Below are 41,748 nucleotides of genomic sequence, written 5' to 3' on the forward strand. Positions count from 1 at the left end.
CTTCTCGCTGTGCTTGAGTCTCAAGCTCTTAAATACTAATTAGATAGTCAGGGGTTCGCGTTGAACCTGATTTAGGTGAAGTGCGAGTAACGCGTTGGGTGGGAACTTTTGGCGTGGGACGAATACTCAACGCTAAAACAGCCAACAGTCAACTCATTGGTGGGATTATTTATGGCATCGGCATGGCATTAATGGAACACACGGTCATAGACCAGAATCTAGGACGCGTTGTTAACCATGATTTAGCTGAGTATCACGTACCAGTCAACGCAGACGTTCCTGATATTGAGGTGTTGTTCGTTGATGAACACGATCCACATATCAACCCGCTTGGTGTCAAGGGAGTTGGCGAAATTGGGATTACCGGCACGGCAGCAGCGATCGCTAACGCTGTCTATCATGCCACAGGTAAGCGCGTCCGCGATTTGCCAATTACATTAGACAAGCTGCTGTAGATAGAAAATGCGTAGGCGTAGCCAGCCGTAGGCATCGCCGAAACGATGAAAGCTCAATCATCCGATTGGCGATCGCTACATTATCAGTATGAGCAAGAAGTTCATACATTTCTTTTGCCAGTCAGTAGAAGTCTCAGGGTTGATGACGACTAAAGTAGAATTTGGTACTCTCAGCTTGGAATCACTGTAGTTACGTCCGTGACCGAGATGAGTAGTCGATCAGCCCGCTCCTACGCTTTCTTGTCGATTGCAGCGGCAATCGTCACTATTGCCCTAAAGTTTGGCGCTTACCTGCTAACCGGGTCAGTGGGACTGCTTTCAGATGCTATTGAGTCAATTGTAAATCTTGTGGCAGCATTGGTCGCTCTATGGGCATTGACCTATGCTGATAAACCAGCCGATGCCGAACACGCCTTTGGACATTCTAAAGCTGAATACTTCTCCAGTGGTGCAGAAGGTGCGTTGATTATAGTGGCAGCCATCAGCATTGCTGTTGAAGCTTGGGGACGCTTGTTGCATCCAGAACCGTTAACACAGCTTGGATGGGGGTTGGCACTCTCCCTATTTGCAACTGCAATCAACGGCATTGTTGCCTTTATCTTGCTACGGGCAGGGCGACGGTTGCGTTCCATTACACTCAGGGCTGATGCTCACCACCTGTTTACCGATGTGGTGACTTCGGGTGGTGTGGTAGTTGGAATCTTCCTCGTCAAGGTAACAGGCGCTCTCGTACTCGATCCAATTGTCGCCCTGATAGTAGCAGCAAATATTACTTGGACAGGATTTCGTTTGCTGCGGGAAACCAGTAGCGCGTTACTGGATGCAGCTTTGCCTAAAAAAGAAATTGACGCAATCAAGAGCATCCTTAACGAGTACAAACATCAGGATATCCAGTTCCATGCCTTGCGAACCCGCACTGCTGGAACCCGCCGCTTTGTTTCCTTTCATGTTCTTGTGCCTGGATCTTGGACAGTGCAACAAGGGCATGATTTATGCGAGGCAATTGAGCTTGCTATTCTTCGGGTGCTACCTTCAACCCACGTTACAACTCACCTGGAACCTGTAGAAGATCCAGTTTCTTGGGAAGATTTGGAGTTGGAGCGTCCGAGCAATCAGCAAATGCAAGATATTAGATAAGAGATTAATTGCTGCCGTAGAGATTTAAAGAATCGCGCGATCGCCGAAACGATGAAAACTCAATCATACAATTAGCGATCGCTAATTTCCAAACTCAATTAAGTTGATTAACTTGCGATCGCATCTGGCTTTTTGCGCGTGGGACGCTTGCGCTCTGATTTTTTCTTCAGTCCCACAGCTTGAGCCTGATCGCTATCTGAGCCATATTGTCCGCGCACGACTTCTTTCATCGCTAATACAGCATTATGAAATTCCCATTCTGCTAATCGAGCAGCATCAGAAGCAGCACGGTATAAGGCTAGTTTCTCAGTTTCAGTTTGTTGAGAAATCAACATCGTCTGATAAACTTCCTGTAACTTGGCAGTTGAGGCATCAGCACGAGTTGTGTTGTAGGTGCTGACAGTTTGCAAACCGTGGAATGAGTCAATATCTTGACTAATCAATTGAGGGCGCAAACGGTTTGTTGTATTTTGGGGAGCCATACATGCATAGTTAGTAAATTGTACATTTAATGTACCCATTACAACAAAAAAATTAACAGTAAGATAAAATTTTCAGATAGGGCAAGGTTAGAAAGGGTGGTTTAAGATAACAGGTCGATGTATTGGCATTACAGACCGATGTATTGGCATTACAAGTCGATGCATTAACATTCCAGACCGATGTATTGGCATTACAAGTCGATGCATTAACATTCCAGACCGATGTATTGGCATTACAAGTCGATGCATTAACATTCCAGACCGATGTATTGGCATTACAAGTCGATGCATTAACATTCCAGACTGATGCAATTACAAAACCGTAAGACGACACTAATTGGCAAGTAGCGCGATCGCAATTGCGCTCTGATTTTTTCTTAAATCTAACCACTTACCATTACAAAGGTATGAGTTATAACTTAGTAAAGCAGGATCTGAGTTATAGCTATTTGTCACAATAGTAATAGTTAGAATCTTATCCGCTTTCTCCAATAGGCTAACGATGTTTTCGATACGGAATTGGGGGAGGTCATCAAACCCTCAAGTGTCCAAGGGCAATTCCTCACGGGAGTGTATCATGGCGACCAAAAACGCTTGGATGCTGAAATTGATATTGCTTTATAGCCTTTCAAGGCTGACAAAAAGAGGGAACCGAATAAAAAAAAGGGGAAATTTTGGCGATATCCAATCGGCACAACTCTTGTGTTGGGATCGCCAGATAGACGATTCTTCTTAAATGCCTATGGTTTCATGGGGAATGATTTTAAAGTCAAAGCTACTGCTGATGATATCTGGTATTCGTTAAGTTGCCTCTGGGAAAAGGTGCGGCTAAAAGGTCATGGATTAGAGGTTACTATCCCGATAATTGGTTCCGATCTTGCTCGGACAAATCTTCCCCGCATGACTTTAACGAAACTGATTGTTATTTCCTTCATTGCTGCGTCCAAGAAAGACTTTGTAACAAAGAAATTAACAGTAGTCATCCATCCCAAAGACCTCGATTCGGTGGATTTGTATGCATTAGAAGACTTTTTGGACTCAACGTGCTTTTAAGCCAAAACCTTTTAGCTGCTTGTCGGTCGCGTTTAGCACTCAGCATAAAGCTAATCGTGTTCATCTATGTCGCATTTTAGTCTCTTGAAAGAATATAATACTTACTTAAGCATCGATTTTTGCAAAAAAACTTGTAATTGTTCGTAATCCTTTGGCGTATCAATATCGATGTCCCCTAACGTAAACGGAATAGAAAACACTTGGTTGAGGTTATTATTAATAACTCTTTTTGCTCCTGAAGTTTCTTTCAAAGCAGCAAGTTCGGAAAAAAATATTTGACTAAATAAAGCGGGTACACCTAATGTACCCCCATATTCACAAGCAATTATCGGTTTTTTTGTTGAATAATATGCATCAACAAGTTGATTAATAATTTGGTGAGAAACAAATGGCTGGTCACAAAGTGTAATAACTACTGCTTCTATTTTTTGCGGAAGATTATTTAACAATTCAATACCACTTTTGATTGAAGTATTCATTCCACAAGCCCAATTGGGATTGTTAACTACTGTAACGGGAAGTTGCTTAATTTGGGGATAAATTTGTTCTGCATTTGCTCCAAGTACTACTACCACAGGTTGACAAACTGAAGCGATCGCCATTTCTGTAATATATTGCAAGAAACTACGTCCTTGGTAAAGCAATAGTTGTTTTGGTGTACCCATACGAGTAGATGCACCAGCAGCAAGAATTAAAATGGCTATGGTTGATTTTTCTTTGTCTATTTGCTCAGTATGAAATACCATAACAGATAAAAACTATGTGGTCAGTAGCAAGTTTAAGTTGCTTTCATAGGATTGGTGAATTGGTTGATTGCGATTTTTTAAAAAATTACCACTGCGGTTTGTTAGCACTGCTTGAATTTCCGCAATAATAGCGATCGCTATACCAACAGGAGTATCTGCTCCAATGTCAATTCCAATCGGGCCGTGTAATCTTTTTAATTGTTCAGAAGTATAAACTATTCCTTGCAAACGCAAATCTTCAAGCAATCTTTCAGTACGTGCCTTTGGCCCTAAAACCCCTATATAGCGTGCAGGAGATGGCAGCAACATTTTCAAAATTTCCAGGTCATCAAGGTAATTATGCGTCATCACTACAGCAACTGTGTTGACATCTATAAATACCTGTTTATGTATAATTTCTCGCCGACTTAGAATCACATCACAAGCTATTGGAAATCGCGCTCTAGTTGCCTCATTAGCTCGACAATCGACTACAGTAACGTCCCAACCTAATGCTTGAGCAAACTGTGCTACGGGTACAGCGTCATAACCAGCACCAAATATTACTAGAGGCGTGGGTGGGTGAATGACTTCGATAAAAACTTCTGCACTGCCTAAAAGTAACTGATAGTTTTTTACACTTGACTTTTGATTAGTAAAGGCTGCTTGAGTATCTGCAATCAAAGATTGAATTAAATTTGCATCTTTGATATCAGTGCTAATTTTACCATTTGGATACAGCAGTAAGCGCGACCCAAGTTTCACATCTACCTTGCCTTCAAAGGCAAAAACTGTAGCAATAACACCCAAATGTTTTTTATGAAAGCATTCCTGTGTAAAAGCGATCGCATTCGCTGTACTTTCTTTTTCAAGACGTTCGATCAGAACTTGCACTGTCCCATTGCACCCCAAACCAAAGCCCCAAAGAATATCTTCAGAGGCGGTATTATCGTAAGTCACAACAATTGGTTCGCCGTCCGACATTCGTTGTTGAGTATGCTCAAATACGTCGTTCTCTAAGCAACCTGCGCTAATTGTTCCGATCATCCGACCTGTATTTGTCATTAACATTTTGGCACCTGGTCGGCGATAGGTAGAACCTTGAGTTTTGACTACAGTGGCAAGGAAAGTGGTTTCACCACTTTTTTGACTTGACTCGAAGCCTTCTAAAATTGCTTGTAATTCGTTCATTGGATTACTTATTTTTCTGTTTCTAACAGTTTGTCAGCTTGAGTAGACAGTCCCAATAAAAACAATCTAATGACTGCACCATTGTGCATCGCTGCTAGTATTAAACACGACGCCCGTTAATGATTGCAGTATATGCATTAGACTGACTGCGTTGTTTCCCGCCGCAAACATTGCGGCGTTGTGTTATCCAAGATAAGCGAAAATATCGCTGAAATCATGCCCCGCAAGATAGTTGTCAATTTGAGTCATTTATCTATTATTATAGTTAGCACGGAATCTTGAAAGAGGGTTTATCTACAGCAGCGGATTTGATCGGCTGGTTCAATAGTGTTAAAGAAAGCTGACCACTTTACTCAACCTCCTCACAATGAATTAACAGCTTTTCCATCGCTTCTGCTAGAGAAATTAATTCTGTCCAAGAGGAACCGCTAACTAAATTTTGGGCGTGAGCTAATCGGTTTCGCAACTGTTCAGCAGACTTAAGAAAACGTTCGCCAAACCGTTTTGATTTTAGTCCTAGTTGCTGGAGAAGTTCTGGTTGATTTAAAATCAACTCTCGCTTGTCACAGAATTGTAAATAATCTAACAAATCGGTGGCTTCGTTTCTTTCCTGACTCTCTCGCCATAGTCGTTGAGCAACTTCTAAGCGCTCAGGTTTAAGGACTTTTTGCCAAGAATCTTGGGGATAGTAAATCCGCACCAGCCGCAGCAAATTCATTTCTAGCAGCGTTACTAAGCCAAACAGTAACATTCGCACGGGTGCTTTTTGCAAATCACCACAGGTAACAATACCACTTACCTGATTGCAATCTAAGACAAACAATCGCGGAGTTTGTTGCAAAATGGGTAGCAACTTTATCAGTGGGGTGGAAATGGCAATTAGTTCTTTGGGATGAAACACCCGTTGATAGTCGCTACATTTACCTTTTTTGTCTGGGATCAAACTAGAGCGTTCTACATAACCGCTAATAATATCTCCCATCTCAACGCCGATAACATCAAAATTTTGTGCTTGCATCCAATGCAGCACTTCTTTCGCCTCCGCATCAGCTGGCATAGCTTTTAGGGGTTCTGCCACGTATTCAATGGTGATATTGTTCTCAAATAAACTCCGCAGGTCTTGAGAACGTGATTTTAGGTGTTTCATCCCCCGGCTGTGAACTCACGTTAAATAATCCTACGGCACTCACGCGATCGCCAGTGGAATTTTCTGCTAGATTACCTTTGCATAGGCATCGCTATCCCAACAAATACCACAGACTTCACGTTATACCATCTTAGTTGGTAATAATTTAGTGATGATTTAGACAATTTCAAGTAACAAAATATTTCGCATCTAGAAGAAAATAAATATATATGTAGTTTACTATATGAGATTAATTGATTAATTTGCGATTAAAATGCCGAAAACACTGACAAAAAATGTTATTACTAAAACGACGTAACGAATTGATAGTTGGTAGAATTTTACCAAGATAACCAAAATTGATAATAATATTATTATGCCAAGAAAAGAACAAGGATGGGTTACATTTCAAACCTCAGAGGACGAGCGGAAGATTTTAGAGGAGTTTTGCGAACAGTCTCAACGCACTAAGACTGAGATTCTGCGGGAACTTGTGCGTAGTCTCACTCAGCATTCCTCAACATCAATATCACCAGCAAATCAGCAGGAAAAACAGGAAGATATTGACTACACTCAAAAGCCTGATATAGAAAGTAGTATTCAAAAGAAATCACTAAAAGTTAGCTCTCGCAATATTCTTAAAGGTGTAATTAAACGAGTTGTTTATGGAGCAGTTAATAGTGAGGTTACTTTGGAGATTATTCACAAAGTAGAATTAACTTCGATTATCACTAGAGCTTCCGCAGAAGAGTTGGAATTATCTGAGGGAAAAGAAGCTTATGCAGTTATTAAATCTAACGATATTGTCATTGCTAGAGAATAGAAATACATTAATTTTGGGTGTTAGATATTAATTCTACGCTTGCACCACAAAATCTGATGCACTGAGAGTTGGCGCACCAGTCAGGGTTGCAAATAGACCGCCGTTGCCAAAACCAGCCGCACTACCATTTTGGTTGTAGAATAACTGCCCACTCACAGCGTCGTAGATAATTTTCGCTGTGCTAGTCGTTACTGAAGAAGTAATTTTAAAATCACTGGCATTACTAAAACCCGTTCCCGCAGTTGAAGCGATCGCACTAAAAGTAGTTTTATCCAGGATAATTTTATCGCCTTGGGAGTGTTTGAAATCAGCGATCGCATCAATACCCACAACAACGCTAGTAAAAGCAGCATTGGTGTTGTACAGAAATCCGTCAGCACCCACACCACCTATAAGAATATCATCGCCAGCTCCACCGATGAGAGTATCATTCCCAGCACCACCCCGTAGCAGGTCGTTGCCACTCTTACCGTCGATTTTGTCATTACCCCCTTGAGCATTAATCACATCAGCGGAGTTGTCAAAACCCGTGATGTTATTGTTAAGGTCATTGAGGAATGTCACACTGTTGGTGTTAAAGATGCTGCTAAAATTCCAGTTGGCATTGAAGACATCATAACTGTCGCTGACAAAAACTTGTCCGTCAAACGATATATTACCAATGCCTGCTGTCGGAAGTTTTGAGGGAAGATTTTCCAGGTTTTCCAATTGAAAGTTTTCCAGGGTAACTTTGGTATTTGCAACGTCTTCAAAAGTGAGTTCCAAGTTATTACCATTTTGAGTTAGTTGCAGATTCCGAGCAGTTAAGCCAGCGCCGATAAATTGCAACGTGTCAAACGAGGCAATCACTGGCGCTGACCCAGTGCCCACACCGCCAAAGTCAGTGATGGTCTCATTGCCATCGCCGACTCGGACAACAAAAGAATCATAGTCAGTACCACCAACAAAAGTATCATTGCCACTACCACCAACAAGAGTGTCATTGCCACTACCACCGACAAGAGTGTCATCACCAGTACCACCCCGCAGCAGGTCGTTGCCACTTAAGCCGTCGATGCTGTCATTACCCCCTTGGGCATTAATCACATCATTGGAATCGTCAAAACCTGTAATGTTGTTATCCAAGTCATTGAGAAAGGTGACGGTGTTTTTGTTGAATAGCGTAGTTTGAGTGGAGTTGGCATCAATCACATCAAAGCTGTCGCGGATAAAAGGTTGTTCGTCAAATTCCTCAAATAGGATATTACCGATAGCAGGTCTTGCTGTCGATGCAGGAAGGTTATCTAGGTTTTGTAGCTGAAAGTTTTGCAGAATGACTTTAGTATTTGCTACACCCTCAAAAATGAGTTCTAAGTTGTTGCCATTTTGAGTTAGTTGCAGATTGCTAGCGCTCAAGTCAAGATACCCAGAAAATTGCAACCTGTCTAATTCGCCAATCACCGCCGCTGATGGGTTTGCTCCAGTGCCAATACCACCAAAATCAGTAATGATGTCAATGCCATCTCCTTCCCGAATAATAAAGTTGTCATTTCCACCGTTACCTGTCAAGGTATCATTACCAGCTAGTCCGTTAAAAGTTTCGTTGTTGGGAGTACCGATGAGGTTATCGTTTTGATCGGTGCCGTTGAAGTCAAGGGTAGGGGTAGCACTGCCATAGATTACATAGCTTTGTCCAGCTTGGAGGTTGCCGTTAGGAGAGGACAGCCATGCTCCAATAATCAAGTCGCCAATGCCATCACCGTTAATATCCCCCGCCTTGCTAACCGATCTGCCTGCCTCACGAATGCCATTAATGGCGCCATTGATGGCGAAGCCATTAGTGCTATTGAGGGAAGAGAGGTCGAAACTGCCTCCACTGCCCACATTTTTTCCCTCATATACCACATAACTTTGCGAAGCACCAAATGCTCCAATAATTAAGTCGTCAATGCCATCATCATTAGTATCTCCCGCATTGCTGACTGAAAAACCTGAATAGCTTGATGAATTAATGCCGTTAATTTTGAAGCCGTTAGTACCATTCAGAGAAGAGAGGTCGAAAATGCCGCCACTGCCCACATTTGTCCCCCCAAATACCACATAGGTTTGCCCAACTTCATTTATGAAGTTGCGGGAGGCATGCCATGCCCCAATAATCAGGTCGTCAATTCCATCGTTGTTGATATCCCCTGCATTACTGACTGAGATGCCTAATTCGTCAATATAATCAATCCCATTGATAGTAAAGCCATTGGTGCCATTTAGGTCAGAGAGGTTGAGAGTACCGTCACTGCTCACATTTGTCCCTCCGTACACCACATAGCTTTGCCCAGCATATTGATTGCCGTTAGGGGAGGCATGATATGCCCCAATAATTAAGTCGTCAATGCCATCATTGTTGATATCCCCTGCATTGCTAACTGAGTAGCCTGAGAAGTCATCCGCAGCAATCCCATTGATACTAAAGCCATTAGTACCGTTTAGGTCAGAAAGGTTTAAAGTGCCCCCACTTGCTACATTCGTCCCCCCATACACCACATAACTTTGCCCAGCACGAGAATTACCGTTAGGGGAAGCAGATTGTGCCCCAATAATCAGGTCGTCAATACCATCATTGTTGATATCCCCTGCATTGCTAACTGAGTAGCCTGAGTTGTCACCCGCAAAAATCCCGTTGATGGCAAAGCCATTAGTGCCATTCAGCAATGAGAGGTCGAAGGTGCCAGCACTTCCTACATTCGTCCCCCCAAAAACCACATAGCTTTGCCCAGCACCAGAGTTGCCGTTGGGGGAGGCATAAGGTGCCCCAATAATCAGGTCGTCAATACCATCATCGTTGATGTCCCCCCCATTGCTGACTGACCAGCCTAAACCGTTATAATAACCAAGACCATTAATTTTGAAGCCATTAGTGCCATCTAAAGAAGAGAGATTGAAGGTGCCGCTTCTGGCTACATTCGTTCCCCCAAACACTACATAGCTTTGCCCAGAAAAATCGTTGCCATTGGGGTCGGCAAAAGGTGCCGCAATAATCAGATCGTCAAAGCCATCGTTGTTGATGTCTCCCGCATTGCTAACCGACCAGCCTGACTGATCTTCAACAGCAATGCCATTGATAGCAAAGCCATTGTTGCCATTCAAGGAAGAAAGAGTAAATGATGAAATAGCCATAATTTTCTCCTATACTCAGGGAGTAAGCTTTAAAGGTCTAAACTAGAAATTCCGTGTTCTAAACTGAAAGTATTGTTATAAAGTGCCACAATCATAAATCAGTAAAACAACGCGCTTTTATATGAAATTTCTTAATCAGGATAACTGCAATGTCTATGACGGGCTGTGACGCTCCTGCGTTGCCAATGCGACGCTAACTATCTATATTTACGCTGGTTAGTTTATATCGCTTTTCCAACTGTTACAATCAGCTTTTTCATAACTTTATGAAAAAAATATACATTATTTATACAAAAACATTCTGTAATAATACCAGTTCAAAAATGTTTGCGGCAGATACTCCACTCGCACTGACACGCACCCTTCCCTTATTAACTACGGTGTACACACACAAGTCTCTTGACCTGCAATGGCATTGCATCGACTGACAATGGCATTGCATCGACTGACAATGGCATTGCATCGACTGACAATGACATTGCATCGGCTGACAATGCTATTTCTCTGGTTCCCATGCTCTGTATGAGAATGAGTCAAGCTTCATCAAGCTAGATTTTTATGACTTGTGTGTACACCTTAGCCCTGACCAAGGCGAGGGTTACGGAGGTAGGGCAAACGCATATAAATTACTCTTAACCTTTTTGAATTACTGCTTGATAACGACCTAGCGCGATTAAAGGAAAGTATTGTTGATAGAGATGATACTTGAGATAAAAATGGCAAGGGAAGCCAGTACCTGTAAAGTCCGCCTCAAACCAAGTACCATCTGGCTTTTGAGTTGCCACCAGATAGCCAATTCCTTGCTCGATCGCATCAAGAGCTAATTTACCAGTTGCTTCACCTGCTGCTATCAACCCAATTAAAGCCCAAGCAGTTTGAGATGCAGTACTATTTCCTTTTCCTTTGAGACTGGGATCGTTGTAGCTGCGGCAAGTCTCGCCCCAACCACCATCTGGATTTTGACATCCAACTAACCAAGCTGCTCCCCGTTCTAGACTGAGTTTATGCTTTTGAGGATCGATTAATGCCAAAGCTGACAAAACGCCACTGGTGCCGTAGATATAATTTACACCCCAACGACCAAACCAACAGCCTTCAGTTTCTTGTTCGTGCAAAAGATAAGTAAGCGATCGCTCCAAATTATCACTATCAATTGACAAATCACAAGCACCCAGCATTTCTACGACTCTAGCCGTAACATCTGCGGTGTTTGGATCGATCATCGCTTTCAAATCGCCATAAGGAATCGAGTTAAGCCAATCTTGATCGTTATCCAAATCAAAAGCAGCCCAACCGCCTGGTTTGCATTGCATAGATGCAATCCAGTTTAAGGCCCGAGTGATCGCAGCCTGCTTGATTTTTTCATTTGGGAGTTTCGCCAAATGTAGAGCCATCACCACCACCGCCGAGTCGTCTACATCGGGATAAAAGCGATTCTCAAACTCAAAAGCCCAAGCCCCTGGTTTTCCCTGGCGATTTTTGACAGCCCAATCTCCGTAATCTAAAATTTGTTTTTGCAATAACCATTCTCCAGCCTTTACTACAGTTGGATGATCTGGTGCAAAGCCAGATTCTACTAAAGCACGGCTCGCCCAAGCTGTATCCCAGACGGGTGAAATACAAGGCTGTACCCGATAACTATCCTCTGTTTCAATGGCAAAGTTATCAATTGCTTGCAAACCTCGTTCTACAATGGGATCGCTTGGGTCATAATCCAGACACCGCAAAGCCAGCATTGAATTCAACATCGCCGGAATAATGCCGCCCCAGTCGCCTGTAGCTTCTTGGCGCTCTAAAATCCACTTTTCGGCGGCTTTGATGCCTTCTTGGCGGAAGGGTACTAAATTAAGGCTTTCTGCCAACTTGAAACCTCGATCAAGGGTGAGAAATAAATCTGTCCAATCGCCACTTTGGGGTAATTCCCACCCGACTCGATCGATACCTTCAGCGTATAGCTCATCTAGGTTGATAGTTGAGTTGGCAATAAAAACAGGTTTGCGATCGCATACAATCAGCAACGGCACAGTACTAGAACGTGCCCAGCTAGACATCTCGTAGATATTGACAGGGAAAGCTTTTGGTAACAGCATCACCCAAGGTGGTAGCGAGGGAATACCGCGCCAGTTGTAGCAGCCAATCAAGGCTAAGTGTAACTTGGTAAAAATCCGAGTTTTGCTGATCCCACCCCGTTGGAGAATAAAGGCTTGTGCCCGAATCATCGCCGGATCGGTTGCTGGTACACCTAGCAATCTTAGCGCCATGTAGGCTTCAACCGAAGTGCTAAGTTCTCCGCCATCACCATAGTAAAGTTCCCAGCCGCCATGCTGCCGTTGCTCTTGACGCAAATATGCTTCAACTTTGTGCAAAGGTCTAGCTTGGTCTGTTCCCCAAATTTTATGCAGGAGGACGACTTCAGCAGTGATGGTGACATTAGATTCTAACTCTGCCCACCAATAACCTGCCGGATTTTGAATCGAAAGCAAATATTCTTGACTAGCTGCGATCGCATCTACGACTTGATTGACTTTTACCCTGTCTTGTGTTTGCATCAAAAACTATTTAACCTCAACACCCAACACTAGATATGAACACGTACTACAGCGAAAAAATTTTTTTTCCTCTATCAATAGACATAGTATTCTGTCTGAGTCACTGATAATTTGCAATAGGTCATGGATGTAATTGTATTAGGATTTATGCTCTTATCCTTGACAATTTGGTTGGGATTACTGGGTTTTTGGGGACAGTTTTGGCGGACAGACCAGCAATTAGAGGTTACAGAAACTCAGCTAGAATCGTTACCTGTGGTTTGTGTGGTGGTTCCAGCCCGTAACGAAGCCCAATTGCTACCAACTACACTGCGATCGCTCCTACTTCAAGATTACCCTGGTTCTTTCAACGTGTTTTTGGTAGACGATCGTAGCACAGACCAGACAGCAAATTTTGCTGAAGGGGTTGCACACGCTGTCGGTAAAGCCCAGCAATTGCATATTATCTCAGGTGAATCACTGCCTCCCGGTTGGTCGGGTAAACTTTGGGCAGTTGAGCAAGGCATAAAGAGCGCGAGTTTATTTGCACCCGATTATTTTTTACTGACTGACGCAGATATCGAACACGATTCTAGTAATCTCCGCCGACTCGTGAAGAAAGCTATGCAGGAAGATTTAGACTTGGTTTCGGTAATGGTGCGACTCAGGTGTGAAAGCATTTGGGAAAAACTTTTGATTCCAGCTTTTGTCTTTTTCTTCCAAAAACTCTATCCCTTTCGCTGGGTGAATAATCCCAACAATCCCACAGCAGCCGCCGCTGGGGGATCTATTCTGATCGCCCGTGAAGCTTTAGAGCGAATCGGGGGTATTCAAGTGATTCGCCAAGCCTTAATTGACGATTGTGCCTTGGCTCAGGCTGTTAAGAGAGGGACTGGGAACAAGGAGACAAGGAGACAACTTGCAACAAGTCTTTCCTCTCTTCTCCAATCCCAAATACCCAATCCCAAATACCCAATCCCCAGTCAAGGTCGTATCTGGCTGGGATTGAGTAGCTTGACTCGTAGCTTGCGCCCTTATGACTCGCTGGCGACGATTTGGGATATGGTTGCTCGTACTGCCTATACCCAACTGAATTATTCACTATTAATACTATTGGGAACTTTGGTGGGAATGCCTCTAATTTATTTAGCTCCACCTGTATGTGTGATTCTGGGTGCAGTCTGGAGCAATTGGGCGATCGCATTTACAGGTTTATTAGGATGGCTGTTAATGACTTTCGCTTACTACCCGACGATCCGCTTTTATAAATGTTCTGTCTGGTTCGCGTTGAGCTTACCTGCGATCGCTTTTCTCTATACTTTAATGACTCTAGACTCAGCACTACGTCACTGGCAAGGGCGCGGCGGCGCTTGGAAAGGAAGAGTTTATCCCGTAAAATTAAACTAAGCCGAATGAACTGTCATCTTAGATCAACTAACAGTGCTGTAAAGACTACCTACCATCTTTGCTCAACTACTGTCATCTGCGCCCGATTGGATGCAATGGATGGCTTGAGTTGTCGGGTTTACTATTGACCAATTTACTTTCACGAAAAAGAAAATGTTGCTTGGTTTGACAGTTCATGCCTCCTCTAGCTAATTTTTTCATCCCAAGGGGCAGGTTTGCTAATTTGCTTCCATATAGGACTATACAAGGCTTCATGTAGTTCGCGTGCTAGTACCACCAAACCTGCATAACCAGCGTAAGCATGATGACGTTCATGATTAATGTCTAAAAAAGGAATTTGCGCTTTGAGTGCTGTATATTTATTTCCAGCCCCAGCAATCAACACATCAGCTTTTGTTTGGTTTAATACCTTTAATAATGCCTGGGGAGTTGTGTCCGACAAAACCATTCCATCTTCACCAAGATATTGTTTAATTTTAGCTTTCTCCTCTTGTGTTGTTTTGCCATCCGTAGCTGCAATAACTTCCATTCCCAAGTCTTGGGCTGCTAAGATCAGTGACCAAGTTTTCACACCACCAGTAGAAAGAAGAATTCGCTTACCTTTTAAATTAGCAAGATAAGGAGCTAAAGCAACATCTAGAGCAGCATTTTCTTGGGCAATTAACTTTTATGTACGTTCTTGAAGCTCATGGACAACAACACTATCTCCCAAGGATATGCTTAATTTTGCCACAACATTCTCTAGGCAATTGTTTAAGTTAGTCGCACCATAGAAAGACTCTTCAATATAAGGAATTCCATAGCGTTCTTCCATAGTTTGTGCCATTTGTATAGCTACATTTGAGCAAAGTACTACATTTAATTTAGCACGATGAGCATAGCAAACTTCTTGATAACGAGCATCACCTGTAATTTTGGAAAGAACGCGAATACCCATTTTTGTGAACAATGGTAAGATATTCCACGTTTCACCTGCAACATTATAGTCACCAACAATATTAATATCAAATGGTGTGATAAATTCAGGTTCTGCTGTACCAATGACAGCATTCAATCAAGTTTCATTACCAATGCGATTCCCTAAACTTTTACTACCAACAAATCCAGGTGCATTTACATAGATAACTGGAATATTAATTTTTTGTACAGCTAGTTTACAGACACTATCAATATCATCACCAATCAAAGCAGACAGACAAGTAGCGTAAACGAAAATAGCGGCAGGATGATAGCGATCAGCAACATCCACAATAGCTTTGTACAGTTTCTTTTCCCCACCAAAAACGATATTTAGATAAACAATTATTGTTGTTATATTTTTAAACCAAATGTTATTAGATAATTAAACAAAATAATTAGGCACGTTGTCTCTCTGTAGCTTGTTTTCTGTTTTATGATTTAACTAAGGAATTTAATTTTTTACTAATACTTTTATAAGTATCTTATTTAACGCTTATAGCACCTTAGATTTAGGTCATCATAGTCTTATTGATTTGAATATACACTAAATCTATCAATTAACCGGATTAAAATGTATAATTTATTTTTAAATTTGAAAAGTATACACAATATCGTCAATTCTGGGAGCAGAGTTTTGATCGCCTGGATGAGTATTTACAACAATTGCAAGCAGAGGAAAAGAAACGCGATCGCTCATAGGTTGTGATTGACATTGCCATCGGTTAGGGAAAGCGTCGTAACTCGCGTCTTTAATGCCCCACGCAAACTCGTCTTCGAGGCATGGACTCAGCCCAAACACGTTAAACGCTGATTTGGGGATTGCAGCAGTATGACAATGACCGTTTGCGAAATCGACCTGTGGCACTTGGCGCTATGTCTTGCATGACTCCGGTAACGACACTGAACACGCATTTTCAGGAGAGTACCGTGAAATTGTGCCGCCGCAACGATTGATTGCTACCGAACGCTACGAACCAGTTCTCAACAGCGACCACCTGAATACGCTTACCCTGACTAAAAAGGGTGTGGGGTGTAGGGAAAGAACGTTCTCCCACACCCAACAGGTACAAGCCCCTATTTTTAAATATGGAAAAAGAAAAAAGAAGATTTTTGAGACACGTAGTGCGATAAAATTAGCGTCCATGTTTGAAACCCCTGATTTTAATTATGGGGTTCCTACACCCTACACCCTACACCCTATCCCCTACACCCTCTTCATTGAACAAGACGGAAAAACGACGCTGCACATTGCAATGCAAGGATTGGTCAAGTACTTAGTTGCTCTATGGGCGATTTCCAAAAGGGTACTCATGCCCTAAAATGGGATGGGGTGTGTAAGGTTCTTCTAGGAATTTGCGCTCTTGATCAGACAGTTCTAAATCCACCGCCTCGACAGCCTCTTTGAGATGTTCGATCTTGCTAGCCCCTATTATGGGAGATGTTACACCTGGTTGATGCAATAGCCAAGCTAGAGCAATTTGTGTGGGTTTAACCCCTCGTTTTGTAGCTAATTCAACTACGCGCTCAACTACTTGAAAATCAGAATCTTGATAGTAGAGATTGTGAGCGAATTCGTCAGTTTTTGCGCGTAGTGTTTGCCCATAGTCTGACTTGCTGCGATTCCCTGACAAAAAGCCCCGCGCCAGGGGACTCCAAGGAATAATACCAATCCCTTGATCTCGGGCTAGAGGTATCACTTCTCGTTCTTCTTCTCGATAGACTAGGTTGTAGTGATTTTGAATTGATACAAAGCGAGTCCAGCCGTGAATGTCTGCTGTATAAAGGGCTTTGGCAAACTGCCACGCCTAAACACTAGAAATCCCCAGGTAACGGACTTTACCTGCTTTCACAAGATCATGAAGTGCTTCTAGGGTTTCTTCGATTGGTGTCTCATAGTCCCAACGGTGAATTTGGTATAAGTCTACATAATCGCTCTGTAGTCGCCGCAAAGAAGCATCAATGCTATCAAAAATATGTTTGCGAGATAGTCCTCGATCATTTGGACCATCACCGACTTTACCATGTACTTTGGTAGCAATAACAACCTGATCTCTGTTTGCAAAGTCTTTGAGCGCTCGCCCGACAATTTCTTCACTAGCGCCCAAGGAATAGACATCGGCGGTATCAAAGAAGTTAATCCCCAATTCCAAAGCCAGTTTTATAAATGGGCGACTTTCTTCTTCTTCTAATACCCATTGGCGCAATTTACGGGAGCCATAAGTCATCGTGCCGAGGGTGACACGCGATACTTTGAGTCCAGTTTTGCCAAGATTTACATATTTGATCATACTGTCTGCTCTACTTTTGTTAGGATACTTAATAACGTTGTGACATTTATACAGCCAGTTGGGAGGTGCAATTGGCTTCATCGGTGCGTCCTCAGAGGCTGTGGTGTTAGCTAATTGTTAATGAATCAGTAGAATGTTGTTACCAGAGGCTTTGCACTTTTCTCGTACACTTGATCTGCCTAGAGTATTGCAAAGCTATGAGCATTACTTTGCAACAGCTAGGATTTAAATTACTATATACCAATCGAGTTACCGGAGTTAATGACTATAAGATTAAGAATTGCATATAAATGAGAAATAGGGAACAGAAAATTAGGAAATCAAAAATATAGATTACGTAAAATTTCAAACTCTCTAACCCCATGCCCCAATCCCTAAAAACTTCTGACATACGTAAACCTTGGAAAAAGTGGATTAAAAGTATCACGTATTGCTCTTGGTACTATAGACCTCTTGCAAAAATAAATTATGGTACGATAGAATACTTGAAAAATTTGCTTTCTATCTTTATCAGACATCCCAATTAGGTAACAAAAGTTCTCTGTATAGATTCTGTTCTGGATTTTTTCTAAAACCCTTAATCATACCACAAAATAATTATGCAAGAGGTCTTATGTTGATGTAATTACAAAAACTAATTTTTAATATTTTTAAATCTTGGGTTAATCCTTATGAGAAAAAACTTGAACTATACACCTGACTAAAGTTAGCGATCGCCATACCCAACATTATGATTATCGATATAATTTTCTGTGTAGCCTAGTTATTAGTCTACGCACAACTAGGAGAACCTAAGTATGACAATCTTGCAAGTTGTGGATAAAGAGTTTTCAAAAGTTCCCGTCATTGATATTAGTGCGCTGATTTGTCAAACCAACAACTCTTCTGATATAGTTTCAGACCAAATCAGACAAGCTCTCCATGATTACGGTTTCTTCTATATCATCGCACATGGAGTTGATGAACAACTACAAGAGCAACTAGAACATCTCAGCCAACAGTTTTTCGCGCAGGATGTAGAAACAAAACTGAAGATTCGTATGGCTCTTGGTGGTAAAGCATGGCGAGGATATTTCCCCGTGGGCAATGAGTTGACATCAGGTAAACCGGACTTAAAAGAAGGTATTTACTTCGGTACAGAATTAGAAGAAGACCACCCACTTGTGAAAGCTGGTACACCAATGCACGGTCGCAATCTTTTTCCATCCAACATTCCCCAATTTAGGGAAACAGTGCTGGATTATATAGACTCAATGACCAAACTCGGACATACCTTAATGGCTGGTATTGCTCTGAGTTTGGGATTAGAAGAATCCTACTTTGCAGACCGTTATACAAAAGATCCATTGATATTATTTCGGATTTTCAATTACCCTCCTAATTCATCATTATCTAAATCTAAATGGGGCGTTGGCGAACATACTGATTATGGTGTATTAACTATTCTCAAGCAAGATAATGTCGGTGGATTACAAGTCAAATCAAAGTCTGGTTGGATAGATGCACCTCCTATTCCTGGTTCATTCGTATGCAATATTGGGGATATGCTTGATCGCATGACACAAGGACTGTATCGCTCAACACCCCACCGCGTTCACAACCTATCAACAAGTCATCGCCTTTCGTTCCCGTTCTTCTTTGATCCCAACTTCAACGTTGAAGTCAAACCCATTGAACTGAAGGATGTAGTAGTAAACGATGATAAAAGCGATCGCTGGGATAAAGCCAGTGTTCACGAATTTCGCGGAACTTATGGCGAATATCTCTTGAATAAAGTCTCCAAAGTATTTCCAGAACTACGTCAAAAATTAGGGGTGTAAGGGTGTAAGGGTGTAGGGGTGTAAGGGAACCCCATCAATAAATTGAGGGGCTTGATGCAAGGACGCCGTATTTCTCGTACTACGTATCTCGAAATACATCTTTAACTTTATTCCATGTTTAAAAACTCTTTCTTGTACCCTCCATAAGGGGCTAATTACCCTACACCCCTACACCCGCCTCGAAGGGGCTTGGTCAAAAAGTGCTTGAAAGTGCTGAATAAAAACCCAGTTCCCAAACACCCAAATTAACTTTGATAAGGACGCGGTAGTTGGCGCAGTTTATGAGCCGTATCCAATTCACTATTGTTTTTTTTGCCATATCCCCAACCTAAGAGGTTACGATATTCACCCATGATGCCACTTTCAATTAAATCATCCTCATTGACTGCAACGTTGGTATGAGATTCAGGCGCAACATACAGTGCATCCGCAGGGCAATAAGCCTCACACATGAAACAAGTTTGACAGTCTTCCTTGCGGGCGATCGCAGGTGGCTGGTTGGGTACGGAGTCAAAGACATTGGTAGGACACACTTGGACGCACAAATTGCAATTGATACAGAGTTTATGGCTGACAAGCTCGATCATGACATGCTCCTGCTACAATTTTGATACAGAGGGTGTGGTTTGAGTGGTTTCTACTGGTGGTGTAGCGATTGCATCCGTAATCCAATCACGCCTCACCCAAAGCTTATCTAAGCCGCCTGTTGCTTGGTAATAACGCTGATTTGGATCGGTTTCGGGATAGTCCACACGAATATGTTCGCTGCGCGTTTCCGTCCGATGTAACGCGCTAAAATATGCCCATCGTGCTACAGCGGTCAGAGCAGCTGCTCGACGAGAAAATTCCACATCGCGCACTGTATCTTGTTTTGGGTTTTCTTGTACTTGCTGCCACAGCGTTTCTAATTTAGCGAGAGAATCCAAAAGTCCTTGCTCAGAACGCAAGTAATTCTTCTCCAACGGGAACATCTGGGCTTGTACACCATGCACGATCGCCTCACTATCGAATGTTTCAGAAGTGGGTGAGGGTGATGATGGGCTACGCCCCGCCAAAGGCGATCGCAATCCCACTTTACCAGCAGGACGCGCAACCCGTTCATTTGCATGAGCGCCCAGACTCTTAGCAAAGTCCGCTGCCCCAACTCCAGCCCATTGCCCTGTAGAGATTGCCCAAGCAGCATTGGGGCCACCACCTCCAGAAGCTAACCCGGCTAAAAATTCCCGCGATGCAGCATCACCTGCGGCGTAGAGTCCAGGAACCTTTGTACCGCAACTATCATCGGTCAAACGGATTCCACCTGTACCACGGACTGTACCTTCTAAAACAAGTGTCACAGGCACTCGTTCTGTATAGGGGTCAATACCAGCTTTTGTATAGGGTAGAAAAGCGATAAAATGAGACTTTTCAATCACTGCTTTAACTTCAGGCGTGGCTCGATCCAAACGAGCATAAACGGGGCCTTTCAGTAGGGCATTAGGGAGAAACAATGGATCGCGACGACCATTGATATAGCCACCAAGATCATTGCCTGCTTCATCGGTATAACTAGCCCAGCCAAAGGGAACACCCCTGGTTACAGTCGCATTGAAAGCCGTCGAAATGGCATAGTGATTAGAAGCTTCCATACTAGAAAGTTCCCCACCAGCTTCCACTGCCATCAACAGTCCATCACCTGTATTGGTATTGCAACCTAATGCTTTACTCAAGAATGCACAACCGCCATTTGCTAAGACTACTGCACCAGCACGAACGGTATAGGTACGATGATGTTGCCTCTGCACACCTTTTGCTCCAGCTACTGAGCCGTCGTCAGCCAATAAAAGCTCTAGAGCGGGACTTTGATCAAAAATCTGCACACCAACACGCAAAAGGTTTTTGCGAAGTACCCGCATATATTCAGGGCCATAATAACTCTGACGCACAGATTCCCCATCTTCTTTAGGGAAACGATAGCCCCAACTTTCCACTAGGGGCAAACTCAGCCAAGTTTTTTCGATAACACGCTCGATCCAACGTGAGTTAGCGAGGTTTTTTCCTACACGATAACGCTCCGATAAAACTTTGTCCCAATTCTCTGGAGAAGGAGCCATGATGCCGTTACCACTAGCTGCCGCCGCACCACTCGTACCCAGAAAACCTTTATCAACAATGATGACTTTGACTCCTTGGGATGCGGCTGCCCATGCTGCCCATGCAGCGGCAGGGCCACCACCAATTACCAGTACATCAGCAGTTAATTGTAGTTCATTTTCACTATGGACTGCTAGCAATTCCCTTTCCTCAATAAAGTTTTTACAGGACGGCAGAATTCAGGAGTCAGAATTCAGAAGCGCTCCGACTTTTTGCTGTGTCTCTGATGAGGCAACGCCCACAAAATTAATAAACAGAAGTCAACAATTTATCGATCGCAGCCCGAAACGCCGTTGCTGCACCAGCACTCATATCACGGGGGGCGCAGATGCGATTTCTCAAATATGCCAAAGTAATAGCCCCCACAGCAGCGAAGATGGGATCAACACTACTATTTTTACCACCAGTCCGACCACCCGGTAAAGTTGCACCATTGCCATGAATCAGATAATCAGCCAGTTGTCGCAGGTGAAAATCAACAGCGTCCTTAACTGTGGTAAAATCACCATCTGTAGCTAAACCTTGGACTCCAGAATTTCTGATAATATCTGCGATCGCAACTTCCCGATTATCGCTCAATCTCTCAGCTGCTTCTGCGCGATATTGAATTTTCTCACTATCTGCCACATCCAGAGGTAAAGGATTTCCAATCGGTTCTACACCCCATCTGCGACGCAAAAGTAAATTGTTGGTGATATTATCCGATTTCACTCTGTGATAAGCAGGACGCTGATTAAGTGTGTCAAACCAAGCATTAATTCGAGGAAAGCGAGGATTTCCTTTGAGGTGATATCCCCGATATACAGGTAAATTAGCCGCCAATCTATCTAGATGGGGGCTATACAGAATGTCAACTAAGCTAAACGTACTTACAAAGTAAGGGCCGGGATATTTAGCCAAAGCTTGCTCAAGTTCATCTAACTTAGCCTCAAATGCTGTTTGTAAGTTTGCCAACTCATGAGCATCTACAGGTGCTTCTCTCAGGAATTTGTAAGCAATCTCTCTAAAACCGTTAGTCTCAGCTTCCTCAACCAACTGCCTAGCAACAGCATTTTCCTCTGAATTCTCAGGCAATAATGCTGGATGTGGAAACCTTTCTTCTAAAGCCAAGAGAATATCTTTAGATTCATATACTAAATTACCCTCAATTTTTGCTGCTGGGACAAGGGTTGTGGGAACTAAGTCAGTGTACCATTTGGGTTTATTACTTAAATCAATAAACTCCGTTGCAAAGGGAATTTCCTTTTCTTCCAGAGCAAACCAAACTCGTTCGCAGAAAGGACACCAAGAATTAGTATCTCGATAAAGCAAGACTGGTAGTTGTGTGTTTGGGGCAAGTTTCTGTAAACTGCTGGGTATTGGTGCAGTAGAAGGAGATTGTCCTGTCCTCTTTACCCTACGCGCAGGGGTATTTTTTCTAGCATTCTCTAAAACTTCTTCCCAAGTTGACACTGTGTTTTGAATAGACATTTTTTACCTCGCTTTACTAGGAATGCCGGAAAACACAAATAACTGCTGCTCTTTGGGTTGAGGTAAGTTTTCACCAAGGTATCGATGAAGACCTACACCCATGTCTCCTGTAGCAGTGAGTTTGAAGTTAACTTCCTCAAATCCAGATGCACTTAAAATTTTCCGCACATTGTCAGACAAGGGAATACCGTTGGAGTGTCCACGAGTCCAAATGACAAAAGCACCTGGTTTACTCAGAAAACTCAGGTTATCTAGTAAGCGATTGAGTTCAGCTTCCTGTGCCAGATTGCCAAAGACACCACACACAATCACGATATCTGCTGGTACTGCTCCGACATAGTTAGTGGCAAGAGTTGCATCACCATTGATAAACTCAATTTGCTTGGCTAAACCCAAAGACTCTATACTTGCTCGTCCACGCTCAACTAGATTTGAATTTATTTCAACCAGTCGTGCAGAAACATCCTTCGCACGGGGGTGGTTTTTTAAAGTTCCTAGTAAATCTCGTCCATCACCCGCACAAACACTCACTATTCGGATAGCGCCATCTGGTGAGGCATTCAAGCTATAAGCAATATATTCCTGCACGATTTCTAGACGCTGCTGCAATTTTGGCTCAGTGTCGTATAGGTCGTGCCATTCATACCAATCTTTTGGCATAAGGGGTGATTTCCATTTGATGCACACTATGCAACCATAAAATACGGTTAGTTTATCAAGTAACTGTAATTTATAGATGAAGGCAGATTATCATAGACACTCATATAAAATCAAGTCTTGTTCCGTATAATTACCTTCGATAGAGTATTGATACGTACTTACTTGTATAATAAATAGCTATAAAATAAAGATTAACCTGGTAAAAGAAAAAATGAATTTGCAGAATCTCAAGTGGACTAAAAATGTAAAACCTGCTGATGGTGGGTATGCCTACTCTGAATTCAAAGTTTCTGAACTATTCAAGTTAGCGTGGAAAGACGATGAAGCCAATGCCAATCGACCTCAAAGAAGTGATTTGATCTTGCTTCGGCAACACGGGTATGTTACACATCTGGTCAAAGTTTTAGATCACCAATCTGAACGTGAAGAGTGGCAAGGTGATTATAGTATCTACCGCATTGTTGAGGTGCTATGGGGGATTGATTGCAGTAACCCACCTGTAACAGCCAAGGCAGATGCTATATTTGATTATCCAGCAGTCCTTGCTTACCAGGGCGGCAATGCTATGAAGTTAGAGGATTTGTCAACGTTTAAGGAACATTGGGATACTCAAGGCGGACTTCTCGCTTTCCAGAAACTTCTCCAATCAAGACTTGCAGCTGTTTAACGTCTGATATAGCCTTCTCACTTGCTATAATTTAAGTGCAAAAACTATATGCCATACCATGAAATATCCTCTCCAGACAGAATCTAAGCCTGTTTCAGGCATTGCCGCCAAGAAACTGCTGGAAGCAATCGACTCTGGCGGGGCTGTGGTTAACGATCAGATGCTTGCCCTGGCTAAACGCCTTGCCATTCGCCGTCGCCGCAAAGCTCTGAAAAATGGCTAATTCCGGTAAATTTGATGGAGTTGACTTTTCTAAACTCGATATTGAGCTACTAACCCCTGAACTGCGGCAACTTGGTCAAGGGTTTCGCTGTGTTAGGGGAGAATTTGTCACTTATTGGAAACAGGGGCGAATCCAACGGGAAGTAGATTCCTATCTGTGTCAATGTTGGATGGTGAGGGTGGAAGATGCTCTAGCCGGCTATATTACGCTTCTGGCGGATAAGTTACAAGTGGAGGATGCGCTCTTGGCGCTATAAGGCTTGAAATATCGTACTTTTCCAGCTATTAAGATTGGGCTACTTGCGGTTGATCGACGCACAAAAGGGCTTGGAATGCGGCTGACGGAATGGGCAATTGATTATGTGATTACGGAAGTAGTGCCTGTTGTTGGGGTAAGATTCATTACAGTAGATGCACTCTACGATGCAGATGTTGAGCCAACTTATGATGCGTCTGGCTTCTACGTTAAGTTAGGATTTGAGTTTGCTGATCCTACTGAGTCTCTACCACCTATTAATCCATATCGCACAATGTATCTGGATCTGAAGCAATTGATAGAGGTGTTGGCTACAGAGGAAATGGATTAAGACTGGATATAGTCGCTGTGAATTAGCGAATGAACAAGTTACTCATAAATCTCGCACCAAGGGATCAATCAATTCATCAGGGATTCGGTTAGGTTCAATATAAGCATTAATTTCATCTTGATGATCGCTGTAATAACTCAACGCATCAAACACTTGTGCCAGGGTTAGGTGAGGCAAACCTTGGGGAATTTCTTCAGGAGAGACACCCATCCGCCAAGTTTGGGCGATCGCTCTCACAGATGTGCGAGTTCCCGTGATAATTGGCTCACCACCTAAAATATGTTCATCTTTGACAATATAAAGATGTTCTGTTGCTTGAACCATAACTGTAAATATCTTGAGAATTTTCCCAGACATTAATTGTACCGATTCTGTTGATAAGTTGTATCACATGACCAACCTATCATGTAGCCACAACCCTTGTTCTAGCTTGTGAGTGAGATTGAAGTTTTCTTTCTCCCCCTGCTGCTGGCTGTGATGCGATCGCATTCAATATAAGCATTAATTTCATCTTGGCGATCGCTGATTTCGTTTACCGATCAGGGATGATTCCATCTAATCCCAAACTACGGTTAATTTATCAATTAAATGTATTTAATGCCTGAAATCAGGGTATTATAAGAATTTATAAGAAATCAAGTCTTAATTCTTTTAGCTGGGTTGGAAATGCATTTAGTCCCGGTAGATAGACTTTATGAAACAGGCGTAACTATTTATTTTAACTAAGACCGCCATGAACCCTAGTTTTTTAACTGCCCATACTCCAACCACGATCACTATTGTTGGCGGAGGTTTTAGTGGTTCTCTAGTCGCTACCCATCTATTGAAAACTGCCAGTCAACCTCTCACCATTAAGCTAATTGAGCGCAGTAATCAAATTGGCAAGGGAATTGCCTACAGCACGGATACCAATTGTCATTTGCTGAATGTATCGGCAGGCAACGTGAGTGCATTTGCCCATGATCCGGGGCATTTGTTACGTTGGCTTCAGCACAACCGCGATGAGTTAACAGCATTTTTGCCCCAAGAAGTCAATGTCAGTACCTTCATACCTCGTAAGGTTTATGGTTTATACATTCAATCGGTTTTGGCAGAAGCAGAAGCCACAGCACCTAGTGATGTGCGACTAGAACGCTTGACCGATGAAGTGGTAGGTGTACAGCCTGAAGGAAAAGGTGCAATGATTTCTCTGCGTAGTGGTCGCTGTTTTGCCGCAGATAGAGTTGTGTTGGCATTGGGGAACTCACCTTCTGCACCCCCCGCCATTCAAAACCCAAATAGTAATGATGAAAGTTATCTGCGAAATGCTTGGTCAGCCGATGCCCTAGCAGACCTTGATGCTGATGCACCTGTGTTGCTGATTGGTACGGGACTGACGATGGTGGATATGGTTTTATCTCTGGGCGATCGCCAACATCGCGGCAAAATTTATGCTGTGTCCCGACGCGGATTATTTCCCCTCAAACATCAAGCGGCTCAACCTTATCCCTGCTTCTTGACCCCAGAAAATTCACCAAAAAGTGTACGCGGCTGGTTACGTCGGCTGCGTGCCGAGGTGGAAATTGCTGCTGCCCAAGGCTACGACTGGCGAGCAGTAATTGATTCTCTGCGTCCCATGATTCAGAAAATCTGGCAAAAACTACCGCTCGGCGAACAGCAACGTTTTTTGCGTCATCTTACACCCTATTGGGATGTGCATCGTCACCGCATTGCCCCAAAAGTGGCGGATGTTGTCACCCAAATGCTGGATTCTGCTCAACTCACTATTACCGCAGGGCGAATTCAGGAATATCAAGCTTTGCCGGAGGGTGTGGCAGTGACCATACACCAGCGCAAAAGCCAAACTAATCATATCTTGCACGTCAGCCGGGTGGTGAATTGTACAGGGGTAGCAGCAGATTATCGCCGATCGCCTCATCCTCTGATTACTAATTTGCGATCGCAGGGTTTAATTCGCCCCAATGCTATCGGTTTAGGATTAGATACAGATACCCACGGTGCTTTATATGCAGCAGACGGTAATGTTTCGACGCTGCTTTATACCTTGGGAACTCCCCGCAAGGGTGACTTGTGGGAAAGTATTGCTGTTCCAGAATTACGGGGACAGGCGCAGGAATTATCTAAGGCGTTGTTGCAGTCACTACCAGTGCGTGTGCGGACTATTCCGATGATGCCTTTGTTAAGCGATGGCGTTCCGCCCAGCGTAGCTGATGTCTACGACGGGCTACGCCTACGCAGTGCAGAGATACCCCAGTCAACTTTCCTATTTCGGCAATTTTTTGACCCTGAAACTAGTAGTTACACTTATTTAATTGCCGATCAGCAGACAGGAGATGCTGTTCTAGTCGATCCTGTATTAGAGCAAGTTGACCGCGATTTGCAATCATTAGATGAACTGGGATTAAAGCTACGCTACTGTCTAGAAACTCACCTTCATGCCGATCACATCACAGGAGCAGGCAAACTCAGGCAACAAACAGGCGCTCAGGTGATCGTTCCCCAGAATACTGCTGTGACAAAAGCCGATCGCTCCCTTGTCGGTGGCGAAATCCTAGAGGTGGGATCGGTAATCATCGAAACAATTTCCACCCCAGGTCACACCGCCAGTCACATAGCATATTTAGTGAACAAAACCCATCTGTTAACTGGTGATGCCTTATTTATTCGTGGTTGTGGACGCACAGATTTTCAGGGAGGCGATCCTGGAACTTTATACGATGTGGTGACACAACGCTTATTCACCTTGCCAGATGATACTTTGGTATATCCTGCCCATGACTATAAAGGACGCACAGTTTCCACCATTGGCGAAGAAAAGCGGCTTAATCCCAGATTTAGCGATCGCAGCTGTAGTCAATTCATTACCATCATGAATAATCTCAAATTGAGTTATCCCCAAAAGATGAATGCAGCTGTACCTGCGAATGAATACTGTGGTGATTTTATTCCTCAAGAAAGCTTAGACCAGGCTACGAGTTCGCCAACAGATGAAGAACAGAAACAAATAGAACTCACAGTCATGACTAATACAGAAATCTACAATGATTACTTTGCTATGTATATCTAAGATGAATTCTATTCAGGAGGCAGGAGGTCGAAGGCAGGAGGCAGGAGGAACCCACCCTTACTCATAGTGGGATTGATCTTGGACGCTTTATACTTCTCTGCGAGACGCTGGGCGTCTGGTGTATAATTCTTTCTTTAAACTAGGCTTTAAACCCTGCAACTTAAGTTTTAATTGATACTCCTAACCTCCTGCAAGAACTGCCTCCTAACTCCTGCCTTTTTGTAATAAATCTACCTTAGTCGAAACTTGTTAGCTTTCGGGTTAAATTATATCTTTTGAGCAATAGTTCTAGAATGTTAGATATTAGTTTAGTTAACATACGCCTATGTCACTCCAAGAAGTTAAAGAACAAGCTTTCAATTTGTCGCCCAATGAGCGACTAGCTCTGGTAAATTTCATTGTTGAATCACTCCAAGCTGAACTAAGTCTTTAAACAAACCAAACACAGACAGAACAAGCTTCTGTTTATATTCCTGGCAGTTATATCAAGGGTAAGTTACGTGCAGAACAAGAACGGACAGCTTTAATTAGTCGAATGCGCGGATTCTTGAAAACAGATAAATCTGCTCCTACAGATCCTGAAGTCCAAGATATATTAGAGGAACGACTGGTAGAAAAATATTTGCGATGATTTTAGTACACATCACCGCAAAAAGGGGTCGGAATTTTATTTTTTGTAGGTTGGGGAGCCAGTGCGTTGCGGAGCGAGTGTGGTCTTGGGGGTTTCCTCCATGAACAACTCGCGTTGGGGTTCCCCCCGTTGTAGCAACTGGCGTTTAAGGAACGAAACCCAACATTCCCGCCTCTGACATCAGTAATATTATGGTTCCAGTCGCGGCAATCTTATCCTTCCACCGACATTACATAAGCTTTACGCAAAGTGTTTCTTTAGAGAGGGATTACTACATAAATGCCGAATTAGGCTGTGCTTGCTGAACACTCTTCCAAGTCTTCCATCTCCAAAGCGACAGATGGATTTCTGTATGCCTTTACTTCGATCACATTTCCGCTCGGATCACTCAATAACATCTTCGCTTGCTCTGCGTTAGTACCCACGCCATAAACATTTGGCTTTACCTTGAACTGAACCCTCATTTTATTAAGGCTAAGAGCAAGAGCCTCCCAATCACGCCACGCCAAAATCGCCCCGAAGTGACGCACGCCATGTTCTCTCGCCGATAACACCTCAGAAGGTCGTTCGTGTAAAGTAATCTGGCCTTCAAAGAGAAATATGTCGATCCACTTGTCACGGACACGACCGACCCTAGCACCGAAGGTGGTAACATAAAACTTTTTAGCCTCTTCGAGGTCTTGGACGGGGAAGGCAAGATGAAAGATTGGGCGAAACATCACGAAAGTTCCTTCTGGTTAAATGGCTTGGAGTCTTTCCAGAAACTATCACCGAATATTGGCTATGTCAAAGGGTATTATACGTCTTTGAAAACTATTAAAACCTTACTATAACCGAACAATTCTTGGCAGGACGCAAGTAAATTTCAATTACTACCAACCCCACTGCCAGTTTGCAGGCTACATACATAGTGGACGCTAACACAGTTCCTTGCATTCCCTCTCTACTGGGTTTAGGAAGGGAAATTACCACATTAGGTTAAAATTTTTCCACCCAAGGTCGCAATTCCACTTCCCAAGTCCAAGCATTGCGAGGTTGGCTCAGAATGTTCAGGTAAGTTTGAGCGATCGCATCTGGATCGAGTAAACTATCTGGTTGATTATCTGGTTCTATCCGGGTAGCAGAACGAATTGCTCCATCAATCACAAAATGCGCCACATGGATATTCTGAGGAGCCAATTCACGGGCAATGCTTTGAGCCAAACCCCGTAAAGCAAATTTACCCATTGCAAACGGTGCAGACTGAGGATAACCCTTAACACTGGCGGAAGCACCTGTAAAAAAGATCGCTCCCCCACCCACAGCTAACTGACGTTTTGCCGCCGCTTGTGCTACTAAAAAACCACCATACGCAGTAATTTCTAGTGTTTTGGCAACATCGGCTGGGTCAAGTTCCACAAATGAACCCCGAACGCGCCAGCTAGGATTATACACAACCAATGTTGGTACTCCTAGTTTTTGTTCGACATCTGTAAATAGTTGTTCAACTTCATCTAGTTGAGAAGCATCAGCAGTAAAACTGACAGCTCCAATTTCATCAGACAATGCTTTGAGCTTATCAATTTGCCTTGCTGCTAAAGCAATAGTAAAGCCTTCTTTTGCCAATAAACAGGCTAGTGAAGCACTGAGTCCACTACCAGCCCCAACAATCAATGCAATATTTGTCATACCCTCAATTTCTCCCTTGTGATTTGAACCATAATTTGACCAAACGGTCACGAAATACTTCAAAAGCAGTTAGGACATTCCCCCTTTTCAAGGGTACATACAAAAAAACCAGTAAAGACATCAAGAATTGCAAAGGGTTAAAACAAAAGTAGAGCCAATAGCCAACATTGATTTAACAACCTCTGGCTCAATCTCTAAAGGCTTTAAACAAGTAATTTGATTCATCACTTCGAGCATACTATATTCTTTAATATTAAACCCTTCTTCATAAGCGAACTGTTTCACATGGTCGATGTTTTCAAAGTGATAATTATTAATAGCTCGACCTGAGACATTACTTGCAGTTCGATTTGTCAAAATGAGCAACAGAGATATTTTTGTAGTTAGCGCTCTTTTATTACTCACAAAAACATCGCCTTCATCATGATCCAGTTAGCGCAATACAAGGTTTAGTCCATCAACATCAAGAACTTCTCTGTGTGCTTGAGTCTCAGGCTCTTTCATACGAATTAGACAGCTAGGGCCTGTACCTTAAACGATATCTTATATTTTTAGTTGCATATTGTACAAATTCGAGTAAGTACCATTCACCGCGATTAACTCTTCATGCGTTCCTTGTTCATCAATTCCATTATCCGTTAACACTACAATTCTTTGTGCGTTTCTGACTGTTGACAGACGATGGGCTATAACTAGTGTTGTCCGGTTATCGGTTAACTTCTCCAATGAATCTTGAATGGCCTTTTCACTTTCATTATCTAGATTGCTCGTCGCTTCATCAAAAATGATAACGGGTGGATTTTTTAAGAAAGCGCGTGCAATACTCAACCTTTGCTTTTGGCCTCCTGATAATTTTACGCCATGCTGACCAATATCCGTATTGTAACCATCCAGTAATGTCATAATAAAATCATGGGCATTCGCTTTTTTGGCTGCTTCAATGATTTCTTCCTGGCTTGCCTCAAGCTTACCGTAGCGAATATTTTCTAAAACTGTCCCAGCAAACAAGTACACATCTTGTTGAACAATACCTATGTTCTTTCGTAATGAGCGTAAGCTGATATCTTTAATATTTTCACCATCGAGTAGTATTTCTCCATTGCTTACTTCATAAAAGCGGGGAATTAAGGAACATAGGGTTGTTTTACCAACACCTGAAGCCCCCACTAAGGCAACATATTCGCCAGCTTTTATACTCAAAGAGATGTTCTTTAATACATGGTCATAGTCTTCTTTATACTTGAAGATTACATCTTTTAATTCCACATTTCCTTGAACATGATTAAGTTCGATCGCATCTGCTGAATCTTGTATATCCGGCTCCACCTGCATAATGTGCATAAATCGGTCAAAGCCAGTGATACCTTCTTGATACAGTCTGGCAAAGTTAACAAATCTCCGAATTGGATCAATGAGGATGCCAATATATAACAAATAGGTCACTAAATCGGCTAAACCCAAAGAAGTATTTACAATAGCAACACCACCAAAGACAATCACTACAATAGTCATCAGTTGCGTAAAGACATTCATCCCCTCATGAAAGTAGGCTTCGCTCTTATAACCGTCTCGTCTGCTCTCAACAAAACGGGTGTTTGTGTATGCAAACTTCTTCTTTTCCCTTGTCTCGTTGGTAAACGATTGTACTACCCTAATACCTGCCAGCGTGTCTTCTACTTGTGCGTTAATATCACCAATTCTTTCCTTGCTTGTTCTTAGGGCAATATTCATTTTTTTATTGAAATATATGGCATAAACTATCATGATAGGAAAGAAAAGAAAGACAATTAAAGTCAGATTAACGTTAACAGTGATTAAAATAATAAAAGCACCGACAAACTTCACTAACCCGATGACAATATCTTCAGGACCATGATGATACAGTTCACTAATTGATTCCAAATCATTGGTGATACGGGTCATCAACTGACCTGTTTTTTGTTGATCATAAAAACGAAACGATAGCTTTAGATAATGGTCAAATAAGTCACGGCGCATATCACTTTCCATCATGGTTCCCATCATGTGTCCCCGATAGTCAACAAATGTGTTGCACAAAGCATGAACCACAACCAAAGTGAGCATGACTGTGCCGACTGTATATATTTGACCGAGCGCATTGGGTGCATTTACTTCCAAGACATTTTTGGTAATGTATCTTGCACACAAGGGAAGTAACAACGTAATTACTGAAACAATAAATGCACATACGATATCTGCAAAAAGCAATCCTAGATATGGCTTGTAATACGACAAGAATTTCTTGTTTCGAGAACCCATAAAGTTTTTCCTCAAACAGCTAAGGCTGCATTGTAATGGTGGACAAACAACGAAATCAGGCTGATATAATTTGTTAGTTTTTTCGCTAAGGTGATCAAAAATCAAAAAGTGACTATGTGATACTCACGACTCCAAAACAATGAGCGGCGTAGGGTATCCCTTCCCTAGCCGCTCAAAACAAAACGACCACAGACGAAAGATCCCTGTAGCCGCATAATTTCTTATGAATTAAACGGCCACGAGTGTGGCGTACACCCATGACCGAAAATGTTTCTTCCTAGTGCATGAACAAGTAGCGGTAGAACAAACGCACTGACGCATTTATATTGCACTCTGCGACAGCGTAATGCTACACACCTATTCCATAATCACTATTGGAGGCAATACACTCATACATCGATATGTAGCAAGGGTCTAACCACTAGCCACTGCGATATACACAGCGACGGGAAGACAACTAGAGAGCTACGAAACCGATACAATTACCGGATGCTCACAGGTACCTCAAATAGTTCAGCGACCGTTCACACGACCTGAAGGCACTCTTTTGGTTAAAAGGCTCACTCCACAAGCGAGCAGGCCACACTACATGGAGCAGCATTGGTCAGCTCATACATTTTGTAGATGAAAGCTGTCATCTTTGCGCCTCCTAAAGAATTTCAATCTTGTGTAGTATACAGTAACACGCAGATTATTAGAGGTCAAGTCAGTTAGGAGAATTTCAACCCTCTACCTGCTCTATCTCTACACCCGTTCCTTGGTCTAATTCTATGAACTTTGGCCCGGCGATCAGAACTACAATCATCATTAAAATACTCGTCACCATGATGATGCTGACTACGCTGGGATCTTCAAAATTACTTGTAGCTACTAATAATGCTGCGGCAAAATTACGTTGAGCTGTTCCTACTCCTAGCACTCGTTGGGTATCGATACCAGGGCCGCCCAAAAGATAACCTACGCTAAAAGAGAAGACTATGAAAACAGCACAAACTAAGATTGCACCTGTTTGTAATAAGCCAATGATATCGTTAGTGTGAACTATCAGCCTGACAACCAGACCTAAAAGTAATCCAGCATTAGATAATTTGAACAAAATCGGCTGGATAATGGGGGCGATCGCACTCAATTTTGCTTTGATGAATAACCCAATGATCAATGGGCTGACCATCATTAACAATAAGGGTTTGGCAATGTCCCAGGAGTTAATTTGTACACCTTCCACCACTAAGGGCAGTACAATCGGCATATAAAAAATTGTGCCCAGCATTAGCAACATCATTAATCCCACCGAGAAAGCTATATTGCCTTTGACTATGTGGGCAAGTTTAGGTAGTGCTGGAGGCCCTGATGCTACTGCCATGATCAGTAAGCCATCTCTGAGTGGTTCACTTAAATGTACTACTTGCAATAGTAAATATACAAAAAGTGGCACCAGCACAAAATTTGTCAGCAGCGATGATATGACTAAGCGAAGGTTGCGGAGTGGTTCCCAAATCTGTTGTACAGTTAGACTTAACCCTGCACCCAGCATGGTGAACACGATAAATGTGAAAAGTGCGAGTTTGTCGATTAGTGACAAGATTTCGTTCATGATTTTTTATCTCACGCAAAGGAGCAGAGGAGCGTAGGGGCGAGCGGAGGAGCATTGGTGTCAACTTAAGCTCAAATGTTTACCCAGTATACGTTTTACCCCACCCCCAACCCCTCCCCTTGGTAAGGGGAGGGGCGGTTTTGGCTTTAGACAAAACCGGGGTGGGGTGACACGGATCGCGATCGTAAGTGAGAAAACTGAATATCACGTCTTTACAAGGGTTTCGCGTTAAGTTGACACCAATGGCAAAGGAGCAGAGGGGCGCAGGAGAATAACCAATGCCCAATGCCCAATGCCCAATCCCCAGTCCCCAGTCCCCAATCCCCAGCCCCTATTACTTCAATTCCAGGGTAACTTGCTGTAAGTTGCCGGTGAATGCAAAAGGTGTTTGGTAAGTATCTACCGCAGGTGTGCCAGTATCTTGACCAACATCAAAGGTTTCATCTAAACCAAATCGGTAGCCTACAGTTTTATCAATGCGGCCTTCGGCAACCTGTTGATCATTAATCAAGAGCTTACCAGTACCACCTGCTCCCGGAGCGCCACCATCATAAGTAAAGTCAAATTTGATTTGGGATTTGCCGATCGCAATTGGTTGAGAAGATTGAATGATTGTGCGATCGCTATTTAATAAGTTGTAAGCAAAGGTAGGTTTACCTTCTTTCAAAAAGAAACTCCAACCCGCAAAACGTCCGCCTTGGGTGACTAAAACGCCTTCAGTACCAGATGAAGCAGCATCCACATCGGCAGTGATGCTAAAGGAGCGATTCTTAATATTGGGAGCGCTACCTTCGGGAATCCCTGCAACAGATGTGTAATAAGTAAAGCTATTGCGTCCTGTGATTAGGTTGGAACGGATTTTGACATCAAACCGTTGAAGTAAGCGATCGTCCAAGGGTAAAACTTTATATTTCTTTGCTTCCTTCAGAAATAGATTTTGTAGTTGCGCTAACTTGTCAGGGTTCTGCTTTGCTAAATCGTTGGCTTCACTGAAGTCTTTGGTAATATCGTATAGTTCCCAATTATCTTCATCAAAGGTGGTTTTGGAGACACGCTCCCAAGGTAAGCGTCCATGACGGGCGGCTGCTACCCAACCTTGATCGTAAATGCCACGATTGCCAAACATCTCAAAATACTGGGTTTTGTGATCGGATGGTACAGCAGGATTATCAAAGCTATAGACAAGGCTAGTACCTTCGATGGGTTGTTGTTTTACACCGTTGACAACCTCTGGTTCTTCAATCCCCACAGCTTCCAGAATTGTAGGCGCAATATCAATTACATGATGGAATTGGCTCCGCAGTCCACCACGATTTTTGATGCGATCGCCCCAAGCCACAACTAAACCATTGCGGGTTCCGCCGAAGTGAGAAGCAATTTGTTTTGTCCATTGGAAGGGGCTATCCACTGCCCAAGCCCAAGCTGCATGAAAATGATTGAAGGTTTTTGGCCCACCTAAATCATCTAAAGCCGCGAGAATTTCTTGAGGACTTTCTGCTACGCCATTAAAGACTTTTAATTCATTGATACTACCTGTTAAGCCGCCTTCAGCACTCGCACCATTATCGCCGGCGATGAAAAAGACTAAGGTGTTATCCAATTCACCCAGTTGATTGATCGTGTCAATGACTCTACCAATTTGTGCATCGGTATGGCTGAGGAAACCTGCAAATACTTCCGCCTGACGCGCATAAACTTTCTGCTCGGTGGGAGTGAGGGAATCCCAAGCCGGGAGTTCCGTCGGGCGAGGAGTCAGCTTAGTATCGGCGGGAATTACACCCAAGGCTAGCTGACAAGCAAAGATGTCTTCGCGTAATTTATCCCAACCTCGATCAAATTTACCCTTGTACTTGTCGATCCATTCCTTGGGCGCATGGTGTGGGGCATGGGTTGCGCCAGTGGCAAAGTAGGTAAAGAAGGGTTTATCTGGAGCGATCGCTTGTTGGGTGCGAATCCACTTAATCGCATGGTCTGCTAGATCAGGGGTAAGGTGATAATCAGGGCGATCGCTTGGTTTCTGAATATGTTGGGTATTTTCCACCAAGGCTGGACTCCATTGATTGGTATCACCGCCCAGAAATCCATAGAAGTACTCAAAACCTAAACCTGTCGGCCAGCGATCAAATGGGCCTGCTGCACTGGTTTCATAGTCTGGGGTATTGTGCCATTTGCCAAAGGCCGCCGTGTTATATCCATAGTCTCGCAATACTTCAGCGATCGTTGCCGCACTTCTAGGTAAAATCGCAGTATAACCTGGATACCCTGTGGCTAACTCCGTAACCACACCTGTACTCACAGAATGATGGTTGCGTCCCGTGAGCAATGCGGCTCTGGTAGGAGAGCAGAGTGCTGTAGTGTGGAATTGGTTATAACGCAATCCCCTTTCTGCTAGACGGTCTAAATTAGGCGTATCGATCAGACCGCCAAAGGTGCTGGTTTGTCCAAAACCGACATCATCAAGCAACACCAGCAAAACGTTTGGTGCATTTTCTGGAGCCTTAATGGGTTTGGGGAAGTCTGGTTCGGATTCTTTGTAAGTAATGCCAATTTTGCCTTGAAAAGATGGTTGGGGTAACGGCAATTTGTCGCCATAGTCCGCCCAAGCAGGTAGAGGTAAGAGACTAGAAAATATTAGCGTCAGGGCTGTCAAAAAGGCGATCGCACCAGAAGTTAACTTGAGAGATGCATACAAAGAATCTCTCTTGTGAGGATCAGTCAGTTGTGCCATTATTGTTTTTCATCAAAGGTAGTGTGCTGGAAACCAAATTTTTAACTAGCCGAAACCCGATATGAGTAGTTCCCGTATCCGGTGATTCTGATTCCCGCGCCGCCGGACGGAAGCGGCTACAGTAATTGGGAGCGCAGAGATATGATCCCCCCTTGATCACGTGTAACTTTGATTCATCGGGCTTTTTGGGATCAAAGCTTTGATTTAAGGCAATAGGATTAATTTGATGGGATTTGCGATCGTGTCCGACTTGAAAAAAATCAGTAGTCCATTCCCAAACATTGCCGGTCATATCATAGAGTCCATAACCATTGGGTGCAAAAGAACCGACGGGAGCAATGCCCAAGTGACCATCAGCTTTGGTGTTGAAAATGGGAAAAATTCCTTGCCAAGTGTTGGCTCTATGTTCAGAATATTCATTGCCCCAAGCATAGGTTGCACCATCCAAGCCACCACGGGCGGCGTATTCCCATTGGGCTTCGGTAGGTAAGGATTTTCCTGACCATTTGGCGTAGGCTAGGGCATCTTCGTAAGCTATGTGAACAACTGGGTAGTTGGATTTGCTAGCGATGCCTGCGGCGGGCTGCGCCAACGCACTGTCTGGGCCAAAGGGATGTTGCCAATTCGCACCAGTAGTCCAATGCCACCAACTCAGAAAGGAAACTTGCTTGACACCCGGTTTTGCCATCTCAAACACTAAGGAACCCGGTAATCGCTGCTCATCGGGTAAATCGGGAAACTGTTCTTGAGATAAGGGACGCTCTGCAACTGTCACATATCCTGTAGATTTGACAAATTCACCAAATTGTGCATTTTTTACCTCATATTTATCAATACAGAAGTTAGTCACCGTTACATCTCCAGGCGATCGCTCTTCCACAAAACTGGAATTATCAGACCCCATTTTGAACGTTCCTCCTGAAATCATCACCATACCTTGGGGACAGGGATTGACTGTGGCTGCTAATGCGGTTGTATTGATGAATAAGAGTGCGATCGCTATTCCCTGAATGAATATTAGTGTGAGAAAGCAATATTTTTTTTCATCTCTAATATTCTCACTTTTGCTATTTATAATTGAATGCCTGTAGTTCATCAATAAGCTTCAACTTTTCTGAAAATTTATATCATTTTGGATTTTAGATGAACAATCCCCCTTTTCGTTGTATTTTTCGGTAATCTATTTCTCGCATTACATTATTTATTGTCGAAAAATCTGTATTTTATAACAATAAATATTAAGAAAATTTTCAATCTTTGATACTATGCATAAACTGTTAACTCTAAACTCAGGCTAATTTACAATAAATATCTGAAATAAATTACCCAAATAAACGTAGACGCATTCGCAAAGCGTCTCGTCACAGGCTACCACAGAGATACAGAGAAATGAGAAGGAGAGAGTTTTTGAGCTATTTTTTTATTTGGAATTTCCTAAACTACTAAAAACCGATTAATTTACCGATGTTTTATCTAATATTGATAAATTACATCTTGTGAAAACATAAGTCAAGCACTATATATATTTAGCTACGAAAAAGCTTAACACCACCTCAGTGAGATATTGGTGTAGCCACAAAACCAGTTTTGATACACTTCTTAAACCCAGTTTTTTCGTAAAACTGGAGTACTTCCTTGGTTTGCCTTCCACTTAGGAGCATTACTTTGTAACAATTATGACTCCATGCAGATTGTAACGCATGATGCATCAGGGACTTTCCTACACCTTGGCGACGATAATCGGGATGAGTAATTACATTCTCAATTAGTCCATAGGGACGAGCGCCTCGCGTCAGATTAGGGACGATCACTAAAATACAAGAGGCAATTAAGTTTCCCTCCCAGTCTGCTACAAAGCAATTAATCTTGCGATCAGCTACGCTGGGCGGAACGCCATCGCTCAATATTTCGTTCCATATTTTCTCAATAGTTGATGCGTCAGGTAAGGGAGCATCCGTTGGGTTCAGATGTTTGTACAGGTCTAGCAGTGCTGATAATTCATCTTGCTGAACGCTGCGTATTGAAATATCCATAATTTATGTGAGGTTTTAAATTGCTTTGTAAACCCATATTTCAAACTTAGCCTCAGAGGAGAGATTAGTTTTTAAAGAGCCATAATGATTGATACAAAATTCTTCAAATTCATTTATTAATTGATGAAATATATCATCTGATACTCGCCAACATAAACCGTATGCTCGTGCTTTGAAAAAACTTATTAGCTCTTCAACCGTATTGCTAACTCTCCATTCTTTAGCTACGAAGTAATTTGATACGTAACCTTTTTGTTGTAAATATCCTTCTACATCTATCTTGTTTGTTGCTATATTAATGCTTGGTGATTTTTGCTTTGTTCCTTCATACTTAGATAGTATATCTCGAAAATATCCTTCAAATTCTCGTCTGGCTGGTGGGGTAATCCACTGACAATTGAGATAAAAGCCTCTAGACTTCAGTACTTGATCAATGTTGTCTAAAAATACTCTCCAATCAGAGACAGTATGGATCATGTGGACAGTCAATACAACATCAAAACTGTTGTCTGGAAAAGGTAATTGTGAAGCATCACCGTGAATCAGTTTCAGATTAGAAGGAGTGACATTTAATTTTTGACGGAACTGATCAAGCATTTCTTGGGAAGCATCAATTCCTGTCACAGAATAACCCCGTTTGACAAGAGGAATAACATTTAACCCTGTGCCAACACCTGGTTCTAAAAAAGAGGTTTCAGGCGTAGCACAAGTAAGCTTAAGAATAAAGTCGGCGACTTCCTCTGCAACTGATTCTGTTAGCCAGCGTGTTTGGTCATAGATTTGTGCAATATAGTCATAGTAGTTGGACTTTTTCATATCTCAGATGGGTGTGGAAGACTGAAAAGAATAAAGGTTTAAATTTAAACGCAACCAAGTAATCTACACTAACTTAGGCAGAGTATTCTGTTGACTCCAATCCTGAGAGATATATCGCACTACACTATCTGCTTGATTGGAATCAATTACATGGGTTGCGTAGCGTTTTAATTCTACAGTTGCATTGGCAACAGCGAGCGCACAATCGGCTATGCGAAACATTTCAATATCATTGTTATGATCCCCAAATACAATCAACTTCTTGCTACTCAATCCATAGGTTTCTTGTAGAGTAAGGATTGCTTGAGCTTTAGTTGCTTTATGACTATAAATTGTTAGCCAGTACCAGCCAGGAGAATAACTATTTTCAAAATGATAAGTTTCTATTCTATCACCATATCTTTCATGGATAGCGATTTCTAATTTAGAGATAATATCAGTATGGTTAATAATGGTAATACAAACGATTTGGTCGCGAAATGAATCGGTCAATTCAAAGAGCGATCGCAATCGTTTATCTTGATGAAACAATCGGTCATCAAGATACCACTGCATTCCTCCATTGATAATCTCGTTGTAATAACAGCAATCTTCTGAACCATTAAAACTGGAAATAAAAGGAACACATTTAAAACTACCAATTAACTGGTATATATCATCAACGATGTCTGGCTCAATGCTGTTGATAATCTCATGACGACCAGAAGTTAAATCAGAAATAAAAGCTCCATTGAACTCTACAATTGGCAGAGGTAGTTTTAAGCCATGCAAGGCTACACGCATAGAAACTACACTGCAGGCACTAGCTACTGTAAACAGCAGTCCTTCCTCCAATAGTTCCTGCAATTTTCTTTTACTAAACTCTGATAGAACCGCTTTGTTCGTGAGCAGAGTGCCATCTAAATCTGAAATATAGATTGTATTGTTCATCTTGAGATTCGTTAAGTTTTCTTATGTAGTAGCGAAATTATATTCGCCCAAAACTTTTCAAACGTCCTCTTAGTTCTTTGCTTGTCTCTGACTAAATATCAAACAGTTTTCCTCTCGGACGAAGTGCAAATTCAATAGAAGCGTGTTTTGATAAACTCCATATTGTGGCTTGATTTGCCGTAACTACAGGAATATTTAAATCTGCTTCTAATTCTTCGATTACTTCAAATGTTCTCCATGCCGTACAGGGCAACACAATAGCATCTGCACCTTTGTGAGATACCTCTTTGATGAAAGCTGCGGCTTCATCGGGTGACTGATACCAAAGGTAATTCTGTTTCGCTACTTCTTTTGGGCGTTCATCACCTTTAAACCCCACTATTTCAAAAGGTGCTTCATTCAAAAATGTTTTTAGGGTTTGGTTGTTCCATCCTGGATAAGGGGTGACTACAGAAATTTTCTTGACCTTGAGATGTATCAACGCTTCTAATAGAGCTAAAGCAGGCACAACAACAGGTACTCCTAGCACCTGCGTCAAACGTTGTTGTAGTTGTTCGGCAAAAACTCGCCCTCGGTAAAATGTTGCTGTTGTGAAGCCGTATGCTCCAAAATGTACCCCGGCTCTAGCTAATTTTTCTACTTCCTTAACAGCTTCTTCATTGATGTCATCCATTGATTCATAGTTCTCATAGGCATGTGAGCGTTGAGCAATCACGCGATGGCTATGAATACTGACTTGACTGGAAAAAGCACAGTGAAAGTCAGGCTCAAACGTCGTGTTACCTGCGGGTACTAGCAAGCCAAGACGGATCTGCCTACTAGAGTCAGCTTTCGAGTACATAATAATACCTCTTTTTGACAAGCCTGATTATGTCTAGATATTTATTTAGTTACACTAATAATTAGGTATGCATATTTTCATAAAGACTATATAATATTTAAAATACGCTAAATCGACCGACAAACTGTAATATATCATCTAACTGATGTAGATCCCTGCCAGTCAATTATTTAACTGCACTAATCAACACATCTCGCTTCTGTCTTATTGCTTTAGTTGGGGTTGTGCAATCTCAAATAGTCTGCATGTCACGATGATTACAAGGAAAAGATTTCA

Annotated in this window: 35 protein-coding genes and 4 pseudogenes; 13 read left to right on the forward strand and 26 right to left on the reverse strand. The window is 42.6% G+C overall.

Annotation, left to right across the window (positions count from 1 at the left end; all coding sequences use genetic code 11):
* Nucleotides 1-53: 53 nt before the first annotated feature.
* Nucleotides 54-455: pseudogene (locus HWQ58_RS25470) on the forward strand (molybdopterin cofactor-binding domain-containing protein); the annotation flags it as partial.
* Between the two features lie 207 nt (nt 456-662).
* Nucleotides 663-1,592 carry a cation diffusion facilitator family transporter gene (locus tag HWQ58_RS25475; RefSeq protein ID WP_292868949.1) on the forward strand — a complete coding sequence of 310 codons (930 nt, stop codon included), beginning with the start codon at nt 663-665 and terminating at the stop codon, nt 1,590-1,592.
* A gap of 107 nt (nt 1,593-1,699) precedes the next feature.
* On the opposite strand, the gene HWQ58_RS25480 is transcribed toward HWQ58_RS25475, so the two are convergent.
* Nucleotides 1,700-2,074 carry a hypothetical protein gene (locus tag HWQ58_RS25480; protein ID WP_292869045.1) on the reverse strand — a complete coding sequence of 125 codons (375 nt, stop codon included), beginning with the start codon at nt 2,072-2,074 and terminating at the stop codon, nt 1,700-1,702.
* Between the two features lie 122 nt (nt 2,075-2,196).
* On the opposite strand from HWQ58_RS25480, the gene HWQ58_RS25485 reads away from it, so the two are divergent.
* Together HWQ58_RS25485 and HWQ58_RS25490 are read left to right on the forward strand one after the other, a co-directional pair.
* Nucleotides 2,197-2,400 carry a hypothetical protein gene (locus HWQ58_RS25485; protein ID WP_292868952.1) on the forward strand — a complete coding sequence of 68 codons (204 nt, stop codon included), beginning with the start codon at nt 2,197-2,199 and terminating at the stop codon, nt 2,398-2,400.
* A gap of 184 nt (nt 2,401-2,584) precedes the next feature.
* Nucleotides 2,585-3,127 (forward strand): annotated as a pseudogene (locus tag HWQ58_RS25490) (macro domain-containing protein); the annotation flags it as partial.
* A gap of 101 nt (nt 3,128-3,228) precedes the next feature.
* On the opposite strand, the gene HWQ58_RS25495 reads toward HWQ58_RS25490, so the two are convergent.
* The 3 genes from HWQ58_RS25495 to HWQ58_RS25505 form a co-directional block, all read right to left on the reverse strand.
* Nucleotides 3,229-3,873, reverse strand: a complete 645-nt coding sequence (locus tag HWQ58_RS25495; protein ID WP_292868955.1) for a nucleotidyltransferase family protein — start codon at nt 3,871-3,873, stop codon at nt 3,229-3,231.
* Nucleotides 3,874-3,885: 12 nt separating this feature from the next.
* The gene (locus HWQ58_RS25500) at nt 3,886-5,043 is read right to left on the reverse strand and encodes an XdhC/CoxI family protein (protein WP_292868958.1); all 1,158 of its coding nucleotides are present in this window, start codon (nt 5,041-5,043) and stop codon (nt 3,886-3,888) included.
* Nucleotides 5,044-5,392: 349 nt separating this feature from the next.
* Nucleotides 5,393-6,190, reverse strand: coding sequence for a hypothetical protein (locus HWQ58_RS25505; RefSeq protein WP_292868961.1), 798 nt, complete (start codon nt 6,188-6,190; stop codon nt 5,393-5,395).
* A 355-nt stretch (nt 6,191-6,545) separates the two neighbouring features.
* On the opposite strand from HWQ58_RS25505, the gene HWQ58_RS25510 reads away from it, so the two are divergent.
* The gene (locus tag HWQ58_RS25510; RefSeq protein ID WP_292868964.1) at nt 6,546-6,992 is read left to right on the forward strand and encodes a molybdopterin-binding protein; all 447 of its coding nucleotides are present in this window, start codon (nt 6,546-6,548) and stop codon (nt 6,990-6,992) included.
* A 33-nt stretch (nt 6,993-7,025) separates the two neighbouring features.
* Here the strand turns inward: HWQ58_RS25510 and HWQ58_RS25515 are convergent, their stop codons facing one another.
* The 3 genes from HWQ58_RS25515 to shc form a co-directional block, all read right to left on the reverse strand.
* Entirely contained in the window at nt 7,026-10,142 is a 3,117-nt protein-coding gene (locus HWQ58_RS25515) for a hypothetical protein (RefSeq protein ID WP_292868967.1), read from the reverse strand.
* Between the two features lie 371 nt (nt 10,143-10,513).
* Nucleotides 10,514-10,657, reverse strand: a complete 144-nt coding sequence (locus tag HWQ58_RS25520; RefSeq protein ID WP_292868970.1) for a hypothetical protein — start codon at nt 10,655-10,657, stop codon at nt 10,514-10,516.
* Between the two features lie 117 nt (nt 10,658-10,774).
* Nucleotides 10,775-12,691, reverse strand: a complete 1,917-nt coding sequence (gene shc / locus HWQ58_RS25525; RefSeq protein WP_292869047.1) for a squalene--hopene cyclase — start codon at nt 12,689-12,691, stop codon at nt 10,775-10,777.
* Between the two features lie 123 nt (nt 12,692-12,814).
* Between shc and HWQ58_RS25530 the strand changes: the two genes are divergently transcribed.
* On the forward strand, nt 12,815-14,077 hold the full coding sequence (locus tag HWQ58_RS25530) for a glycosyltransferase (RefSeq protein WP_292868973.1): 1,263 nt from the start codon (nt 12,815-12,817) through the stop codon (nt 14,075-14,077).
* Nucleotides 14,078-14,261: 184 nt separating this feature from the next.
* Here HWQ58_RS25530 and HWQ58_RS25535 read toward each other — a convergent pair.
* Both HWQ58_RS25535 and HWQ58_RS25540 read right to left on the reverse strand, forming a co-directional pair.
* A pseudogene (locus HWQ58_RS25535) lies at nt 14,262-15,368 on the reverse strand (nitrogenase component 1); the annotation flags it as partial.
* Between the two features lie 255 nt (nt 15,369-15,623).
* Nucleotides 15,624-15,902, reverse strand: coding sequence for a hypothetical protein (locus tag HWQ58_RS25540; RefSeq protein WP_292868976.1), 279 nt, complete (start codon nt 15,900-15,902; stop codon nt 15,624-15,626).
* A gap of 13 nt (nt 15,903-15,915) precedes the next feature.
* Between HWQ58_RS25540 and HWQ58_RS25545 the strand changes: the two genes are divergently transcribed.
* Complete coding sequence (locus HWQ58_RS25545) at nt 15,916-16,356, forward strand: hypothetical protein (protein WP_292868979.1); 441 nt, start codon at nt 15,916-15,918, stop codon at nt 16,354-16,356.
* Here HWQ58_RS25545 and HWQ58_RS25550 read toward each other — a convergent pair.
* Nucleotides 16,321-17,406: pseudogene (locus HWQ58_RS25550) on the reverse strand (aldo/keto reductase). The gene HWQ58_RS25545 and the pseudogene HWQ58_RS25550 overlap by 36 nt on opposite strands.
* Nucleotides 17,407-18,122: 716 nt before the next feature.
* Here HWQ58_RS25550 and HWQ58_RS25555 point away from each other — a divergent pair.
* Nucleotides 18,123-19,145 (forward strand): 2-oxoglutarate and iron-dependent oxygenase domain-containing protein, encoded by a 1,023-nt coding sequence (locus HWQ58_RS25555; RefSeq protein WP_292868982.1) that lies wholly within the window; start codon nt 18,123-18,125, stop codon nt 19,143-19,145.
* 245 nt (nt 19,146-19,390) lie between these two features.
* Here HWQ58_RS25555 and HWQ58_RS25560 read toward each other — a convergent pair whose 3' ends face one another.
* From HWQ58_RS25560 to HWQ58_RS25575, 4 genes are all read right to left on the reverse strand, one after another.
* Nucleotides 19,391-19,732 carry a 4Fe-4S binding protein gene (locus HWQ58_RS25560; protein ID WP_292868985.1) on the reverse strand — a complete coding sequence of 114 codons (342 nt, stop codon included), beginning with the start codon at nt 19,730-19,732 and terminating at the stop codon, nt 19,391-19,393.
* A gap of 12 nt (nt 19,733-19,744) precedes the next feature.
* The gene (locus tag HWQ58_RS25565) at nt 19,745-21,418 is read right to left on the reverse strand and encodes an FAD-binding protein (protein ID WP_292868988.1); all 1,674 of its coding nucleotides are present in this window, start codon (nt 21,416-21,418) and stop codon (nt 19,745-19,747) included.
* Nucleotides 21,419-21,524: 106 nt separating this feature from the next.
* Entirely contained in the window at nt 21,525-22,748 is a 1,224-nt protein-coding gene (locus tag HWQ58_RS25570; RefSeq protein ID WP_292868991.1) for a glutathione S-transferase family protein, read from the reverse strand.
* Nucleotides 22,749-22,751: 3 nt separating this feature from the next.
* Entirely contained in the window at nt 22,752-23,408 is a 657-nt protein-coding gene (locus HWQ58_RS25575) for a class I SAM-dependent methyltransferase family protein (RefSeq protein WP_292868994.1), read from the reverse strand.
* Between the two features lie 211 nt (nt 23,409-23,619).
* Here HWQ58_RS25575 and HWQ58_RS25580 point away from each other — a divergent pair, with 211 nt between their 5' ends.
* From HWQ58_RS25580 to HWQ58_RS25595, 4 genes are read left to right on the forward strand one after another with little or no spacing between them, the layout of a single operon-like run.
* Nucleotides 23,620-24,075: a hypothetical protein gene (locus HWQ58_RS25580; RefSeq protein WP_292868997.1), complete on the forward strand. Its 456-nt coding sequence runs from the start codon at nt 23,620-23,622 to the stop codon at nt 24,073-24,075.
* Between the two features lie 58 nt (nt 24,076-24,133).
* Nucleotides 24,134-24,298 carry a hypothetical protein gene (locus HWQ58_RS25585; protein WP_292869000.1) on the forward strand — a complete coding sequence of 55 codons (165 nt, stop codon included), beginning with the start codon at nt 24,134-24,136 and terminating at the stop codon, nt 24,296-24,298.
* Entirely contained in the window at nt 24,291-24,554 is a 264-nt protein-coding gene (locus HWQ58_RS25590; protein WP_292869003.1) for a hypothetical protein, read from the forward strand. Before HWQ58_RS25585 ends, HWQ58_RS25590 begins: the two co-directional genes overlap by 8 nt.
* Before the next feature lie 3 nt (nt 24,555-24,557).
* Nucleotides 24,558-24,884 (forward strand): hypothetical protein, encoded by a 327-nt coding sequence (locus tag HWQ58_RS25595; protein ID WP_292869006.1) that lies wholly within the window; start codon nt 24,558-24,560, stop codon nt 24,882-24,884.
* A 42-nt stretch (nt 24,885-24,926) separates the two neighbouring features.
* Here HWQ58_RS25595 and HWQ58_RS25600 read toward each other — a convergent pair whose 3' ends face one another.
* Nucleotides 24,927-25,208: a DUF433 domain-containing protein gene (locus HWQ58_RS25600; protein ID WP_292869009.1), complete on the reverse strand. Its 282-nt coding sequence runs from the start codon at nt 25,206-25,208 to the stop codon at nt 24,927-24,929.
* Nucleotides 25,209-25,617: 409 nt separating this feature from the next.
* On the opposite strand from HWQ58_RS25600, the gene HWQ58_RS25605 reads away from it, so the two are divergent.
* On the forward strand, nt 25,618-27,951 hold the full coding sequence (locus HWQ58_RS25605) for an FAD/NAD(P)-binding protein (RefSeq protein WP_292869012.1): 2,334 nt from the start codon (nt 25,618-25,620) through the stop codon (nt 27,949-27,951).
* Nucleotides 27,952-28,869: 918 nt separating this feature from the next.
* On the opposite strand, the gene HWQ58_RS25610 is transcribed toward HWQ58_RS25605, so the two are convergent.
* From HWQ58_RS25610 to HWQ58_RS25660, 11 genes are all read right to left on the reverse strand, one after another.
* Nucleotides 28,870-29,301 carry a VOC family protein gene (locus HWQ58_RS25610; protein WP_292869015.1) on the reverse strand — a complete coding sequence of 144 codons (432 nt, stop codon included), beginning with the start codon at nt 29,299-29,301 and terminating at the stop codon, nt 28,870-28,872.
* 259 nt (nt 29,302-29,560) lie between these two features.
* Nucleotides 29,561-30,250: an SDR family NAD(P)-dependent oxidoreductase gene (locus tag HWQ58_RS25615; RefSeq protein ID WP_292869018.1), complete on the reverse strand. Its 690-nt coding sequence runs from the start codon at nt 30,248-30,250 to the stop codon at nt 29,561-29,563.
* Between the two features lie 120 nt (nt 30,251-30,370).
* Entirely contained in the window at nt 30,371-30,655 is a 285-nt protein-coding gene (locus tag HWQ58_RS25620) for a hypothetical protein (RefSeq protein WP_292869021.1), read from the reverse strand.
* Between the two features lie 138 nt (nt 30,656-30,793).
* Nucleotides 30,794-32,530, reverse strand: coding sequence for an ABC transporter ATP-binding protein (locus tag HWQ58_RS25625; RefSeq protein ID WP_292869024.1), 1,737 nt, complete (start codon nt 32,528-32,530; stop codon nt 30,794-30,796).
* A 721-nt stretch (nt 32,531-33,251) separates the two neighbouring features.
* Nucleotides 33,252-34,124, reverse strand: a complete 873-nt coding sequence (locus HWQ58_RS25630) for a bile acid:sodium symporter (protein ID WP_292774097.1) — start codon at nt 34,122-34,124, stop codon at nt 33,252-33,254.
* Nucleotides 34,125-34,458: 334 nt separating this feature from the next.
* Nucleotides 34,459-36,852, reverse strand: a complete 2,394-nt coding sequence (locus HWQ58_RS25635) for a sulfatase-like hydrolase/transferase (protein ID WP_292869027.1) — start codon at nt 36,850-36,852, stop codon at nt 34,459-34,461.
* Nucleotides 36,836-37,756 (reverse strand): formylglycine-generating enzyme family protein, encoded by a 921-nt coding sequence (locus HWQ58_RS25640; RefSeq protein ID WP_292869030.1) that lies wholly within the window; start codon nt 37,754-37,756, stop codon nt 36,836-36,838. The genes HWQ58_RS25635 and HWQ58_RS25640 overlap by 17 nt, the downstream gene beginning before the upstream one ends.
* 649 nt (nt 37,757-38,405) lie before the next feature.
* Entirely contained in the window at nt 38,406-38,885 is a 480-nt protein-coding gene (locus tag HWQ58_RS25645) for a GNAT family N-acetyltransferase (RefSeq protein WP_292869033.1), read from the reverse strand.
* Between the two features lie 15 nt (nt 38,886-38,900).
* Nucleotides 38,901-39,701 (reverse strand): class I SAM-dependent methyltransferase, encoded by an 801-nt coding sequence (locus HWQ58_RS25650; RefSeq protein ID WP_292869036.1) that lies wholly within the window; start codon nt 39,699-39,701, stop codon nt 38,901-38,903.
* Nucleotides 39,702-39,764: 63 nt separating this feature from the next.
* A complete protein-coding gene (locus tag HWQ58_RS25655) occupies nt 39,765-40,631 on the reverse strand; it encodes an HAD hydrolase family protein (protein WP_292869039.1) in 867 nt (288 codons plus the stop codon).
* 91 nt (nt 40,632-40,722) lie between these two features.
* On the reverse strand, nt 40,723-41,472 hold the full coding sequence (locus HWQ58_RS25660; RefSeq protein ID WP_292869042.1) for an aspartate/glutamate racemase family protein: 750 nt from the start codon (nt 41,470-41,472) through the stop codon (nt 40,723-40,725).
* Between the last annotated feature and the right edge of the window lie 276 nt (nt 41,473-41,748).

The sequence above is a fragment of the Nostoc sp. LPT genome, assembly GCF_017115165.1.
Taxonomy (GTDB): domain Bacteria; phylum Cyanobacteriota; class Cyanobacteriia; order Cyanobacteriales; family Nostocaceae; genus Nostoc.

Bases quoted from the DNA above. Each gene is read 5' to 3' on its own strand.
- HWQ58_RS25560 (WP_292868985.1), bottom strand. From the start codon at position 19,732: ATGATCGAGCTTGTCAGCCATAAACTCTGTATCAATTGCAATTTGTGC.
- HWQ58_RS25660 (WP_292869042.1), bottom strand. From the start codon at position 41,472: ATGTACTCGAAAGCTGACTCTAGTAGGCAGATCCGTCTTGGCTTGCTA.
- HWQ58_RS25575 (WP_292868994.1), bottom strand. From the start codon at position 23,408: ATGCCAAAAGATTGGTATGAATGGCACGACCTATACGACACTGAGCCA.
- HWQ58_RS25600 (WP_292869009.1), bottom strand. From the start codon at position 25,208: ATGGTTCAAGCAACAGAACATCTTTATATTGTCAAAGATGAACATATT.
- HWQ58_RS25510 (WP_292868964.1), top strand. From the start codon at position 6,546: ATGCCAAGAAAAGAACAAGGATGGGTTACATTTCAAACCTCAGAGGAC.
- HWQ58_RS25640 (WP_292869030.1), bottom strand. From the start codon at position 37,756: ATGGGGTCTGATAATTCCAGTTTTGTGGAAGAGCGATCGCCTGGAGAT.
- HWQ58_RS25625 (WP_292869024.1), bottom strand. From the start codon at position 32,530: ATGGGTTCTCGAAACAAGAAATTCTTGTCGTATTACAAGCCATATCTA.
- HWQ58_RS25635 (WP_292869027.1), bottom strand. From the start codon at position 36,852: ATGGCACAACTGACTGATCCTCACAAGAGAGATTCTTTGTATGCATCT.
- HWQ58_RS25630 (WP_292774097.1), bottom strand. From the start codon at position 34,124: ATGAACGAAATCTTGTCACTAATCGACAAACTCGCACTTTTCACATTT.
- HWQ58_RS25605 (WP_292869012.1), top strand. From the start codon at position 25,618: ATGAACCCTAGTTTTTTAACTGCCCATACTCCAACCACGATCACTATT.
- HWQ58_RS25645 (WP_292869033.1), bottom strand. From the start codon at position 38,885: ATGGATATTTCAATACGCAGCGTTCAGCAAGATGAATTATCAGCACTG.
- HWQ58_RS25615 (WP_292869018.1), bottom strand. From the start codon at position 30,250: ATGACAAATATTGCATTGATTGTTGGGGCTGGTAGTGGACTCAGTGCT.
- HWQ58_RS25580 (WP_292868997.1), top strand. From the start codon at position 23,620: ATGAATTTGCAGAATCTCAAGTGGACTAAAAATGTAAAACCTGCTGAT.
- HWQ58_RS25520 (WP_292868970.1), bottom strand. From the start codon at position 10,657: ATGGGAACCAGAGAAATAGCATTGTCAGCCGATGCAATGTCATTGTCA.
- HWQ58_RS25590 (WP_292869003.1), top strand. From the start codon at position 24,291: ATGGCTAATTCCGGTAAATTTGATGGAGTTGACTTTTCTAAACTCGAT.
- HWQ58_RS25655 (WP_292869039.1), bottom strand. From the start codon at position 40,631: ATGAACAATACAATCTATATTTCAGATTTAGATGGCACTCTGCTCACG.
- shc (WP_292869047.1), bottom strand. From the start codon at position 12,691: ATGCAAACACAAGACAGGGTAAAAGTCAATCAAGTCGTAGATGCGATC.
- HWQ58_RS25555 (WP_292868982.1), top strand. From the start codon at position 18,123: ATGACAATCTTGCAAGTTGTGGATAAAGAGTTTTCAAAAGTTCCCGTC.
- HWQ58_RS25650 (WP_292869036.1), bottom strand. From the start codon at position 39,701: ATGAAAAAGTCCAACTACTATGACTATATTGCACAAATCTATGACCAA.
- HWQ58_RS25585 (WP_292869000.1), top strand. From the start codon at position 24,134: ATGAAATATCCTCTCCAGACAGAATCTAAGCCTGTTTCAGGCATTGCC.
- HWQ58_RS25495 (WP_292868955.1), bottom strand. From the start codon at position 3,873: ATGGTATTTCATACTGAGCAAATAGACAAAGAAAAATCAACCATAGCC.
- HWQ58_RS25500 (WP_292868958.1), bottom strand. From the start codon at position 5,043: ATGAACGAATTACAAGCAATTTTAGAAGGCTTCGAGTCAAGTCAAAAA.
- HWQ58_RS25515 (WP_292868967.1), bottom strand. From the start codon at position 10,142: ATGGCTATTTCATCATTTACTCTTTCTTCCTTGAATGGCAACAATGGC.
- HWQ58_RS25610 (WP_292869015.1), bottom strand. From the start codon at position 29,301: ATGTTTCGCCCAATCTTTCATCTTGCCTTCCCCGTCCAAGACCTCGAA.
- HWQ58_RS25475 (WP_292868949.1), top strand. From the start codon at position 663: ATGAGTAGTCGATCAGCCCGCTCCTACGCTTTCTTGTCGATTGCAGCG.
- HWQ58_RS25530 (WP_292868973.1), top strand. From the start codon at position 12,815: ATGGATGTAATTGTATTAGGATTTATGCTCTTATCCTTGACAATTTGG.
- HWQ58_RS25480 (WP_292869045.1), bottom strand. From the start codon at position 2,074: ATGGCTCCCCAAAATACAACAAACCGTTTGCGCCCTCAATTGATTAGT.
- HWQ58_RS25505 (WP_292868961.1), bottom strand. From the start codon at position 6,190: ATGAAACACCTAAAATCACGTTCTCAAGACCTGCGGAGTTTATTTGAG.
- HWQ58_RS25570 (WP_292868991.1), bottom strand. From the start codon at position 22,748: ATGTCTATTCAAAACACAGTGTCAACTTGGGAAGAAGTTTTAGAGAAT.